Genomic DNA, 55,607 nt, shown 5'->3' with positions numbered 1-55,607 from the left:
ACCGACAAAGAGGCTGTCAAGAGCGGAAGCCAATCGACATCCGTCACGCTCGAGACCATCATCGCCATGATGGACCGCAAGGAAATTTCCCCCAAGGAAGCCAAGGAGAGGTTTGGCGTAAGCGATGTGATTGCCAACGCCTACAACAACGGCCTATTATCCAAGGACAACCTGAACAACTACATGCACGGCACCGAAGACGATGTCAAGACGATTGCCGAATCCATGGCCGACAGGACCGAGCTCAGCTACAAGACAACCTACTACTCGAGCCTCGGGCACTTCGTCAATAGCGACGAAGGCAACATCGCCTGCAACGACAACATCTTCAAGAAGGACGGCGCCAAGAACTGCCTCGGAAACGACGGGCACCTCTACCTCGCCTGGAACATGAGGTCCAAGAAAGGCCGCCTCGCCGGCACAGGAGTCTACATCGCCCGCCTCGAAATCCGCCTTATCGTGAACGGCAAGAGGATAACGAAACGCACGCAGGACTTCCTTTGGGGATTCCGTCATGGGAAGCTCTCCATCGCCGATTTCGACCTGTAATAGCGGTATTAAAAAAACAGGGCACCTTCGGGTGCCTTTTTTCGTTTGCAGTAAATTATCAGTGAGGGCAAAATCGGAACTTTTCGCCCTAGAAGCGGGAAAAACAAGTCCTAGTTGTTGTCTTCTCAATTTATTTTACAAAGTTGTAAAAAAAATTTGATAAAAATCACAATATTGAATGTATTTTGTATTAGGGTAACATCTTCAGGGAGTTGTGGATGCGGTGTAAGCATATTGTCTCCAGTTTATTTTTCGTACTCTTATGCGCCACGGTTTCGTCGATGGCCGCCGACTACTCATTTCGTATCCAAAATGGAACAACCATATATAGTGGTGAAAAACTTTATGTTTCCATCGAAAGAAGGGGGAGTTCAACAAAATGTGTTGAGCTTTCGAGCTACGGCGACGGCACATCGTTCTATACCAAGCAATCCCTAAACAATTCACAAAACCCTAAATTCACTTTTTACGCAACCCGCAACTGCAAGGGTGAAGCCTTAGCCACCATTTCGCCACTTTCCAATAGCGAAAACATAGAACAGCCGGTTCAAAACAACCTGATTATCAGTTTTTCGGATTTTGGCGTCATACAGGTCAATAGCCCGGAACCCATTACAGCACCGGGAAAGGCTCCGACAACGCAGCCAGGGAACGACACACCGACAACCCAGCCTGGAAACGACAACCCGACAACCCCCGACAGACCCACACAAGCCAAAAGAAAAACAATCCGCTTCTTTGCTCCCTGGACAAACACGTCCGCCGTCCTTTACATCGCTGGTGGCGACTCCTCCAAGATGACTACCGTCAAAAACTACTGCGGCTGGTTTGAAGCAAGAATTGTCCCGCCTAGCGGTTCCCTGCAAGTCTACTTCAAGCAGACCATCGGAAATGAATACGTAACTGACAACCATTTCTCAACAAAAATCCTCCCGATTGCCCAAAGCACCCTGCTTTCGCTTGATTCTGCTGTAGCCGAAGCCGATACGGTCTGGGTCAAGGCAGGCAAAGAGATTGGCATGCCGACAACTGTCTACACGAAATATCCAGGCATCTTGGGCGACTGCCCCACGAAAACGCTCCCAGTGATGATGTTCGACTGGCTCCACGGCACCAAGGGCGATGGTGACGGCGTCGGCAAAAACGGCGACCCGGCAAACGGCGTGAGTGCAGACTTCGGTTCTGGCGGTTGTGGCGGAAGCAACGCAAAGGACGAAAAGAACAGGGGCTACATGAGGGGCATGGTCCAGGAAACCCTGGGTGCAAACGGAGTGCCGGTCCCATCCATTAACTTCCCTGAAAACTGCAAAATTACGACCCATCTCGACAAGTGGTTCCTGCCCGAAATTATCGCCCAGAAAAACGGCAAGCAGTATTCCAACGCCACCTGCCGCTCCATCGAATTGCAGCTCCAGGATGACGGTCTCTGGCTTGGCCAAAAGGACGGCAACAGCCCTGAAGGCGGACTTTTCTTGCTGGACGACTTCCAGTACCTCGATGCCGAACAGACTGTGCTGAACCCCTACTTTGACAACATCTCCGGCCACAACAAGAGGCACAACTACGGTTTCACCATGAAAATCCAGGCGACGTTCGAATACGTCCCGGGGCAATACTTCGAGTTCCTTGGCGATGACGACGTCTGGGTGTTCATCAACAACCGCCTGGTCGTGGATATCGGCGGCCAGCATTCGCAGGTCTCGGGCGCTGTGGACTTGGATACGCTTGGGCTTACCGAAGGCTTCAACTACCCATTCCACATTTTCTACGCAGAACGCCATACTTCATCTTCAAACTTCATGATGAGAACATCCATCGACTTAAAGACCGAGGCTAGCCTGTTCTACCAGGACCTTTCGGCAAACGGAGTTCTCGACTTCCAGATTTACCAGATTATCCGCGAGCAGGCACTCTCCTGCGACTTCTCCGGCACGACCATCAAGGACACTGTTGACGCGCCCTCGAACTTCACCTTGATCGGTAGCGGCGCCTACGCAGAAGGCGTCCCGCTTGACAGCATCGGCGTCTGGTTCGGCGGCATCACCATCAAGCCGGGCTACACTGGGTTTACCATCAACACCGACTTGATAAGGACCATGCGCACGCTCCCGCCTGGAACGTACCAGCTGCGTTTCTCGTTGCAAAAAGATGAATCCCAGTACGACGAAATCACTTTTGTCATTGACCAGTACGACTCGCCCGAAATCTTCTTCGCCCGCGTAGACGCACAAAATAAGTGGTCAGTCATCCCCAAGGGCATGGACGGCGCCGTAGATGGCTCAGTCGACACGCTCGGCAAGTGGGTGAACACGCGCTACCCCGTGAATGTCACTCTCGAGGATTGGGCCACCTTTGACGACATGGTCTACATTGCAACAAACAACCCGGCAGTCATCCCCTGCGACGAAAACGGGAACGCCATTACGGCCATTACGCTCAAGAACGGCAAGGCGACATTCTACGTGAAGGCGACCACCCCGGTCATCAACTCTAAGATTGTCGTGACAAGCGCCGACGAAACACAGCAAGCGGTATGGAAAAACATTTCGTTCATGGAACCGCCTGTCCCGCAAGTCGTTTTTGCAAGTTTCTTCGACAGGGATGGTGACGGACGCGGCGACAGCGTCTTCGCCAAGCTCTCAAAGCCAATCGGCACGCTCAACCAGCTGTTTGTGCACATGGATTCCATCCAGTTGGAATTTGGCGAAGTATTCCCGACGATAGTCAACGGATTTGTAGCAAACGACTTTGACAGTTCTCTTGCAATCACCGCAGACGGCGGATTTGGAACAGTCCCCTTCACCGGCGGCGCAGAATCAGTCTATAGCGGAAAATTGACGCCGTTCTGGAAATATACGGAAGGCGGAGTCCCAACGACCATCAGCCTCACAAGCGATGTAACCGACTCGATTGGCCCCGTGATTACAGCAGCGGACATCTCTTACAGCGACGACGGTTCGACCGTGCTGCAGCTGACATTTAGTGAAGGTCTGGACTGCGAAAACGAAGCCGACGCCAACTACTTTACATATTTCTTCAAGCAGACTGAGCTCGAAAGGAACGATATCGTCCCGGATATTCTCGTCAAGCAGTCAAAATCCAAATGGAAACTCATTTTCAGAAGTTCCAGCAACGACAAGGACAATATTCCGGTCATGGGCGATTCCATCAAGCTTGTCCCGAATGTCCATACAGACTTGCTCCACAGAAGCACCGATCCGAGAAATCCGTTCGTCCGCATCTCCGGCGAGCAGAGAGTGGTTGTCACTAGCGCCCCGGTCGTGACTATCGGCGAATCCGATTCTTCAAGAGCGATTATCGCAAGCCCGACGCCAACGGTTCCGAAGCTCGTGCAGGAAGACAAACCGATGACAGCAAAGGAAGTCGCGCAGTCTTACGGTTCGCAGGGGCATTACCTTGGCGACTTGAGCATTTCAAGCCTCGTGAAAGACGAAGTCACAAACCTCCAGTCCGCAGTCAAGAATTTCAATGCCAAGAGCATTGAAAACGGCGGCCCGCATCTCGAAGAAGTTCTCATCCAGGTGCAGGCCGGAAAAATGAATATTGACCAGGCGAACAGGACTTACCATCTCGGCGATGAAATTGTAAACGCTTACAAGAGCGAAGTAATCAAAGCAAATGACGTGACCGGTATCGCGAACGGCAACGCATCCGTTATCGACAAGGTTACCAAGGAACTCGCCGCAAAGACGACGCTTGAATACCAGACCCAGTACTTCACAAGCCTTGGCATATTCGTCAACAGCAATTCCGGTTCGTTCTCCTGCACAGACAAGTTCTATAACGGAAACTGCCTCGACAGCAATAACGACGGCAAGATATTCCTCGCCTGGAACATGAAGTCTAAAAACGGAAGGCTCGTAGGCACGGGTGTCTACATTGCAAGACTTACGTACAAAATCAGAACCGGGAACAGAGTTATCGTGGACCGCACACAGGATTTCCTCTGGGGCGTGCGCCACGGCAAGACGAAGGGATTTGAAATTGACTTAAATCATTAAGTTTCCTCCTCTCTCTAAAGGCGCCTGCAATGCAGGCGTCTTTTTTTGTGCGTAATTTTGGAGATAAAAAAAATCCCGGCAGAGCCGGGACTTTTTGCGTTTAACACGCTAATGCCATTGCAAGAATCGCAGGAACAACTTATGCAAAGTTGTACAAATCCGTGATGTCTTCGTTATTCTTGTCGTACATCCAGAACTGGTTGATGTGGGCATATTCATCTTCCACGAGGGAAATCTTGATGTTATGCTTGTATTCCAGATAGTTGAACATACGGTTCAAGTCCTTGCAAAGCACATCGATAACCGGAGCGCTTACGACAAGCGTCACTTCGCGGAGGCGGCCCTTGGTGTGTGCGCGGGCAAGCCAGCGGTCAATCATGCCGAGCGTCGATTCGAGCGTTGCGATGCGGCCACTGCCGTTGCAAACCGGGCAGCATTCAGTCTTTTCGGTCATCAGGTTCACGCGGACGCGCTTACGGGTGACTTCCATGAGGCCGAACTGGCTAATCGGGGCCGGGCTAATCGGGGCCTTGTCGCGGCGAATCGCCTTGCGGAATTCCTGATAAACGGCTTCGCGGTCTTCATCGGTTTCCATGTCAATGAAGTCAATGATGATGAGGCCGCCCACATCACGGAGGCGCAGCTGCTTTGCGATTTCGTGGCAAGCATCGAGGTTTGTCTCGAGAATGATCTTGCCCTGGTCCTTGCCATGGACCTTCGGACCGGTGTTCACGTCGATAGAGACGAGAGCTTCGGTCTGTTCGATGACGAGGTTGCCACCACGCGGAAGCGGTACCTGACGCTGCAAGGAGCGAGCGTAGTCGTTTTCAATCTTGAAGTATTCGAACAAGCTTTCGCTAGAGCTCCAGAGCTTGACCTTGTCGAGCTTGTCCGGAGAGAGAACCTTCAGGTAATCGCGGAGAGCAAAGTACTCGTCGCGGTTGTCGATATACACGTAGTCCGTGTTGTCGCCGAAGTATTCGCGAACCGTCTGTTCGATGGAATCGGATTCTTCGTAAATGCAGGTCTCGGGCGGCATGGTTTCGAAGTTGTACTTCGTCTGTTCCCACTTGCTTTCGAGTTCGCGCATCTGCTTGTTGATTTCGAATTCGGATTCGTTGAGGCCGTTGGTGCGGACGATGTAGCCCACGTCGCGGCCCTTGAGACGGCGTACAACCTTCTTGAACTCGCGGCGCTTGACCGGATCGCGTTCACGCTTGGAGACGCCGACGAAATTTGTACCCGGCATGCAGACCAGGAAACGTCCAGCAAAGCTCAAGTGTGTCGTCAAACGAGCACCCTTGGTACTGATCGGTTCCTTGACCACCTGCACCATGATTTCCTGGCCTTCCTGGAGAATTTCGTCGATCGAAATTTCCTTAGAGGCATCGCCTTCGTCATCGTCGTCACCATATTCGCGGCGCAACAGTTCGTTGCGGTCCATGGCGTCTTCCTGATGCAAAAAACCAGCCTTCTCAAGACCAATGTCAATGAATGCCGCCTTGAGTGCGGGGAGCACCTTCTGAACGACACCCTTATAAATATTGCCCAGAACTCGATTAGAGGAAACACCTTCAACAACCAATTCCGCAAGTTCGCCATCTTCCATGATTGCGATGCGCTTTTCGTACGGTGTTTTGCTAATCAAGATTCCGCGCTTACACTTATTTGCCATTAAAACTCCTAAAGGGTAAAGCAAAACTTGATATATGTCCCCAAGACCAGTCCAAAAGTATGGACCGCATCCGAGCTCCCGATGTTTCTTGACGGAAAGTACCGCCCGCCTGCAAAGCAAAGCCTGGGGACCTTAAATATAGATAAGTAGGAAGTAGGAAGTAGAAAGTAGGAAGTTAAAATGTAGTGAGAAATAGGATGTTGGATGTAGGAAGTTAAAATGTAGCGAGAAATAGGATGTTGGATGTAGGAAGTTAAAATGTAGCGAGAAGTAGGAAGTAGGAAGGGGAAAGCGGGGGGAATTAGGACAACTGCGGAAGACGAGAGAGCAACGAGGTCGGTCGCATTCGCTCCCTTTGAGGGATGAGGCATGATGACAAAAGACTATTGACTAATGACTATTGACTAATTAAATTAATCTGCGATGAATCAAAAACCGTTTCCAACAGACAAAGCATCCTTAGAAAAGTACGAGAAGCGAGTTCAAAATTTCACGCTCGGGCGGCTCGAAAAAGAATGGGATGCCGTCAAAGATGACCCGACGCCGGAACGCAGAGACATCGTTGCCAAGGAACTCCGTGAATGGGAGAAAATGCGAAACGAAGCAAATCGCGACTTCACAAAGTACACACTTCTCTTTGATCTAATAATTGGCGCATGCGCAACCAAATACCTTTACTTGTTCGTAGGCATTATCAAACGAATACTTGGCGCCCCTCCGCATCCAGAAATCACATTTACGGATTACCTTCCCTATTTTCCATATTCTTGCGCCATCGTCTGCTTAACATTTTGCATTTATTCCGTTTGGAACGAAAAGAAAAAAAATTTTATTGACAAAATAAAAGAATTTGGCCATACCGTAATCACAGAAGCAATTTCCGTCTTTCTCACCGCAAATGGTCTAGTCGGACTTATTTTTGGTAGCTATTACGGATTTTTCGTAACGCCGGGACCGATTGTATCGCGCATCATTTCAGGCATCATCATCATTTTGTCCATCTTCTACTTCTACAACCATCAGGCTGACAAGTACAAAGGAATATTATTCAAGAATTCAATTCCTTTATTATTGATTTCGCTTGCCTTGGAACAAATCGGGCGACTGACAATTTTGTAAATTCATTTGCATGCAAGAAGAAAAGACTCATGCCGAAGAATCTCTGGAAGCGTTCAAGAACCGCATTTGCAAACTCTCGTACGATGAGCTTTATGATGAGCTGGACGCTGCCGAAAAAGCAGAATCCGAAGAACGCATTGCAATCGTCGAAAAACGGATTGACGAACTTGAGCCTATTGAAAAAAAGAAAAAGGAGCTCCAAGAAGAAGAGGAAAAACTCAAAAGAGCCATTGGATTGTGGCCGCTAGTCACTGTTTTTGGAGGCGCTTATGTGGCAAAACAAATTGCTTTTTTCTTGCAAAACAAGCAGTTTGGTTCATCAGAAGCTCTCAAAACAATCAGCAACCTCGAAGTCTTGCCATACGTTCCTTACGCAAGCGCAGTCGTCGGCATTATTATAGCTTACTCATGGAGCTATCTGCGCCAAAAGAAAAGAACTCTAGACTTGGGCATCACCGGATTTTGTTTATCTAAAGCATCAGCGGGCTTGTTCTTTGGGAGCTATCCTGGATTTTTCGTAACGCCGGGAGCTAATCTTTCTCGAGTTATCGCAGGTATCGTCATGACGCTTTCGCTGGTATTTATGTACAACATATTTACCGGAAAACGCACTGGGCGTTTTTTCGATAACGCATGGCCATTGCTGTTGATAACTACCGCCGTTGAACAAATCGGCTGGCTGGGGTAACAGCAAAAAATCAGCTCAAGTGCGTAGGCGGTGCGCCTGCGCTGTTGCGGATAGCGACTATTTTGTAATAAAGTAATCTTCCGGGTTGACAGGGGTACCGTTCACGCGGATTTCGTAATGCAGGCCGAGACTCGACTGGAGCCCGCTCTTGCCAATAAGCGCAATCGGATCGCCACGACGAACTTTAGCGCCTTGTTTCACAAGCGTTTCACCGAGATGCGCATAGAACGTCTTCACATGTTCCATGTGCTCAATCTTCATAGAAAGTCCAAAGCCACGATGCTTGCGGACCTCGACAACGGTACCGGCACCTGGCGCATAGACCGTATCGCCTTCGGCAGCCAAGAAGTCCACACCTCTGTGCGGGAGCTCCTGATCCGTGAACGCATCGAAAACCATTTCAAAACGGCTCTTGATATCGTGATGGTTCTTGAGCGGATGCAAAACCGGGATATGTGCAGCCAGCGCGGAATCCGCTTCAAGCTTGTTGAGTGTCTTACGGAACGTCGACCTCATTGCATGCAAATTCTTTTTCGGAGCTTCGTCGTCGGCGACGTTTTCGAGCGTAAAACCTAAACCACCCAACTTGAGTGTACTATCGCGGACAATGCGCGTCTCTTCAATCTTTAAAATCGTCGTATCGACCACCGTGCGGATTTTCTTGATTTCGTTCTTAATGACCGAATTCTGGTGATAGACATCCATCAGGTTGCCGTTCGACAAGTTCTCCACAATTTGCACCGGCGAGAACATAATAAATCCAAGAATGGCGCAGACAGTTAAAACAAAGTAAATAATTACTTTTCGTACAGAGAAAGTAACGGTTTTCCCGCGCGATTCCTTGTTAGGATAAATGTGGACCTCAAGCTTTTTCACTTGGACCTTCAGCCTTGTTCAATTTCTGTTCGAGTTCTGCAACCTGTTTCTTGATTTCGAAAATGGCACCTACCGTTTCGACAGCGGACGGGTCATCCTTGATTTCGTCCAGACGGCCTTCCTGAATCGCTTCGTAGACCTTTTGTCCGAGCAGTTGGAACTTGTTTTTGAGCTTGCACTCTACCATCGACAATTCAACACGGGAAAGCACGTTTGCCGCGCAGTCCTTAGCCGTATTTTTCAGTTTATTTAGAGTTTTTTCGTTCATAAATCCTTTCGACCTGCCTTTAAAATAGTAGATTTTTCAGCATAAAACAATGGAGAATTTTCTATGAGTCGCAGCGATCGCAGAAGAGCAAAGCAAAACGTCAAAAATTTCGTTCCAAAAAAGTCAAATGCGCTGGATAAACGAGTTATCGTGCTCCTCGCAATTATCGTCGTTGTATTTTTCGTAGGAACAATGATCATCCAGAGAGGCTAATTCATGAAGTTTACGATTCAAAAGAATGTATTGCAGGACGCTCTGCAGGCAGCGATTAGCGCCGTCCCGAACAAGTCCACCATCCAGATTCTCAACAACTTTTCGCTCCGCCTTGAAGGCAACTTCCTCGAAGTAAGTGCAACAGACCTCGACCTCGGTATCAGGGTCAAGGTGGAAGTGCAGGGCGAACGTGATGGTGCAGTCGTCATCAACGCACGTAAGCTGTTCGACCAGGTGAAGAGCCTCGTGGACCCGAGCATCACGAACATCACTTTCGACGCACAGGATTACTTGGTCAAGATCCAGTGGAGCGAACGCGGCAAGGCAAGCATCATCGGCTTTGACGCAAACGACTTCCCGCCGTTCCCGGAAATCGAAAATGGCGAAACATTGAACATCGCCGCAAGCGAACTTGCATTCCTCGCCGAAAAGACATTGTTCGCCACTTCCACCGACTCCACGCGCTTGAGCTTGAACGGCGTGTTCCTCGAAGCAAAGGACGGCAAGATTTCCATGGTCGCAACAGACGGTCACCGTTTGGGCCGCGCAGCTATTGACCAGGAAGGCGCAGAACTTTCGAACGGCGTCATCATCCCGCACAAGGCTTTGCAACACATTCTGCACATGGCAAAGGGCGACTCCACGGTTGAAGTCCGCACCTCTGCAACGCACATTCTCTTCAACACGGGTTCCATTCAAGTCATCTCGAAGCTTTACGAAGGACCGTATCCGAGCTACCGCTCTGTGATCCCGCAGCAGTTCGAACGTACCGCACAGGCCAACACCACGGAATTCCAGAACAAGATTCGCAGCGTGATTTCTATGGCCAACGCTCGCACCCGCAAGATCCGTTTGCAGTTCGACGGCAACATCCTCGAACTCAGCGCCACGGACCCGGATGTCGGCGGCGATTCTCGCGAAGCACTCGCTATCACGCACAACGGAGAAGGCAGCTTCTGCATTGGCTTCAACGGCCAGTTCCTCGCAGAAATCCTCGGCATGTGCAAGAGCGAAGAAGTCATCATGAAGATGAACAATCCGCTTGGCGCTTGCATCATTGAGCCGGTTGGCGAAAACATGAACTTCTCGTTCTTGTTGATGCCGACGCACCTGACGGACAACTAATTGTAGTTCGGACAAGTTTAAGGCTCTCGCGAGAGAGCCTTTTTTATTGAGTCATTTTAGAACTGCGCCTGGGAATGCGTGCGCTTTGGATAAAGTAATTATGTCGAGTCAAATTCGCAAGAGAGTCAATAAGAAAATCACGAAAGCCATCCACGACTTCAATTTGATTGAAGACGGAGACCGCGTACTCATCGCCACAAGCGGTGGCAAGGATTCAAGCGTGTTGTTGATGGAGCTCGCCGCGCGACTCGGCAAATTCGGGCCAAAATGCGAACTTGCCGCCATCCACATCCAAAGCGATTTTGCAGACAAGGCTCCCCGCGAATTTTTGCAACGAATGGCAGAAGAATACCCGCAAGTGCCATTCTACTTTAAGGACGTCGCCGTAGAAGCCCGCCTCAAGGAAGGCCGCAAGCTGAATTGCTATTGGTGCAGCACACAACGCCGCACAGAACTCATCAAGTTCGCAAGCGAAAACAACTTCAACAAAATTGCGCTCGGCCACCACATGGATGACATCGTCGAAACGCTACTGATGAACATGCTATACAAAGGCGAATTCAGCGGCATGCCGCCCATGGTCCCGTACGAAAAGTATCCGTGCAGCATCATCCGCCCGCTCTGCTACTGCGAAGAAAGCGAAATCATCGCCTACGCCGAAGACGCCGACATCCGCAAGTTCACCTGCACCTGCGAATTCTCGAAAGCAAGCCATCGCAAAACCATCCGCGAAGAAATCAAGAGCTTAACGAAAGGAAGTTCCACGCTCAAGGCAAACTTGTTCGAAAGCATGCGAAATATCAGGATGGATTATTTATTGTAAGCCGACGTGTCGGGATGCACGGGAAAAGTGTATGCGTCGGAAAATGCGCATGCTTCGAGGAATGCGCGCGACCTCATATAGAATATATCTGCAAATGATACTGCGCGGACTTTACCGAACACAGCGTATGGAACGAAAGTCATCTTTCAAAAACGAATTTAAACTCGCAGCATCGCTGCTGAACGACAGGAATAAATAATACGCATTCGATTCCGGATTTTCAGAATCTTCGGTCGCGCTCCAGAAATACGCGTAACCGCCAATACCATCAAACTTGCCGCCGGAAATTGTGCCGTCATCAGCTTTCGAGATCGCGCCACGATAACCCGCCGGGAGCGCGTTGAATCCGAAGTCATCAGAGCCGTTTCCTTTTTTGAACCAGCCGTCGCGAGATTTTAAAGCCGCGCCTGCGAGAGGTCGCGCATCATCCCCAGACGCCGCAGAAATGAGCTCCGCAAAGTCCGATTTCGTCGGGAGCCGCCAACCCTCCGGACAAACCGTTTTTGCCTCAGCCCAAGTATAAAGGCGCCCCAACCGTTTGCAATTTCGCAAGTCGCCATCAGGGCAAGCACTCGCCTCTGTTACATAATTCAAATTTTCCGCCATCCATGTGAGATTGCCAATTTTTACAAAGTCATAACTTTGCCCGTCACGCGAATCCGTGAAAGACTCGGAACACGCAGAGAGGATGAAAAAAAGAACAAGCGCGCCAAACCTACCGAATGCAGGCAACAAAGAAAATTGTGAACGAAAGAACCGATTATTCATATAACCAAAAATATATCTTTTATATTCCAAAATCAAGCCATCCACAATTGTTGATAAATTGTCAAGCAATTTTCTTTACTTGCAATGTTTCTTTAGCGCTGCGGTGTACGCTTCGGCATAGCGTGATTTGGTGACGCCTTTGCGCATCACGTAACCGACGGTCATCTTGTCGTGAACATCGAGGCGCTTTGCAATGATGTTCTTGCCGTTGAGTTTGTGGCTAATGACACCAGAGCAAATCGTGTAGCCGTCAAGGCCGATGAGCAAGTTGAAAAGTGTAGCGCGGTCACGGACTTTGATGTTTCGCGGACAGTCGAAATCGATGGCAGTGAGCGGTTCTTCGGCAAAGTAGAACGAGTTGAAATCGCCCTGTTCGTAAGTCAAGTACGGAAACGGTTTGAGATCCGCAAGTGTGATTTTTTCTTTTTTCGCAAGCGGATTCTTCGATGACATGAACACGTGAAGCGGTGTTGCAAAAAGCGGTTCAAACACAAGATTGTTCTTTTGAATGAGCTTGGTGATGACCTTTTCGTTTTTGTCACTGAGGTAAAGCACGCCCATTTCGCTTTTCATTTTGGCGACATCGTCAATGATTTCGTTAGTTTGCGTTTCGCGAAGCGTAAAATCGTAGCTTGGGCCACCGAACTTGCGGATAACATCAACAAACGCATTCACGGCAAAAGAATAGTGCTGGCAGCTGACGGAGAAAATCATATTGCCGCCTTTGCCGCCTTTATAGCGGTCTTCCATGAGGGTTGCTTGTTCCAAAACCTGTCTTGCGTACGAAAGGAATTCATCGCCTTCGTTTGTGATGGTCACGCCTTTGTTGGAGCGGTTGAAAATCGTCACGCCCATTTCTTCTTCAAGTTCGTGGATAGCAGCGGTAAGGCTCGGTTGCGAGATAAAGACTCGCTTGGACGCTTCGGTGATGTTTCGCGTGTCTGCAATGGCGATGGCGTATTTAAGTTGTTGTAGAGTCATTGTTAGGTCGCTTCGCTTTTAGGTTATAGGTATTAGGTTTTAGGTTTACAAGTTAATTATAAATTTTCTTTATCGCTAGTTATAAATCACCATAGGAAAAATCTATGGTGAACGCATAAAAAATAGTATTTTACCAATGATAAAAAGTGAGGTATATTTGGAGCGTTCAAAAAAAACAAAGTAAAAAGGTAGGTAAAACACTATGAGCATTAAAACATCTGTAATTGGTTTCCCGCGTATCGGTAAGAATCGTGAACTCAAGTTCGCTAGTGAAAAGTTCTTCAAGGGCGAAATCTCCGAAGCTGAACTCCAGAAGGTCGCCGCAGAAATCCGCCAGTACGGTTGGCAGAAGCAGAATGCCGCAGGTATCGACTTCATCCCGTCCAATGACTTCTCGTTTTACGACAACGTTCTTGACACCGCATTTTTGCTGAATGTCATTCCAGAACGCTACAGCAGCCTCGAATTGAGCACGCTCGAAAAGTATTTCGCTGCCGCCCACGGTTACCAGGGTGCAAAGGGCGATGTGAAGGCCCTCCCGATGAAGAAATGGTTCAATACGAACTATCATTACATTGTTCCGGAAATCGATGACGCTACCGATCTCAAGCTCGTCGGCAAGAAGCCGGTTGAAGAATTCAACGAAGCCAAATCGGCCGGAATTGAATCCGTTCCGACGCTTATCGGCGCATACACATTCCTCCGTCTTGCACGTTACAACGGCAACAAGAAGGCCAAGGACTTCGCCGCAGCAGCTGTCAACGCTTACGCAGAACTCGCCGAAAAGCTCGCCACCGCAGGCGCCAAGTGGATTTCGTTCGCAGAACCGGCTCTCGTTTTCGATGTGACTGCAGAAGAACGCGAACTCTTCAAGACGATTTACGCAGAACTCTTGAGAAAGATCGGCGAAAAGAAGAACCTCAAGATTGCATTGCAGACTTACTTCGGCGACATCCGCGATGTTTATCAGGATGTGACCGCCCTCGGCTTTGACGCTATCGGTTTGGATTTCGTTGAAGGTCTTAAGTCTCTTGAACTTTTGAAGACGGGTTTCCCAAAGAACACGCTCCTCTTAGCAGGCGTTGTAAACGGCAAGAACATCTGGCGCGCCGATTACGCACAGAAGAATGCAATTCTTGACGAAATCAAAAAGGTCGTCGCTGCAGAAAACGTTGTTGTTGGCACATCTTGCTCTCTCTTGCATGTGCCTTACACGGTTGCTGCAGAACAGAAGCTCTCGGCGGACATTCTTAAGCACTTTGCATTCGCCGAAGAAAAGCTCACAGAACTTGCAGAACTCGCTAGCGCTGACGCAGATGCACTCGCCAAGAACAAGGCTTTGTTCGCAACTGCTCGCGTGCAGGCAAATGCAAAGGTTCAGGCAGAACTCACCGCCCTCTCTGCTGCTGATTTCGAACGCAAGCCGAGCCGCCTCGAACGCCGTGAAGTGCAGAAAGCAGAATTCAAGTTGCCGGCCTTCCCGACAACGACAATCGGCTCCTTCCCGCAGACTGCCGAAGTTCGCGCCAACCGCGCCGCTTTCCGCAAGGGCGAAATTTCCAAGGAACAGTACGTTGCATTCAACCAGAAGAAGATTGCCGAATGCATCAAGTTGCAGGAAGAAATTGGCCTCGACGTGATTGTCCACGGTGAATTTGAACGTAATGACATGGTGGAATATTTCGGTTCCAAGATTGACGGCTTTGTATTCACGCAGAACGCCTGGGTGCAGAGCTACGGTACCCGTTGCGTGAAGCCGCCTGTCATTTGGGGTGACGTGAGCCGCAGCGCTCCGATTACGGTCGAATGGTCCGTTTTCGCACAGAGCTGCACCAAGAAGCCGGTAAAGGGCATGCTTACGGGTCCTGTCACGATTCTCAACTGGTCGTTCCCGCGCGAAGATGTTTCCTTGAAGACGCAGGCTCAGGAAATCGGCCTTGCCATCCGTGACGAAGTTTTGGATCTCGAAAAGAACGGCATCAGAATCATCCAGATTGATGAAGCCGCTCTCCGCGAAAAGTTGCCGCTCCGCAAGAGCGATTGGCACAAGGAATATCTCGACTGGGCCATTCCGGCATTCCGCCTAGTCCATGCCAAGGTCAAGCCCGAAACGCAGATCCACACGCACATGTGCTATAGCGAATTCAACGACATCGTCCGCGACATCGACAACATGGACGCCGACGTGATTACGTTCGAAGCCAGCCGTTCTGACCTCAAGTTGCTCGATGCCTTGAACGATGCCAAGTTCGAAACGCAGGTGGGCCCGGGTGTTTACGACATCCACTCTCCGCGCGTTCCGTCCGAACAGGAAATCGTTGACGCACTCCACAAGATCATCGCGAAAGTCCCGCAGCAAAACGTGTGGGTGAACCCGGATTGCGGCCTCAAGACTCGTGGCGAAACCGAAACGACGGCAAGCCTCAAGAACCTCGTCGCCGCCGCCAAGAAACTGCGCGAAGAAAAGTAAAAAGTTACACCTCTACTGTCGTTGCAAGGAACACCTCTCTTTACTGATAGACAGATTCTAAGTTCGCTCTAGTCTATCGCTCATCCCCGTGTGCAAAGCGCCGCGGGGATTTTTCTGTTGTCAGAAGCTACCAGCCCGCCATAAATACCGAAAATCATTTAATAAGTATAAACTATCGACATTTGTTTTCTATAGTAAAAATATATAACACCGCATAAAAAAGTAGTATATATAAAAGGGCTTGCGACCACTCCACCCCATTGCTATCTTTGTGCCGCATTTGAAAGAAGCATCAAAAAACAAATGCAAGAAATAATGGATCCTATCGCCTTCGGCTTCAGGATGACGAAAGCGAAGCGACAAGCGAAAGAGACAACAGGAGGCGTAACATGGAAAAACGCACAGGACTTTTTGCAAATGGAATTATATGGTTTGGCGTTGCCATCTCCGTTTCCGAAATTGAAGCCGGTATAGAAATTGGCGCTGCAGCTGCCAGAGATTCGCTCTGGCTCCCGCTCGTGCTCGGGCACATTTTTGGCGGCATTTTGCTCTTTTTCGTGGGCCTCATCGGTGCGCGCGTTCGCTTGAACGCCATGGAAACGACCAAATCCTCATTCGGCAAATACGGTTCCAAGTTCTTCGCCGCGCTGAACACATTCCAGTTGCTCGCCTGGGTCGCGGTCTTGAACGCTCAGGGCGCTTCGGCATTGGCTGGGCTCAACTTGCCGATTTCATTCCCCTTGACTTGCGTGATTCTCGCCGCCCTCATCGCCGCTTGGGTCTATGTGGGCATCCGCCGTTCTGCAAACGTGACGACCGTCGTGATGGCCGCTCTTACTATTTTGCTCGCCATTCTTTCTGTGAAGTTGTTCGGACTCGGCAGCAGTTCAAGCGCCGCCGCTAATGTTGCAACAACCGCCGGAAACGCCACAACAGTAGCAACGCTCGGCTTCTGGAACATTTTCGAAATTTCCATCGCTATGCCGATTTCTTGGTTGCCGGTCATTTCGGACTACACGAAGGACGCCGAAAAGCCCGTAAAGGCAACAGCAATTTCTGCCATCGCTTACACATTCGCAAGTCTCTGGATGTACATTATCGGTATTGAAATTTCGGGCATTGGCGCAAGCAATAACATCGCGCAGGCCATTCTCCTCGCAGGTCTCGGCCTCCCCGGAATCATCATCGTAGTACTCTCGACAGTAACAACAAACTTCCTTGCGGCAAACTCCGCTGGCGAATCTTCCAAGGCGATTTACAGTAAAATAAATCCAAAAATTGCAGGTGTTGTCGTGAGTTTCTTGAGCGCAGCTCTCGCCATTTCGGGAATCATGGAGCACTACATCAGCTTCCTTTACCTGATTGCTTCCGTATTCGCCCCGATGGCCGCCGTACTTCTCGTTTCATTCTACTTCTCGAAGGAACGCACCGAATCGCTCGGCGCTTGGCTCTGGAACATTTTTGCCTGGCTCGCAGGCTTTATCGCCTACCAGGTCGCAGAACATTTCGACTCCGTTTTCCTCGGCCCTGCACTCCTTGCGGTGATTGTATCAGCGGCATTTGCGTCCGTGCGCATACTGTCGGAGATTAGGGGAGATTCCCGATCATCCCCGTCAAGCGAGGACAGGCGTCGGGATTGACACATTCACTCTTAATTTTTATTTCTTAATTTTTTAAATTTTCACTCGTCATGTCTCAAAAGAAAATCGCGTTAATTAATGATGTTACAGGATTTGGTCGGTGCTCCATCGCAGTCATGGCACCGATTGTTTCCGCCATGAAAATTCAAGCGGTTACAATTCCAACCGCAGTCCTTTCGGCACACACGCAGTTCCCCGAATACTACTTCGACGACTACACGTCAAAAATGCGCGATTACATTCAAACCTACAAGGATTTGAATTTATCATTCGACGCCATCGCTTCTGGGTTCCTCGGTTCCGAAGAACAGGTCGACATCGTCATAGATTTCTTCAAGACATTCAAGAAAAATGGTTCGTTTACCTTGGTGGACCCCGTGATGGGCGACTACGGCAAGCTCTACGAGACCTACACGCCGAATTTGTGCGAAAAGATGAAAGCGCTCGTCCATTACGCCGACATCTTGACGCCGAACTTGACAGAACTTTGCACGCTGACCGACGTTGAATACCGCACCGAAGGATTTACCGACGCCGAACTTGGCGAAATGTGCCGCAAGCTCACGGAACAAGGCCCCGAACACATCGTCGTAACCGGCATTCCGTACAACAGCAAGCAAATCATGAACTACGTCTACAGCAAAGGCGAAGAACCGCGAATCGTGATGGTGGACCGCATCGGCGGCGACCGCAGCGGAACTGGAGACGTCATCAGTTCAATTATTGCGGGCATGTACATGAACGGTCACGATTTTTACGAATCGGTCAAAAAGGCCGCAGAATTTGTAACAAAGTGCATCCGCTACTGCGAAGACAATAACGTTCCCACGCATTGGGGACTGTGCTTCGAAATGTACCTTCGTGACTTGATGGAGGATTAAAATGGTTGTTTATACGGTAACAGGAAATGTTGGACAAGCAGGCTACCTCGACATCGCCAACAGCGGCGACATCACAGGCAAGAATATTTATGTGAACATGACAAACCGCTGCCCGTGCAGTTGCGTTTTTTGCTTGCGCCAAACAAAGAAAATGATGGAAGGCAATTCGCTCTGGCTCAGAGGCGGCGAACCGAGTGTCAACGGCGTCATGAGTATTTTCGACAAGTACGACCTTTCCGTCATCAACGAACTCGTCTTTTGCGGCTACGGCGAACCGCTCGAACGCCTCCACGACGTGTGCAAAGTCATCGACCAGCTGCACGGCAAATACCCGAAATTAAAAGTCCGCCTGAACACGAACGGACTTGCAAACCTGATCCACGGCAGAGACGTAACGCCCGATCTTGAAGGCCGTTTCAACACCGTTTCCATCTCGATGAACGCCCCGGACGCCGAAGAATTCCTGGAACTCACGCGCTCGAGATTCGGAATCCAGTCCTTCGATGCGCTGAAGGAATTCGCAGTGCTTGCAAAAGAGCACGTGCCAAACGTGGTGATGACCGTCGTCGAAAAAGTGATGCCCGAAGAAAAAATCGAACGCTGCCGCAAGATTTGCGAAGAGCTCGGCGTCACGCTGAGAGTAAGGCCCTTCGAAAGCTAAGGAATAAAGCTAAGAAATGCTGCCGCCGACAAAATCGGCGGCTTTTTAATCACGTCATCTCTTTCCACTTGACAAATAAACTTTTCACTTTTTGGAAATAAGCACGGGTTTTCTCGGGTTCGATAAAGAATGTCGCTACGCAAACGACAAGGAACGTATTGAACATCAGTCCAACAAAAGCACTGGCAACATAATAGCCGCCATACATATTTTCGCGCATATACCCTAGCGAGCCCCATAAAAGTTCGACAAATGCTATCACGGCATAAATTTTCAATATCAAAGAATTTCTTTTCACGATGGCGAACACGCCTAGAGCAATAGGCAATAAAGCCAACACTGCATTCACAATGGAAAATGATTCCGCACCTTTAAATAAACTCACAATAGATTGAATCATGTCATTTGCGCCATCGACCATGAAAAATGCCGTGCAAAATTGAAGCAAGCCAAATTGCGTAGCCTTTTTGGGTTCAATGAAAAATACAGCAACAACAAAAACTATCATGGGATTCACAATTCGTTCAAGCAGACTGTTAAAGAGATGACTATAGCTAACACCAAGCGGCAAGCGATTAAAGTTCATGATGTCTACTACGGTTCCACCCAAAATACAAATGGCTATCCACACAGCGTAGATTTTCAAAACCAACACATTCTGTTTAACAAGTGCGACTGTTCCTAATGCAAAAATAATCACGCACAAAAGAAGTGATGCAATAAAAAATCCTAAAGGTTCGATATCTCCCGTCATTTCTGCGTAAAACCTATTGAAAAGCAGGCTCGCAATGTTATACAGCGAGTTCATAATCATGACGGCAGCACAAACTCTAAGCAAGGCTAAATTCATAAATCATCCTTTAATTTTCTGTAAGAACGATTTCACCCATTCAGGTTTAATAAAGAATACCGCAATGGCAATCACGGTTGAAGTATGGAAAAGCGTATGGGCAACAAGCGAAACCGCAATATAAAGGTCTAATCCAGAGATGCGGATAAAATTGAATAAGTTCAACAAAATTTGAATAAATATCATAAAAGAGCCCACCATCAAGACTGGCACATTCTTTTTGACAAACGCAAATACGCCTACTGCTAAATAAACAACACCAAAGAAAGCAAGCTGAAACACGGGAAGTTGCGTAAAGATAAAATGCGACAAGCTGTTCAATCCGCTTACGGCAAAGCAGATAGCGCAAAGCCGGAGCAAGAGATCCTGTTTTTCAGAAGTCACAAAAAACGCCGCCACGGCAACGACAACATTTATGTTAAAAATCAAGCTAATGAAGCTCTGGGCAAGATTCACTTCTCGCATTTCATTTCCCAACAAACCGCTTATAGGATTCATAGCGAATGCACACAGCACAACCCAGATAAGGAACAGCACCGCCAATATTTTTAGCGCCTTCACGCTCTTTTTGACAAGCGCAAATATCCCTAGCGCAAGTAAAACGGCAAAAGCCAAGACACCGAGCAGCACAACTAAACCAACTCCCGAAGCCACCAACAGTCCGACCGTCGCAAGCAAATCTTCAAACGACGAATTCGTAAGTGCACTCCACAAAGAACTGAAAAATCCACCGTGCCCAGCCGAAATACACATATTGACGACAAAGTTCAACAGGTTCGCAATGAATACGATAACGCAAACCCTGAGTAAAGCCAGGTTTCCGTTGAATTGATTTTTTTCTCCTTCGCTCATTTGGCCCCTCTATTATTAGATTAAATATATTACCTCGTTCTAAAAATAAAAAACGGCCCGGATTTATTCCGAGTCGTCTTTAATTTCTAGTTCCTTCGACGCGACGCCTCGCGGCTTCTTGCTCAGGATGACATCGCGTAAGGAGGTGCCCTCCCCATACGCGGATCATGCTCACATAAGTGCTAAAGCACTAAGTGATCAAAGAGCTCGGTAGCGGGAATGACAATCGCGCGTTATATTAAGCGGGGCGTGCCCCGCCATTTTTTACTTCACGAAGGCAGCGTAGATGGCCTTGATAGCCTTTTCAGTATCGGCTTCGTCAACACCGGTGATGATGTTGATCTGGGAAGAACCCTGGTCGATAATGCGGACGTTCACCTTGCTTTCGGCAAGAGCCGTAAAGAGCTTCGCGGCAACACCAATCTTGTTCGTCATGCCGTGACCCACGGTAGCGATAAGAGCGATGCCCGGGAAAATCTTGATACGGTCCGGACGCATCTGCTGCGTGATGTCTTCGAGGACAACGTCCTGCACGGCGTCGAGAGCCTTGGAATCCACGACAATGCTCATGGAGTCAATTGCACTCGGGCAAAGTTCGTAGGAGAGTCCTTCGCTTTCGAGCACAGCGAGCACGCGGCGGCCAAAGCCAACTTCCTTGTTCATCATGGACTTTTCGATGTAGATCATCGAGAAGCCCTTGCGGCCTGCAACACCCGTAATCGGGAGCTTTGCGCTTTCCGGAGTCGGGCCAATGATGGTGCCTGCGTCTTCCGGGCGGTTCGTGTTGCGGATGTTGATAGGAATCTTCTTCGCGCGGCAGGGAGCGATGGATTCGTCGTGGAGCACACTTGCGCCGGAGTATGCAAGTTCGCGGATTTCGCGGTAGCTCACGTATTCGATAGGCAGCGGATTTTCAACGATGCGCGGGTCAGCCATGAGCATGCCCGAAACGTCGGTCCAGTTTTCGTACTTGGCTGCGTCAATGCCGTTCGCGAGGATGGCGCCAGTGATATCGGAACCGCCACGGCTGAAGGTCTTCACTTCGCCACGGAGGTTAGAGCCATAGAAGCCCGGCAAGACGTACAACTGATTTTCGTCGCCGAGAGCCTTTGCAATTTCTTCGTAAGTCTTCGGAGCGATGCGGTACTTGTCATCGAAAGTGATGAGCGGGTAGCTATCGACGAAGTTTGCACCGAGATACTTTGCCATAAGGCGTGCGCAGAGGAATTCGCCACGGCTCACGAGGAAGTCCGTGCTCACGGATTCCGGATGGTTCTTGAGCTTGTCTTCGAGACTGTCGAGGTCTTCGGTAAGCTTGTCTTCAAGACCGAGGTCCTTGCAGATTTCATCATAGCGCTGGCGGATGAGGTTCCACGGCGTGGAGAAATCGAGGCCCTTGGAGGCGAGATCATAGGTGCTGTAGAGGAGGTCGGTCAGTTTGGTTTCTTTCGGATTACGCTTGCCCGGAGCAGAAACGACGATGACTTTGCGGTTCTTGTCGCTTTCGACAATGGCCTTGATTTTTTTGAACTGACCTGCGTCGGCGACAGAGGAGCCACCGAACTTACATACGATTCTAGACATTTTGTTCCTTTGGGCCACCAAACCTCTCGGCTTCGAGCGCAACCACTTTCCTCGCGGTTGTCGTGCCCAAGCCTACCCATCTGGCCAGCCACTTGGTTTTGTGCAATGTTAAGCAGCGGCACTTTACCGCCGCGCGGACAAAGATAGAAAAAGTGTGCAAGGTGTCAATGGTGAACGGAAAATTGATTAATAAAAATTTACAGGACAAACGGGCGAAAAAAGCGTGTTTATATAGTAGAACCACCTCAAGTAAAACTTTGAAGGTCTATGAAAAAACACGAACAATTGATGCTTATCGCCGCCAAATCGAACATTCCCGTACTGTTGCAGGGAGAATCGGGAGTCGGCAAGGAAATCGCCGCTAGGTTTATCCATGAACACAGCCCACGAAGCGAGGGGCCATTCGTAGCACTCAACTGCGGAGCCATTGCACGTAACCTCGCCGAGAGCCTCCTAGAAGGCGCCAAAAAAGGCTCTTACACCGGAGCCGCAAGCGATCACCAAGGCATTGTGCAGGCGGCAAACGGCGGCACGCTATTCCTCGACGAAATCGGCGAAATGCCATTCGACATGCAGAGCAAGCTTTTACGCATCTTGCAGGAACATTCCGTGCTCCCGCTCGGCGCCACGCAAAACGAACCGGTCGACTTCAGGCTTATATGCGCCACAAACCGCAACTTGCAAAACGAAATCCACAGCGGGAACTTCCGCAAGGACCTGTTCTTCAGGCTGAACGCCTTCCCCATCGTGATCCCGCCGCTCCGCAACCGGGACGACTTCGCCGACATCGCCACAGCCATTTGGAACGATATCACAGCAAGGACTTTTGCCGTTCAACTCCTGCTCCGCAAATGGGAAATCAGGGCACTTTCCAGATACGACTGGCCGGGCAATATCCGCCAGCTGAAAAACGTCCTCCAGCGCTACGCACTATTAAGGCAACACGAAATATCGCTTGAAGAAATCCTCTCCGAAGAATTTTCGCACCAGACGATAAACGATATCGATGAACACTACACGTACTGCAACACACGAGCCTCGGCACCGAATTGGCAATTTATTCAAAAAGCGCTATACGAACACAATGGGAATAAAAGCAGAGCCGCCAAAGCGCTCAAAATCAGCCGCGGATGCCTGTGCTACCAAATAAAAAAGCACGAGCTCCGCGAATGGAACTCGTGCGAAAAATTGAACCGCCCGATTGAAGCTTGAGCAAGCCAAATCAGAACGGGAACGAATTAGAACTTCACGCCGACGGCGATGTAATGGTTGCCGCCTTCAAACGCCGGGCGCGGGCTATAAGCGTAGTCAAACACGATCATGCCAAACGTCACACCGAGGCCGCCACTAACTGCATCTTCGGTATCCGGGCGGATTGCATAGCCCATGCGGAACGAGAGCATATCGAAGTAGACCACTTCGCCGCCAACCAAGACCTGAGCCTTTGTATCGGCACGGCGGTACGCATCTACAGACAAATGCACCATCCAACGGTCAAGAATCGGGATGAATCCCGTCACGCCCGCCTGGAGCGCAAGCGGTGCTGCTTCTTTCTCGGATTCATACTTGCTTGCAAAACCGAGATTCGTAAAGTTTGCACCGAATGACAAATACTCATTCACGCGGAAAGAGCCACCCGCATCGACAGAGAACAAAAATCCAGTTTCGTCATCAATCGTCTGCGTGGCAAAACGTGCCGAAGCGGCCCAGTTGAAAATCTTGGAACGGCTGCCGAAACCGGCTAAAAGCGACCAAGCGTAAGAGCCGTATTCCGAAGTCTTGAGACCATTCTCGTCACGGCCTTCAATGTTATCGTAACCCAAAAAGTCAACAGCAAGCCCTAGCGTGTACTTGTCGCCAATCGGGAGACCGTAATATGCCGAAACAAAGTTATCGGCACCGCCATTGCCAAAAATCACCTGGCTAAGTCCAAATTCCGCATCGTTTGCAACGCTCATCGCAAGTGGATTGCGCGAAATTTCGGACACGCGACCGGGATCAGCAACGCCTGCACCCGAGAGTGCAGCCGCACGCGGCGAAACCTGCATCGCTAAAAACTTCATCGTCACACCGCCCGGGTCCAAATGCCAATACTCCCCTGCAAATGCGAGGGAACCAACAGTCAGTGCAAACGAAAGAAACTTTTTGAACATACGAAGTATAAGATACTAAAAAATAGAACTTAGAACTTAGACCGCTGCGCTCTTAGAACTTAGAATATTGCAATATCCCTAAGTTCTAAGCTCTGCCAACTAAGTTCTAATTTCGCCAACCTTCCATAATCTTGAGGCAGTCCGCGAGGAGTTCTGCACTGCGTTCCTTGCCTTCGGTTTCCACGTAGCAGCGGAATTCCGGAGCGTTTCCGCTCGGACGCAAGTGGATGATGTCGCCAGAATCGAATTCCATGCGGTAACCATCGACCTCATTTAAAGAAACCATCTTGCCCTGGAACGCTTTCGGCGCAGAACCGTCCTTTGCAAACTTGGAAGGCTTTGCAGCGAGAGCGCCGAACAGCTTTTCGCCGAGATTCTTTTCGCGAATTTCAGCAAGCTTCGCCTTGGACTTTTCGGTCGGGAATTCCTTGAGGCGGTCGCTCACGGTAAAGCGCTTCGGCAACTTGCGGAGCAAATCCACAACGCACATGCGTTCCTTGCGGACCATTACCATCACGGCAATCATCGGGAGGAGGGCGTCACGTGTCGGGAGGGCCTTGAGTGTGCGGCCATCGAGCGTCAAATCTGTCTCGAGCAAGAAACCGCCATTGGCTTCGTAACCTGCAACCGTGAGGCTCTTGTCGTTTGCATCGACCAGGCTTTCCATGCCTGCAATCACGTAAGGGCTACCGATACGCGTGCGGCAAATCTTTTCAAAACTGCCGGACTTTTCAAGTGAAGTGTTGCAGCTCACCGGAGTTGCAATGCGCTTGATTCCCAGAGACTGTGCGGCCAAAATGCCAAGCACGTCGCCACGGAGCCACATGCCCACGTCATCAGCCAAAAGCGGCCGGTCAGAATCGCCATCGGTACTGAACACGGCATCCACGTAATCCTTGTGCGTAAACTCACGGGCAAGCTCTTCGTCTTCTTTGCGGATAGCTTCGGTATCGACCGGCACAAACACATCGCTACGTCCAAACGGCTTGACCGTTGCACCGAGGCTTTCAAGAACCTTCACCACGATGTCGCGGCCCACAGCGGAATGCTGGTAAACGCCAATCGTGAGTCCATGCAATGCATCGCTACCGAAAAAGTCCGGGTAACGCTTGCAGTAATTTGCTTCGGCTTCCGCCTCGACCGCCGGGAGTTCCGGCGCAGCCTTCAGCATGCCCTTGTCGTCAAAAAGCGCTTCGTCGAAATCGACCGACTGCGAAACAATTCCCTGTTCGTCGGCCTTCGTGATTTCGCCATTCGGGTGGTTGAACTTGATACCGTTGCGGTCAGCCGGAATGTGGCTGCCCGTCACCATGATGGTCGGCAAATGCTTGTCAATGCCGTACATCGCAATAGCCGGGCTCGGGATGCGGCCGCAGTAAATCACCTTCCAGTTCGCATCGGCGCCAGCCTGCACGAGAGACTTCAAAATGCGTTCCGTACTCGGACGCAAGTCGCCCGCAATTGCAATCGTATGTTCGCACTTGTAAGACGCTTCGCAGTACTTGATAAAGGAACGTGCATACACATAGCACACACGGTCGGTCATAGCGCTCACGAGACCGCGAGCACCGCTCGTACCAAACGCCACCCCGGACTGTTTCATCACATCTTGCATCGCAACGGACATATTAAACCTCTGTTTAGTGATTAGTGGTTAGTGGCTAGTGGTTAGGACTGTTGATTTTAAAACGCAAAATCCTAAGGCACCGCCAAACCGCCAAATGATTTTACAAAGGACAAGATAGAAAAAGCTAGATGATGCTAAAAACTATTTGGATTCAATATGGGGGATTAAATCAACTTGCGGTCCTTGAGATCGTCCATAATCCAGCTGGGCATCCACTTTTCAAGCTTTTTATATTCAGCGTCCTTGAGTTTATTACGTTGTTCACCAGCCTTGGTTTCATTGCCAGCATCATGGTAAATGCGGATAAGGTTCAATACCGAGCACCAGTAGCGTATGGATTTTCCGGTGCGAGCGAGATAATCGGCGGCACTTTTCTCGTAGGCAACGGCGGCTTCGTCATAGCGTTTGAGTCTATAGAGCATGTCCGCCTTGATTTGGAACATAATCGGATGATTCGGGGCCTTTTTAAGCCCGAGTTCAGCAAGTTCCAACCCCTTTTGAAAATCCTTGCGATCGAAGTATATCCAAATGAGCGGTGTCAAGAACAGCGGCCAAAAACGTTTCGACTTGAGAGACGCCTCATCGAGCATTTGAAGATATATTTCGCGGTTATCCGATTTAAACGGAAGCCAAACTAAGCTGTTGTCTATAAAGTAAGCATAAACAGCATAAAATGCTTTCGCCTCCAGATCCGGGGATTCTTTAAACAACTTCGCAGCCGAACGCGTTTGCAACGCGCCCTTGATGGCATGACCAGTTTCCAGAAGGATATACCCGATTTCATAATTGCGGAGAGCGTCCCAAAGCCCTTCGGTCTTACAAGATTCCAGATTCTTGGCAGCCGCTTTTATCGAGGCTGTATCGCCTTTATCATCGTACAGGCTTACACCAATGATGCCTTGAAAAAGGCAGCCCACACCATCGTTTTCAAGGCGGAGCTTACGCGCCAAATTGAACGCTTCGACATAGTCGAGTTCCATCGTCTTTTGCGTAATCTGTTCGGCAAGTGCATTTTGCGATGGAGAAAGTGCAAAAGAAAGACCATCGGCAAAAGCTAGGCTGCACACCAAAAAACAAAATGTGATTATTCTCGACAACATTGATTCCAATTTAGAAACTTTTGATGTAGCGAACCACACACATAATTCAACTCCATTTTCTATATTCCCCGTCATGGATAGAGCACGCCGCCGTAAATTTGGACAGAACTTTTTGGATGTTGAAACCGCCACCGCTATCGCAGGCGATTTGCCCGCCGAAGCAGGCGAATTCGTCCTTGAGATTGGACCTGGTCACGGCGCACTCACGGAACACTTGCTCAATCGCGGGCTTGAACTTACCGCCGTCGAAATTGACGAGCAATGCGTCAAAGTCCTGAACGAAAAATTCAAGGGCTACAAAAATTTCAACATTGTCAACATCGACTTTCTGAAGTTTGACTTGCAGGCGTTTTTGGATGCACACGCAAAGCCGTGGGTTACCGGCAATTTGCCGTACAACGTAAGCACAGCGATTATTGCAGGGCTCATGCCGCGCTTGCATTTGACCAAGGGCTTTATGGGAATGGTACAGCTCGAAGTCGCCGAACGCATTTGCGCTGAGCCCTGTTCCAGCAATTACGGAAGCTTATCCGTACTCGTTTCCGCTTTTGCCAACACGCAGATTTTGCGCAAAATCGGACCGGAGCATTTTACGCCAAAGCCGAATGTCGATAGCGCCACGATGCTTTTGACACCGCGCGAAGACGCCCTCCAGGCGCCCGATGGATTTTTTGACTTTGTCCGCACTGCCTTCACGCAAAAGCGCAAGACGCTCGCCAATTCTTTCGGCAGAAATTACGACAAGAAGAAAATCCAAAGCACGATTGAACTTTTGGACTGGCCCACGACCATCCGTGCCGAAGAACTCAGCCCCGAACAGTTTTTGAATTTCTACAAAGCATTTAAAGACACATCAAATGAACCGCAATAGCAATAGGAACTGTGTAAGGTGATGCCCGCAAAAGGCACTGTCATCCTGGAGCCGAAGGCGATAGGAACCATAAGAGAAAATGAAAATTAAGATTCTCATAGACAACATCAGCGGTTTTGCCAGCAGCGGCTGCACTTGCGATTCTTGCACGGCCGAAACTTCACAAAAACAATTAAAGGGCGAATGGGGACTTTGCGTCTACACTGAATTCAACGGCAAGCGCATTCTGCTCGACACGGGAGCTTCAGCGCAGTTCGCCAAGAATGCTGCACTCATGGGGATTGACATTTCCAAAATCGATGCGGGTGTCTTGAGCCACGCGCACTACGATCACGCCGACGGCATGCAGGAATTCTTCGACAAGAACGACCACGCAAAATTCTACTTGCGAGATGCCGCCCGCGAAAACTGCTATCATACGCACAAATTCTTAAAGTTTTTCACGTACCAAGAATACATCGGCATCCGCAAAGGAACGCTCAAAAAGAATGCCAACCGCATCGTATTCGTCAACGGCGACTGCGAAATTTTACCAGGAGTAACGCTCGTCGGTCACAAGACGCCAAACCTCGATGAAATTGGCAAGCGCGCCCACATGAGCGTCAAGGAAAACGGCAAGTACCGCCCCGACAGTTTCAACCACGAACAAAGTCTAGTCTTCGACACACCCAAAGGTTTGTTCATCATGAACAGTTGCAGCCACGGCGGCGCCGACAACATCATCAAGGAAATCGAAGCGACTTTCCCCGGCAAGCAAATTTATGCCATCCTCGGCGGATTCCACCTTTTCCGCACATCCGACGACCGCGTGAAAGCATTCGCCGAACGCCTCCGCGATTTGAACGTTCAAAAAATCTACACAGGGCATTGCACCGGGCAACACGCCTACGAGATTTTGCACGATGTGCTCGGCGACAAAGTCGCACAAATGCACACCGGCATGGAAATTGAGGTGTAGTGTTCTATGCGGGGTCGTTTACCGGTTTGCTGTAATCGCGTTCGCCGAACAAAGCCGTGCCCACGCGAATCATCGTGGAACCTTCTTCAATCGCGACTTCCAAATCAAGCGTCATGCCCATCGAAAGCTGATCGAACTTCGCAAAAGCGCCACCTTTCGCAAGGAACTTCTGTTGCAGCCCACGCAAGAACGCAAAGCACTTGCGAGAATCTTCCGGAACACCCGTATTCTTGCCAATCGTCATGAGGCCGCGGAAACGCAAATGCGGAAAGTTTTCGCTCTTGCCGTCATCAGTGGCAGCGCCCGCTTTTGCCGCAAGATCGTTCAAGAAAGTTTCAGCCTCATGCACGTCCAAGCCGCTCTTCGTTTCTTCTTCGCCAGCGTTCACCTGGAACAAAATGTCAAGAACCTTGCCTTGGCCATTTGCAGCTGCGGCACAGACCTTCTCCAGCTTTTCCACAGCTTCGATGCTCGCGATAGAATGGATGCAGTCGGCCACAAGCGCCGCCTTCTTGAGCTTGTTACTTTGCACAGGACCAATCACATGGCAACGCACTCGTTCGCCGTTGAGAGCCGTACGCGGCTCAGAGAACTTGAGTTCCGCCTCTTGCACGCGGTTCTCGCCAAAGTCCGTTGCACCCAAAGCAATCGCATTTTCCACAGCTTCTGCCGGGTGGAACTTGCTCACCCACACAAGCTTAACCGAATCTCGGCTGCGGCCCGCAATCTTGCAAGCCTCGCCAATCCTTGCTTCGAGAGCTGCAAGGTGCTCGCGCATTTCATCAAGTGTGAATTCCATAGTTTTAGTAGACCGTTAGAAGTTGGAAGTAGACAGTGATTAGTGATTATGTTTTTCAGTTAAAAGATAATAAATCCTTTTCGGCCTAATATTAAAAAATTTATTCGCCAGTTAATATACTACTCTTCTCAAAAAGATTTTTATAAATTACAAAGTACCAGTATCAACATACTGGATTTTGCTATATCCTTTCTTATATCTTTTCCTAAATCCTTAGCTATATCGTTTGCTAGATGAATCGGCACTCCGATTCAATTTAATCAACTATATAATCTAAAGGATATGAAAATATATCTAGACAACTGCTGCTACAACCGGCCTTATGACGACCAAAGCCATTTGACCATTTCCATTGAAGCACAAGCTAAAATGCAAATACAATCTCTTGTAAAAGCACAAAAATTGCAATTGGCTTCATCATTTATTCTTGATTACGAAAATTCTTGTAATCCGTACACAGACAGAAAATCTGCTATAACAAAATTTTTGAATGATAATGTTTTCGATTATGTAGGAAGCGACAAATCAGATGTAATCGCCATAAATGCCAAGAAAATCATGGCAACAGGGGTAAAAATGAAAGACGCTTGTCACATTGCCTGTGCAGAATTAATGAATTGTGATTATCTTTTAAGTACGGACAAGCGGATGCTTAAATATAAAAGTAATTCGATAAAATTGATCAACCCCATAGAGTTCCTTAATCTAATAAGCGGAGGTGCTGAAAATGATAACTGAAATCACTCCACCAGCAACAATCGAATTGCTTTCCAGAGGAATGGAATGCCTCATCCGTGAACTCGGAGTTGTTGACACTGAGTATTTTATAGCAGCGGTCCAAAGAGAACGATTTGACTATACCAAATGGCAACGTGAACATTTCGACAAAATGGATCTGCAAACCTTTGTTGACAAGGCCTCTGCCTACGCCAAAGAAAAAGGGAAATAGCAAAAAGGCCCGCGCACATCACTGTGGCGGGCACTTTTTTTTTTCACAATCAATCACGCTTTCTTCGCGGGCTTTTTCGCAACAGGTTTCGCGGCAGTCTTGGCAACCTTCGCGTCAGCATTTTTCGTTTCGGATGGTTCGGCAGGCACACCAACCTTCGCGGTATTCCCGTCTTTCGCCTGACCCGCCTTCGGCATTTTGAACAAAATCTTCACAATTTCATCAATGTGCTTGTGCGTGAAAATCTTGAGGCCCTTCTTTGCCGGTTCCGGGAGTTCAGCCACATCCTTCTTGTTGCCTTCCGGCAAGTGGAGCGTCTTCACGCCAGCGGCAAGTGCAGCAAGCGCCTTCTCGTTCAAGCCACCAATCGGGAGGCAGGCGCCCGTAAGGCTCACTTCACCCGTAAACGCAATGTCCGGTGAAATCGGCTGCTTCGTAAACGCACTCAAGAGGCAGAGCGTAAGCGCGATTCCTGCAGAGGGGCCATCCTTCGGCACGGCACCTTCCGGCACGTGAATGTGGATGTCGGTCTTTTTCACAATCGCAGGGTCAATGCCAAAGCGTTGCAAGCGTTCACGAACAAGCGAAACGGCAATCTGTGCCGATTCCTTCATCACGTCGCCAAGCTTACCCGTCAAAATCAGCTGGCCCTTACCGCTCAAGAGCATGCATTCAATAGGCAAAATTTCGCCACCGACACTTGTCCAGGCAAGGCCTGTCACAACGCCCGGGCGGCCCGGTTCCGGCAGCTGGTTGTCCAAGAATCTCGGGGCGCCGAGGTAATCCTGAAGCACCTTCGCCGTCACTTCCGGCTTGATTTTTTTGCCCATCACAATGTCTTTTGCACGATGGCGCACCGCACTTTCAAGTACGCGTTCAAGTTCACGGACGCCCGCTTCACGTGTCCAGCCGCGCATCACAGCGTTAATCATCTCGTCGCTAAAGCTCACCTGTTCGCCAAGCTTCACGCCCGTGCGTTCACAGATGCGCGGGAGCAAATACTTGCCCGCAATCTGCAGCTTTTCATGCGGATAGTAGCCCGGCAAGCGCACCACTTCCATACGGTCACGCAGAGCTTCCGGAATTTCGCCTTCGCTATTTGCCGTCGCAATAAAGAGCACGCGGGAGAGGTCGAGACCCACTTCCATGAAGTGGTCGGTAAAGTCATGGTTCTGTTCCGGGTCCAAAACTTCAAGCATGGCACTTGCAGGGTCGCCTCTAAAGTCGCTTGCCATCTTGTCGATTTCATCGAGCAAAATCACCGGGTTCATGCACTTTGCACGGCGTAACGCATGGATAAAGCGGCCCGGCATCGCCCCAATGTAAGTGCGGCGGTGACCACGAATTTCAGCTTCGTCACGCACGCCACCAAGCGTAATGCGGACAAAATTACGCTGCATCGCGGTTGCAATCGATTCCACAAGCGTCGTCTTGCCAACACCCGGAGGACCCACAAGGCAAAGGATCGGAGCGCGGCGTTCCGTACCGGTAAGCTTCAGCACGGCCACGTATTCCATAATGCGTTCCTTGACTTTATCCAAGCCAAAGTGCTTGGAATCGAGTTCCGCCTTCACCTTCTTCATGTTCAAAACGGTATCGGTGTAAACACCATACGGGAGCGAGAGGAACCAGTCCACGTAATTGCGGCTCACCGCGTATTCCGGGGAGGTCGGCTGCATCATGCGCATGCGACCGATTTCTTCTTCGAGCTTTTCTTCAATCGCCTTGCTAAACTTCTTGGCCTTGATTTTCTTGAGCAACTGGTCCGGTTCCGAAGCACCGCCATTTTCGCCGTCCAACTCATCTTGCAACTGGCGAATCTGCTCCGAGATAAACCATTCCTTCTGCTGCTGGGCCATCTTCTGACGCACGTTCTGCTGCACGCGAATCATCACGTTCTCGTTTTCCTGAGCGACCTGCATCAGGCTAATCAGGCGGTCTGCAAGCGCATCAATCGTTTCGAGTTCCAAAAGCGCCTGCTTCTCGGAAAGCGAAATCGAGAGGAACGGGATCATCCCGTAAAACGCGTTGATGTGGCTATCCATCGTAAAGAGCGCTTCGACCATGCCATCAGCAATGTTCCTATGCATCGCATATTCGCGGAACATGTTCAGCACGTCTTCAAACTTTTCGCTCTTGTCTTCGGCCTTGATAAAATGTTCTCTCGGCGAGACCGTCACCTGCAAAAAGCCATCGCGCAAAGCAATCGAACGGAGATCTACCACGCTGTCGCCTTCCAGCACAACCTTCACGCAGCCATTCGGGAACGGCGTCACATTCGCCACGCGGGCAACCACGCCCACCGAGTAAAGGTCGAGCATCGGGTTGTCGAGCGTTTCCTGTTCCACATTCTTCTGTGCAACCAGGATAATTTCGTTGTTATGATTCTCAGCGAATTCCAGGGCACGGAGTGACATCTCGCGGCCCACCAAAATGCGTCTAGTCGTCAGCGGAAATACAACAGCATCCCTCAGAGGGAGCAACGGATACGTTTTATTAAAGTCAAAAGCCATACACTATAAAGATAGTATTTTGAAAGGTGAGGGAACAAAAAAGCAGTCACCGTTTTTCGGCAACTGCTAAAATTCGCAGTCCACAGCAACAACTAGGACTTTTTCTTGTTGTGCGTGAGGCCTTCCTTCACCATTTCGACAGTCACGGTGAACTTCTTTTCGCCAGAGCCTGGCATCTTGAACATAGCCTGCTGCAGCACGCGTTCCATCACGGAGCGGAGCCCACGTGCACCCGTCTTGCGGGTCATCGTTTCGCGGACGATTTCCTTGAGAGCATCGTCCTCGAATTCGAGCTTGATGTTGTCCATTGCAAACAAGCTCTTATACTGCTTCACGAGAGCGTTCTTTGGCTTCGTCAAGATGTTGAGGAGAGCCGTCTCGTCGAGTTCTTCGAGAGCAACAGCAATCGGCAAACGTCCGACAATTTCCGGGATGAGGCCGAACTTGATCAAGTCTTCCGGCTCGAGCTGCTTGAAGAGTTCGCTCAAGCTGTTTTCGCTTGCCGTGTGGATATCGGCACCAAAGCCCATACCACCCTGGTTCACGCGCTGGGAGATAATCTTGTCCAAGGTTTCAAAGGCGCCACCGCAAATGAACAGGATGTTTCTTGTGTTCACCTGCACAAGCGGCTGTTCCGGATGCTTACGGCCACCCTTCGGCGGGACCGATGCAACCGTACCTTCCAAGAGCTTCAAGAGGCCCTGCTGCACGCCTTCACCGCTCACGTCTCGCGTGATGGAGGGGTTAGCGGTCTTCCTTGCAATCTTATCGATTTCGTCGATAAAGATAATGCCGCGTTCAGCCTTAGCCACATCGTAATCGGCAGCCTGCAACAGGCGCACGATAATGCTATCGACGTCTTCGCCCACGTAACCAGCTTCAGTCAAGACCGTCGCATCGGCAATCGTGAACGGCACGTCCAAAAAACGGGCCATCGTCTGCGCCAAGAGCGTCTTGCCCGAACCAGTCGGACCGACCAGGAGCAAGTTCGACTTTTCGACATCGACATCGTCCTTGGACTTGTGCGTCTGCTTGTAACGCAAGCGTTTGTAATGGTTGTAAACCGCCACAGAGAGCGCCATCTTTGCACGGTCCTGTCCAATGACAAAATCGTCCAAGTGCGCCTTGATTTCGGTCGGGAGCGGGAGCGGCTTTGAAGAAATTTCCTTCGCTTCCTGTTCCTGTTTCGTACGTGCCAAGTCTTCTTCAAGAATGCGGCTGCACATGCGTATGCAATCACTGCAAATATACGCACCGGCACCGGTGATCATCTTTTCGACTTGTTCTGCCGGCTTTCCGCAAAAACTGCAGCTTACAGCCGGGTGGTTCTTGCCACTACGGTACATTAAATTCCCTCTTTACGCGGCACAAAAATTTCATCGATGACGCCAAAGGCCTTAGCTTCTTCCGGGCTCATGTAAAAGTCGCGGTCAGTCTTTTCGCGGACTTCGTCGACCGGCTTTCCGGTATGCTTAGCAACAATTTCGGTAAGGGTATCCTTAGTGCGGATAATTTCCTTGGCGGTAATCTGAATATCTGTAGATTGTCCAGTAGCGGCACCCGACGGCTGGTGCAACATGATGCGGGAATGCGGGAGCGCATAGCGCTTGCCCTTCGTACCTGCAGCAAGGAGCACGGCAGCCATCGAAGCACAACTACCAATGCAGATCGTAGCGATATTCGGGCGTACGTGCTGCATGGTATCATAAATGGCAAGCCCTGCCGACACGTAACCGCCCGGGCTGTTTATATACAGCGTGATATCCTTTTCCGGATTCTCGTATTCAAGGAAAATCAACTGGGCCATGACGTTGTTTGCCACTTCGTCGTTAATCGGCGTGCCCAAAAAGATGATACGTTCCTTGAGAAGTCTGGAATAGATATCGTAAGCGCGTTCACCGCGCCCGGTTGTTTCAATGACGGTAGGGATGATCATTTATTCCTCTTATTACTTTGTTTCTTCAGCTGCCGGGCGGATACCGACGATGAAGTCAGCAGCCATCTGGAAGCGAAGTTCGTCGCGCAGCTGGTTGATACGGCCAGACTGGCGGAAGTGGTTCTTCAGATTTTCGAATTCCACGTGATAAGCGTTAGCCATCTGCTGGAGGCGTTCGTCAACGAGAGCCTGCGTCGGCTTGATCTTTTCCTTCGTGGCGACGAATTCGAGAATGCGGTGCTTTTTAATTTCGCGGATTGCTTCACCGGAGAGTTCGTTTATCTGTTCTTCGGTCGGTTCCACAACGTCCTTTTCGCTCTGGGCATTGCGGTTGAGCGTCCACTTGATGAGGTCGTAGATACGAGCCTTCGGCACTTCGAACGGGTTAGCTTCGATGAGCTTGTCGATAGCTTCGTTGATAGCCTTGTTCTTTGCAGCGTCCTTCTTCTGGGCGGCGAGGCTTTCAGCGAGGTTGTTTCTCAAGTCAGCTTCGTCCTTGACGCCAATCTGCTTGCAGAATTCTTCGTCCAAAGTCGGCGGAACGATTTCGCGGACGTCCTTGATTTCGACGTTGAACTGAGCAGTCTTGCCGCGGTAGCGTTCGTCCTTGTGGTCATCCGGATACTTGAAGTTGATTTCCTTCTTGTCGCCGGCCTTAGAGCCCATGAGGCCTTCGTCGAATCCAGGACTTGCGGATTCACCGAGGAGAGAACGGAATTCCTTGTTTTCCGGAAGTTCCTGCTTTTCACCGTCGATAACAACTTCGATATAGTCGCCAACGACAACGTCACCCTTCTTGGCTTCACGGTCAACGTGTTCGTCCTTGCTCCACATCTGCATGAGGCGGTCGAATTCGGCCTGGACTTCTTCTTCGTGGACGGCGGTAGCCGGAACGGTGATGCCCGTGTCAGCGTAACCCTTGATATCGATTTCCGGATCAATTTCGACTTCGACCTTAAGTGTGATGTCGCTCTTTTCGTCGTCGTTGAAATCCTTCACGAGCATCTTGCCAACCGGGATGATGTTCGCCTTCTTGAGTTCTTCCTGAACGATTGCGTTCACGACTTCATCGACAGCTTCGTGACGGATGGACGGTCCGAACTGCTTCAAGATCATGGACTTCGGCACTTGACCCTGGCGGAAGCCCTTCAAGGCGACCTGCTTCTTGTACTGAGAAAGCTTCTTTTCGAACGGAACCTTGAGATCACCCTGCGGGATTGTAATTTCAAGGGTGCGCACGGTTGCGCTTGTTTCTTTGATTTCAGCGGACATATATACTCCGGTATACGGTTGTTAAAAAGGTGATAAAAAAAGAACTGCGAGGGGTGGGAGTCGAACCCACACACCGAAGTACCAGATCCTAAGTCTGGCGCGTCTGCCAATTCCGCCACTCTCGCGATTTCAAGACCAAAGATACAAAAAATTGCCTAAAAACGAATCACCTTTTTTCGATGACCCCGTAAAAACGGGACGGGTAACGCTTTGGAATCAGACCGAGCTTGTTCAGTACGCGAAACGGGAGCATCAAAAGGCCCAAAGGCCCCCTAAAACAGTCGCGCAAGAGCCTGATACCAGCCCCCGGGAACAAGTAGTCGCCCATAGCAAGGCGATACTCCACGCCGAGGGAATCAAGCATCTGCTTCATCTCGTCGTACGAAAAGTGCCACAAGTGGTCGGATACCGCAATATGCGCATACGTGAGCCCGCTTTCGAACAAAGTGTTAAAATCGTTCGTACACGGGAGCGAAAACACCACACGCTTCTTTGCCGCCCCGATAGCAGACTTCAAGAAGTCCACCGGATTTGGCACATGTTCCAAAACTTCAATCATCATGACCGTATCGGCAAGATTCTCGCCAAGCGGTTCACCCGGTTCAAGCAATTTAGTCTTGAGTCCGTTCTTTTCGGCAACTGCAAGCGACTTCTCGTTGATATCAGCAACAGTCGTGTCAAAGCCAGCCTTCTTCACCTCAAGCGAATAGGCACCTTCGCCACCACCAAGATCGAGCACAGATTCCCCGCGAACTTCGCGAAGCAAGAACTCGACCAGCGGCCTGTGGGCCTCACCCGGCTTTGCCGGCGGACCCGGAACGAAGAAAGAACTTTGACCTTGCAATTTACCCATGACTCGAAATATAGTAAACAGTTTTTAGTGATTAGTCAATAGTTCTTAGTCAGTAGTTGTTAGTCTTTAGTACTAATCGACCTACAACCAATGACTATTGACCAATAACCAATAACTAAACTCTTTTTTATCTTTACCTCCATGTTTCAAGCGTTCCGCAATATAAGAATCGGTGTTTTCATCGCATTTGTAAACCTCCTTATCCAAGGAATTTCATTTTTTGTCCAGAATTTTATTGCGCGTAACCTTGGAACCGCCTCTTACGGGCATTTCGGGCTGCTCCAGACCGACTATTCCATCTTCTGCGCCATCGCAGACTTCGGCATGACGACCCTCATCCTCGCCTTTTTCGGAAGCCGCGCCACAAAAGGGACGCTTTTCAGGAGCATCCTCCAGCTTAGGCTTTTCTCCGCCGTGGTTGCCGCACTCCTCATGGTCGCTTTCGCGTTCACGTTCCGCTTCAACCACCCCATTTTCTACGGCGAACTCATTTTCACGTTCGGGCTCATCTTCCAGCACGCATTTTTCGACTGGTACTTCATCTGCGGGAAATTCTGGAAACGCCTCTTCGTCTCGAAGCTATTGCACACGATTTCGTATTCCGCCGTCATGGGAGCAGCACTTCTCTACTTCAAGATTGAACGCATAGAGCTCATCGCCCTTGCAATGGTGCTTGCCGCCCTCCCTGCATTTTTCTATGGCGTCACGCAGGCGTTCCACGCGCACCTCCTAAAAATCACGCGCCGCACGTTCCGCTTTATCGCGCTCATGGTCAAGGCGGGCATTCCGTATGCCATCTCGAGCTTTGCCGCATTCGCCTACCTCCCCATCGGGCTTTATGTCGCCGACAAGTTCGCCAGCGCCGAATTCCTCGGCTGCTACAACTTCGGGCACAAGATTCTCGTGCTCTGCTCAGGCATCATGGTGCACTTCATCTCGTCGAACCTCATCACGCTCCACTCCACGCACGACAAGAACCTCCACCTCAAGGACATCGCGATATTCACACTGTTCATTGCGATTTGCTCATCGCCCCTGTGGCTATTCCCCACATGGATTCTCAAAATTCTCTTCTTTGCCGCCCCCTGGACCGACGCCACGTTACAGACAAGCGCTAGCATTTTACAGATACTTTCGTTCTCGCTCATTTTCCAGGCCGCACGCACCACGCTCATCTCGACACTCCTCAAGGAGCACGCTACACGCGCCTACGCCGTCATGGTAAGCATCGGCGGAGCCTCGAACGTCATCGCCTGCGGGTTTGCAGGGATTTACCTCGAAAACGCCATGATTCCGCTTTTCGCCCTCACCGGCGATTTCGTGATTACCGCAATTTTATTTGGGTATTTTGTGCAAAAACGCAGATTGAAGTTTTAGCCATTAGCTAATAGCCCAAGGCTTTTACACAACTAAGTTTACAGGCAAAGCAAGCGTCCAAACACCTAGCCAAACAGCGGCACCAGAAACTTATAAATACAGAAGCCCAAAGCAACGATAAACAATAATATCAGAAGATGTCGCCAATTGAGCAATATAGACAACAGTTCTAACAAAATATTTATCAATACATCGGTGATATAACCCATAAATTCTACGCTCTAGGTTCTGCCTGCCGCGACTTCACATTTCGCATCAGCCCCATCATTCCCCACGACTTCAGGGTCCGCTGGTAAAATTGAGCGCTTGCCGCTACTGACGGTACAGACAAAGAAGAAAAACGACATCCACACCCAGTACATACTTTGCTTGTAACCGGTCGTGAAATTCCACAGAATAATCCACATCATGAATGTCGCCGTGAGCAATAGTGTAAGCGGGCTTTTCGCCACCGCCGTCTTGTGGTAGCAATACGTAAAGAGCATGCCAAAGAAAAACGGCAAAAGGAATATCCCCGGAAGTCCAAAGTCCTTGTACGCATCCCACAGGTACGGAATCGTGTTGAGGCCCGTGTACTTCACCACACTCTCGTTATACGGCGTATCCCAGCCAAAGTTCGCCTGGAGTCCGTCTCCAATATGTAACAAGTGCGTCACGCCAAAGAACGCATCAATGCCATACGTCCAGTCGTGCTCCGGGATATCGCTATAGCGGTTGAACGCGTAATCCAGATTCCAGTAGTTGTTCGCCACGTACTTGTACGGTAGCAGCGCCACTTCCTTTGCAATCTTGCTATCGGTCACATCCGAGTTGCCGTACTGTCCCTTGAGGGCTGCGACCCCCACAAAAAAGATGACAACAAACACCGTCACCACCGCAAGCGAACGCCACGAAAAACGTCCGCGCAAGTAGTTGAACAAAATCATGAACATGCCAAGGCAAAGCATGTTGATACCGCGGCTCGGGTACGTCGCAAACGAAAGGAGAATCGTAAACAGCACCATAAAACGCGACGCGTAGCGCACCCATCGCACCGGGTTCATCGACTTGAACGACGCCACAGCAAAAAGCCCGACCACCATCGCACCCGAGGTAAAGAAGTCGGCGTACTTGAGCACATCGTTATCCTTACCCGTAAGCCATTGCGACGGATTGTCCGTCAAGAGCACAAGGTTCCCGGTCACCGAAATCACGCCGAGCACGCCCACAAAGAAATACGCAAACGCCGAGAAACTGAAAAAGAAATGGCAGACCCAGTTGTACTCGCCATGTACCGAAAGCCGATTCTGTAGCGGAAGCCCGCCTGCCGATTTCCAGGCAAAGTCCGTCACATAGCAACCGACCAAAAAGCAGAACATGCCGCCGCCCCAAACAAGCCACGTCGAATAGTTAAAGTCCGACATCATCGGCAAGAACTGCAAATACGAGACACCAAGCATCACCATCTGCACCAAGAAGTACAGAGTCGACGGGCGGAAAAAATCTTCCTTTAAAATGGAGACAAGCACCAAGGCGACGATGGCAAGCGCAAACATCACGCTTGACTCGGGATGAGCAAACAGCATCTCCATCATGCCCAGACGCTCCAAAAACTACTTATGCCAGAAGCAGACTTTCTTGACAAAGAAATCCCACTCGGAGGCCGTCTTGCCATTCGTGCGGCTTTCCGAACGCATGTACTCCACAAAGTTGCTGAGAAGCGTCGCCAAGAAGAACGAGAAGAACACAGTAAACGCAAGGATCAGACCGCGTTTCGGGGAAATCTTCTTGTCATTTTCCCAAGGCGGTTCAAGCACATGGAGGTTCGTGAGCATTTTCGCTTCTTCGAGGCGCATCTGCTCGCTCTGCTGGCGCAACACCTTGTACATCGTTTCCTGGATGCGGATTTCCGCTTCGCGCCTCATGTATTCCGCATAAAGTCCCGGAGCCTTCTGGAGCTCCATGATGCCGATATTGCGGTGCTTGCCCTTGAGCGTCCCGCCGAGAGCGGAATTCATCCCCTTCATGCGCTTTACAAGTTCCTGGTAGCGCTTGCTGTTCTCGCCGCGGTCGAGCTTCTCGAAGTTCATCTCCATGCCCACTTCTTCACGCACGGCCTGCAACTCGCTCAAGTACTTGATGGTCGCCTCGATCTGCACATTCGGTTCATACACGTTGTTCTTCACCTGGAAATCGACAAAGTCCTTGAGCAGGGAATCCAGCGCATGTTCGCAAGAATCAAGCCTTGACTGGAAATACTCCCTGGACTGGCGGGCCTGCTTCGTCTTGAACGCATTGAACGCCGAATCCGCCTTCGTGAGCATAAAATTTACGACATCGACAGCAAGCTTTGCATCCGTGTCCTTGAAATAGATGGAAAGCATGTCTTCCTTGTTCAATTCGAGGCCAAAATTCTTGCGGAACTCCTTCAGCAAGTCGGCATGGAACTTTCCCTTGAACTTGTAGTGCTTCGCGAGGTCAAACTTCGCAATCGCCTGGTCATGCAATTCCCAGGAATTGAAAATTGTCCATACGGCATTCACATCCTCGTTGTCCATGGATATCCCGAGAAGCGAACTCATGCCCGAGCCGCCCATGAGCCCGGCGAGGGCCCCTGTCATGGGTTGCGTCGACGCAGGTGGCGTCACGATCGCCGCAGCCGCATACTTCGGCTTCACAACCCACATGACCATCACAAAGGCGACAATCGTCGGGATAAGGACCATCGCCACGACAAACTTGAAATGCTTCAAGTCGTTATTCAGAATCCGCAAGCAGATTTCAACAAAACCGATAGACTCTTGCTTTTCCATAAACTACTTATTGCTGGTGTAAATGATGAAGACTGTCGAAATCACGCTCAAGAGGGACGCCAAGAACAAGGTAAAGTCCTTGAACGATTCGTAATGGCTCTTCGGGATTTCGATATAGTCGCCTGGCAAAATCGGGTCTGTCGCAACGTTAATCGTGATAGCCTTAGGCTTGTCGCCACGCCAGACCTTGACCTGTCCCCAGTTGCCTGTATTAGTGTTTATACCGCCCGAGGCGATATAGTCAAGCGCATGCCATGTCGGGTTGTAACTGTAGCGCCCGATATAGTTCAAGGCCCCTCCGATATAGACAAAGAGCTCCTTCACGAAAAACTCAATTTCCGTATTCGGTTCTACCGTCGTCGTCCTCATCTCGGCAAGCGTAATCCAGCGAGGATCCTTGCCCGGCTCTCGCACACACACCGACTTGTAGCCATAATTGTGCATGCGGTTAGCGCCAGCGAGGTCAAAATATTCCTGAAGTGTCCTATCTGCACGGTAGGCGACGCTAGTCCTAAACCCGGGGAACATCAAGGTCACGTTATCACCCATCGGGATAAACGGCACAAAGACCTTGTCGCCCTGTTCCAGCATCACGTCATTACTGAAGTCGCCATTAGTCGTCATCGCAGTATAGTTCACATGTATCGTGTCCTTGCCACGAATCACCTGCACATCTTCCGTATTCGCATTTGGGAGCGGGTTCCCGATGGAACGGATGAACAAGCTAAGCCTCGTCTGCGGATCCACGATATGCTGCCCGACAAGTCCAATAGCACCCATCGCATTTACGCGGAACTTCTTCAAAGCCGCAAGCTGAACAAAGCAGTACTCGCGCTTGTAGCGCTTTGACACCATGTCAAGAATAAGCTTCTGCGCCTCGCCAAAAGTCTTTCCGCCAACATGCACGGCACCGCATTCCTCCACGGCAATATACCCGTCCGGGTACACCTGGATAGAGAGATACTTGTCTTCAAGCATCAAGTCCAAAAAATCGCCAGGACCAAGCACGTAATTAGAATCGACCGGCATTTCGGCATACATCGGCGTAAGCGACGCAGCGCCACGCGTAGACGTTCCTTCGCCAAGGACAAAACTCTTAGACGAAGAATTGCCAAACATTGAATCCGAGGCAAAGGCACACACGCACGCCAAAATAAGATAGACAATAAAAGATCGCATATTGCTATTCTGCAGTTGGTGAAAAAGATGTCAAGTCACCAAATAATACAAAAATAAAACTGGAAAATTAGAACTGAGCCGGTGAAGTTAGAGCGTAGAAGGGTGTTTTTGTTTGGTCAGTGGTCGTTAGTCAATAGTCATTATTAGTTATAAAAATGCAAAAAAGGCGCGGCATATAAGCCGTGCCTTTTTTAAAGACCGATTTGATCTTAGTTAGCGGACTTGCCTTCGCCTTCGACCATGTCAACAGCAGCGTCAGCCTTGGCAGGTTCAGCAGCCTTCTTGGTCTTAGCAACGATTTCGTCTTCGACGAGACCGATAAGAGCCATTTCAGCAGCGTCACCGGCGCGGTTCGGACCGAGCTTCAGCACGCGAGTGTAACCGCCGTTGCGGTTTGCATAACGCGGACCGATCGTGTTGAACAAATCCTGGAGAACCTTCGGGTCCATCACGAAGCGAGCTGCTTCACGACGTGCAGAAAGGTCACCCTTCTTTGCGTAGGTAATCATGCGTTCTACACAGCTGCGCACAAGCTTAGCCTTGTGGAGAGTAGTACGCACATAGCGCTTGTTCTGATCCGTTTCCATGCCCTTCTCGAGAATAGAAGTCGTGAGGGCGCGGAGGATGGCACGCTTGTGTTGGGCGTTAACACCCAGTTTCTTGTTTTTTACACCGTGTCTCATTTTTAATCCTTCAAGTAATCATCGACGTCCATGCCAAAAGAAAGGCCCATCGACGTCAACACCTCGTTAAGTTCAACCAAGGACTTCCTACCGAAGTTCTTGTATTTGAGCATATCGTTTTCCTTGTTGCGAACAAGCTCGCCAATGGTATGGATATTTGCCATACGGAGGCAGTTGCTGGAGCGAACGGAAAGTTCCAGATCGTCCACACGCATACGGAGGAGGTTAGCGATACGCTGACGTTCTTCATCCATCTCAAGTTCTTCAGGAGATTCGAGTTCACCTTCGAAGTTGATGAAGATTTCCAAGTGATCCACAAGAAGCTTTGCAGCGTATGCAAGAGCGTCTTCCGGGTCAATGGAACCGTCTGTTGTAATTTCAAGTTCCAGACGGTTGTAGTCCGTCTTCTGACCAACGCGGGTATCGCTGATGTGCATTGCGACTTTCTGAACCGGGTTGAAGTTCGCGTCCATGGCGATAACGCCAATCGGAGCGTCCTTGTCCTTAAGTTCGTCGGCAACAACATAACCACGACCGCAGGAGATCTTCACGTCCATCGACAAAGAAGCGTTGCCGTTCAATGTCGCAATGTGAACATCCGGAGTCAGGATAGTGACATTGGGATTGTCCATAAAGTCCTTGGCCGTGACTTCGCCGTCACCGGACATGTCCAGGTGAAGGGTTTCGTCGTGATCGGACAGGAGCTTTACACGGATGCTCTTGAGGTTGAGGATAATGTCAGTGACATCTTCCTTCACACCCGGAATCGTCGAAAATTCCTTGTCAACGCCTTCGATTTTCACGGAGACAATAGCCGCACCCTGCAGAGAGGAGAGGAGAACGCGACGGAGAGCGTTACCGAGGGTGATACCCCAGCCACGTTCCAAGGCTTCTACGACAAACTTGGCGTAGCGGCCATCTTCGCCGGTTTCCACTTTCTGGAAGCTGCGCGGCATCTGAAGTGATTTCCACATCATTGGCGATACCTCTTTGGATTAAATTCTTCTCTTCTTTTTAGGACGGCAACCATTGTGCGGAATGCCCGTCACGTCTCGAATAGAGAGAACTTCGAGGCCCGCATTCTTGAGAGCGCGGACGGCAGATTCACGGCCGCCACCAGCACCCTTAACGCGAACGTCCACCTTGCGCATGCCGAGATCGAATGCCTTGTGGGCAGCGGTTTCAGCGGCGAGCTGGGCTGCAAACGGCGTGCTCTTGCGGGAGCCCTTGAAACCGGAGTTACCCGGAGAACCCCAAGCGACCACGTTGCCGCGAGCGTCGGTGATAGAAACGATTGTATTGTTGAAGGAAGCGAACACGCAGGCGATACCCTGGATGTCAATGCGCTTCTTGCCCTTCTTAACCTTGACTTCTTCAGCAGCAGCCGGAGCTTCAGCAGCGGCAGCAGCAGTTTCCTTGATTTCTTCTTCAGCCACGATGATACTCCTTACTTCTTCTTGTTAGCCACAGTCTTCTTGGGGCCCTTACGTGTGCGGGCGTTGGTGCGGGAACGCTGACCGCGGACCGGGAGGCCCTTGCGGTGGCGGATGCCGCGATAGCAGCCAATGTCCTGCAAACGCTTGATGTTCAAGGTAACTTCTGCGCGGAGCTGACCTTCCACAGAGTATTCATCTTCCAAAAGATGACGAATCTTACCTTGTTCTTCTTCAGTCAGGTCGTCACACTTCTTGTTCTTGTCAATGCCCAACTGAGCACAGACCTTGTTAGCGGTGAACAGACCGACACCATAGATTGCCGTCAGACCGTATTCAACAGTCTTGTTTTTCGGTAAATCGACACCAGCGATACGTGCCATACGATCTCCTTATCCCTGCTTCTGCTTGTGACGCGGGTTCTTAGAACAGATGATGCGCAATACACCCTTGCGACGGATGATCTTGCAGTTTTCACATCTGGGTTTAATGGAGGCTTTGATTTTCATAGGTTTGACCTTCTTTTGTAATACCTATTACTTGTAACGGTAAGTAATTCGCCCGCGATTTAAATCGTACGGGGAAATCTCGACCAACACTTTGTCGTCCGGCAAGATTCTAATGAAATGCCGGCGCATTTTTCCTGAAACATGCGCGAGGATCTCGTGACCATTTCCGAGTTGAACACGGAAGAAAGCGTTGGGCAGAGCTTCCAACACAACGCCTTCTACTTGTATACCTTCTTCTTTAGCCACTAGGATGCCATCCTGCCGCGAATGCGGCCACGTTTCAAGAAACCTTCATAATTCTTGGTATGCAACTGGGCTTCGAGCTGACGAAGAGTATCCAGAGCAACACCTACCACGATAAGTACCGAGGTACCCCCAATATAGAAACTCATATTGAGAGCGTCTTTCAAATGCAGGGGAACGACGCTGATTAAAGCGAGGTAAAGAGACCCAGGCAATGAAATTCTGGTAAGAACGTGGTCAATGTATTCTGCTGTCTGCTTACCCGGACGGACTCCCGGAATAAACCCACCACTTCTCTTGAGGTTTTCGGCAATGTCGTTCGGGTTGTACTGGATTGCCGTATAGAAGAAGGTGAAGAATATAATGAGGAGGGCATCTACTATGCTGTAGGAGATGTGTCCCGGAATAAATGCAGAAGCAAAAGCCTGCATCGCAGATACGTTCGGGAACCAAGATGCAACCATGGCCGGAATGAACATGATGCAAGATGCAAAGATCACGGGAATCACGTTAGCGGTGTTCACCTTGAAAGGCAAATAGCTAGCCTGACCACCCAAGACCTTGTTTCCGACGGTCCTGCGAGGACTTTGGAGTGGAATGCGACGGGTCGCCTGCTCAACGAAAACGATGAAGCCGACAATGACAACCACGAGCGCCAAGATGAAAAACTCGATCGCAAGCGGCTGGATGCCTTCAACAAACATTTCCCCTTCAGCCATAATGGCCCGCGGAAGGCCACCGACGATACCGGCGAAAATGATAAGAGAAATACCGTTACCCACACCGTGCGAGGTAATCTGCTCGCCAAGGTACATCAAGAAGATGGTACCTACGGTGAAGGTTAACGTAGCAAGGAGACGAAAGCCTACGTTGCCGAGACCAGACGAGAAATTGTCGGAAAGGACCGAGATTCCCGTACCGGCGGCCGTCGTCACCTTGAGGTTCGAAAGCCACATAGAAATGCCCCATCCCTGCAAGGCGGAAAGGACCACCGTGAAGTATCGGGTATACTGATTCAGCTTAGCGCGACCTTCCTGACCCTCCTTCTGGAGCATCTGGATGGCTGGAATGACCGAGCCCATCAACTGGAGGATGATGCTTGCGCTGATGTACGGCATGATACCGAGGGCAAATACAGTCGCCTTAGCGAATGCACCGCCGGTAAACGAATCGTACAGGCCAAACAGGTTATTCGAATTTTTGAAGTATTCTGCGAGAACCGCAGCATTTACTCCGGGGATGGAGATGTGAGCGCCAATACGATAAACAATCAAAAGACCAAGCGTAAAAAGAATCTTTTTACGCAGGTCTGCGATTTTGAACGCATTGACGAACGCACCGATGGCTTTCGTAACTGCTTCCATTAGATGATCTCAACTTTGCCGCCAGCAGCTTCAATGGCAGCCTTTGCCTTTTCGCTGATAGCGTTAACCTTTACGTTGATAGCCTTGTCGATAGAACCAAAAGCGAGGACCTTGACCGGCAGTTCGACGTTCTTGATGAAGCCCTGGTCGAAAAGGACCTTGGCATCGAAATCAGTAACGCTGACACCAGCGAGGCGCTTCAGGTTCACGATCTGGAATTCAACACCAGCGTGCTTGAAGCCGCGCTTCGGGATACGACGGTGAATCGGCATCTGGCCGCCTTCGAAAGCGACGCGACCGGCCTTAGCGCTCTTACGAGCACCAGCACCCTTCTGACCACGACCGGCAGTCGTGCCCCAGCCAGAGCCCGGACCACGACCAATGCGCTTGCGGCTCTTGCCCTTGGCAGCCTTGCCAGGATTGAGAGTATTGAGTTCCATCTTAGATCTCCTCGACCTTGACCATGTCCTTCACGGCATTGATCATGCCCTGGATGGACGGAGTCAGATTGTGTTCAACAGTTTGTCCGATCTTGCGGAGGCCGAGTGCAGCCACGTTAGCGCGGTGCACCGGAAGGCGACGGACGATACCCTTGATCAAAGTAATACGAACTTTCTTCATTAGGTATTACTCCTTAGGCTTCAAAACCACGCAACTTGGCGCAGTCCTGTTTGTTCTTCTGAGAAAGCAGGCCTTCCAAGCAAGCGCTGACGACAGTGCTCGGGTTAGAAGAACCGTGAATCTTCGTGAGGATGTTGCGGACACCGGCGAGTTCGAGAACTGCACGGGCAGCAGCACCGGCGATAACACCAGTACCCGGAGCAGCCGGCATGAGGAGGATGCGGGTAGAACCGCTCTTCACTTCGATGTCGTGCGGGATGGTGCCATCGAGGAGCTGAACTTCCACGATGTTTCTCTGGGCAGCTTCGGTACCCTTACGGATAGCTTCGGAAACTTCCTTAGCCTTGCCGAGACCGACACCGACCTTGCCGTTCTTGTTGCCAACGACAACGAGAGCGGAGAAGGACATGCGACGGCCGCCCTTGACGGTCTTAGCGCAACGGTTGATGTGTACAACCTTGTCTTCAAATTCAGAAACTTGAGCTTCGCGTTCCAAAGTGTACCTCACTAGAATTTGAGTCCGCCTTCACGAGCTCCCTCAGCGAGAGCCTGAACGCGACCGTGATAGATGTAACCGCCGCGGTCGAAGACCACGGATTCAATGCCCTTGGACTTGGCGAGTTCAGCAATCTGGAGACCGAGCTGCTTAGCCTGTTCGGTCTTCGTCATTTCACCAAACTTACCCTGGAATTCCTTGGAAGCTGTGGTGACCTGAGCGACAGACTTGTTGTTTTCGTCATCAAAGATCTGGGCAATCATGTGAGACAAGGAACGGCGAACAGCCAAACGAGGGCATTCTGCAGTTCCGACAACAGACTTGCGTACGCGTTCGTGGCGTGCGATTCTGGACTGGATTCTTTTTTTAGCAATTGCAGTCATAGTTTACCCTTATTTACCTGTCTTCTTACCTTGCTTGCGACGCACAATTTCGCCAGCGTACTTGATGCCCTTGCCCTTATACGGTTCAGGCTTCCTGTACTTGCGAATTTCTGCTGCAGCTTGGCCAACCTTCTGCTTGTCGATGCCGGAGATCGTGATCTTCAGCGGATCAACAGCCTTCAGTTCAACGCCTTCCGGAGCCTTGAAGATCACCGGATGAGAGAAGCCGAGAACCAAGTTGAGGTCCTTGCCCTTCTGTTCTACGCGGTAGCCAACGCCAACGATTTCGAGAGTCTTCTGGAAACCCTTGGTCACGCCTTCGACCATGTTATTGACGAGAGCGCGAGTGGTGCCGTGCATAGCGCGGGTGAACTTTTCATCATTCGGGCGGGTGAAGGAGAGCTTGTCGCCATCGAGCTTGATGGAGATGAGTTCGTGAACAGTCGTTTCGAGCTTGCCCTTCGGGCCTTCGACCTTGATGTTCTGACCGTTGACGTTAACCTTAACGCCAGCCGGGATAGTGATAATAGCTTTACCGATACGGGACATCTTTACCATACCTTTGCGATGACTTCGCCACCCACCTTGAGTTCGCGGGCTTCGTGGTCAGTCATGACACCTTTAGATGTGGAGATGATAGCATAGCCGAGGCCGTTGCGAACGCGCGGAAGCTTGGCCACGTCAACGTAGTGACGGAGACCCGGCGTAGAAACGCGCTGGAGGCCCTGGATAGCGGATTCGCCCTTCGTGTAACGGAGGAGGACCTTGAGGATGCCCTGCTTACCGTCATCAACGACGACGAACTTCTTAATGAAACCTTTTTCCTGCAACACACGTGCAATATCACGCTTAAGATTGCTGGCAGGAATGTCCACCACGGGGAGCTTTGCCGTAGAGGCATTGCGGATACGGGTGAGCATATCGGCGATAGGATCTGTCATTGCCATTTTATACTCTCCTTACCAAGACGACTTTGTGATACCGGGGATTTCGCCGGCGAGTGCCATTTCGCGGAAGCAAATACGGCAAAGGCCAAAGCGGCGCATAAAGGCGTGCGGCCTACCGCAACGCTTGCAACGGTTGTACCCACGAACGGTATACTTCGGAGTACGCTTGCATTTTTCAATCATTCTTCTGCTTGCCATGGTATTACCTTACTTCCTGAAGGGGAGTCCAAGTTCTTCGAGAAGGGCACGGCCTTCGTCGTCCGTCTTAGCGGAAGTGACGAAAGAAATGTCCATACCGAAGGTACGGGAAATCTTGTCAATGTCGATTTCAACAAAGATCGTCTGTTCCTTGATGCCGAGAGTGAAGTTACCCATGCCATCAAAGCCACGGCGTGCGAGACCACGGAAGTCGCGGACACGCGGAAGGTCGATGTTGATGAAACGATAGAGGAAGTCCCACATGTTGTCGCCATGAAGTGTGACCTTAGCACCGATGCCGATACCTTCACGGAGGTGGAAGTTAGCGACAGCCTTCTTAGCGTTAGTGACAATAGCCTTCTGACCGGTGATAGCAGTGAGAGTGTCAGCAGCTTCGTCAAGAATCTTGCGGTTCTGGGAAGCGGCGCCCACGCCCATGTTGAGCACGATCTTTTCGAGACGCGGAATCTGCATCACGTTCTTGTAGGCAAACTTTTGCTGCAAGGCCGGAACGACCTTTTCGAGATAGAATTGCTTCATCTGGTTCATTGCGTTACCTTACACAGCCTTTCCAGTCTTGACACTGGTACGAACGCCCTTCTTACCCTTTTCGCGAACGATGCGGGTACGAACGGGAGTGTTGCCTTCGAGAAGCATCACGTTGGAAATGTCGATCGGCAATTCCTTTTCAACGATGCCACCAGTCTGATTGGTCTGAGACGGCTTTTCGTGACGCTTGCAGACGTTGACGCCAGAAACGGTCACCTTGCCATCCTTGACACTGATCACGGTGCCGGTCTTGCCCTTGTTGGCACCGGAAATCACCTTGACGTTATCATTCTTCTTGATGTTAGCCATTAGAGAACCTCAGGTGCGAGGGAGATGATCTTCATGTACTTCTTGTCGCGGAGCTCACGAGCCACCGGTCCAAAAATACGGGTTCCACGCGGTTCGCCATCCTTGTTGATGAGAACCACTGCGTTGTCGGAGAAACGAATGAACGTTCCGTCCGGACGTGCGATTTCTTTAGCTGTGCGGACGACGACGGCGTCGGCCACGGAACCCTTCTTCACCTTGCTCTGGGGGATAGCGTCCTTAACGGCTACCTTGATGACATCACCGATGCTAGCATAGCGACGGTTTGTGCCACCCAAAACACGGATGCAGGCGACTTCCTTGGCACCACTGTTATCGGCCACGACGAGTCTGGTTTCTTCTTGAATCATATTCGCCTTACTCCAGGAGTTTACTTCTTCTTTTCCACAATGCGGACGAGGCGCCAGCGCTTCGTTGCAGAGAGGGGACGAGTTTCCATGATTTCGACCAAGTCGCCTTCTTGGGCTTCATTCTTTTCATCGTGAGCCTTGAGCTTGCTGGTCGTAGTCATGATCTTGTTGTACATCGGGTGACGCTTGCGGTTTTCGACCACAACCGTAATCGTCTTGTCCATCTTGTCGGAGGAGACGATACCCTGCTTGACTTTACGAAGGTTTCTTTCCATTTCCTGCTCCTGCCGGCTTATGCCTTGGCCTTTTCGCTGAGGATGGTCTTGATTCTGGCGATGTCCTTGCGGGCAGCTTGAATCACAGAGGGTTTTTCCAAATTACCGAGCTTCGCAGTCATGCGGTAATTAAACAAATCGAGATTCAACTGAGCCAGTTTTTCCTTGAGCTGGTCAACGCCCAGTTCTTTCAATTCACGTGCTTTCATTAGATCTCCGATTCTTCGATGATTTTGCACTTAAGGGGGAGCTTCTGAATTGCAACATGGAGAGCTTCCATGGCAAGTTCACGTTCAACACCACCCATTTCAAAAAGGATGCGACCCGGGAGGATTACGGCTGCCCAGAATTCGACTGCGCCCTTACCCTTACCCATACGGGCTTCTGCAGGGTGACGGGTAACCGGCTTATCGGGGAAGACGCGAATCCACACGCGACCACCACGCTTGATCTTACGAGTCATGGCGATACGAGCAGCTTCGATCTGGCGAGCGGTGAGCCAGCACTTTTCAAGAGCCTGGATACCGAATTCGCCAAAGGCGATATAGTTGCCACGAGAGGCGACGCCCTTCATGCGCCCTTTCATTTGCTTACGATGCAATGTTCTTTTCGGACTCAGCATAATTACTTCTCTCTCTTGTTGTCGTTCATGACGTCCTTACCGATCTTTTCGCCGTGCATGATCCACACCTTGATACCGATGGCACCATAAACGGTCTTAGCGATGGCAGTTGCGTAGTCGATGTCAGCACGAAGAGTGTGCAGAGGCACGCGGCCTTCGGCATACTTTTCAACGCGGGCAATTTCGGCACCACCGAGGCGGCCACCGCACTGCACCTTGATACCTTCCACACCCATGCGCATAGCGGACTGGATAGCACGCTTCATGGCACGGCGGAAAGAAATACGCTTTTCGAGCTGGCGAGCAATGTTTTCAGCCACGAGCTTTGCATCAGTTTCCGGACGCTTGATTTCGTGGACTGCAATATAGATTTCTTTACCGGTGAGGAACTGGAGTTCGCCCTTCAAACGTTCCAATTCTTCGCCCTTTTTACCGATAACGATACCCGGGCGAGCGGTATAGAGGTTAACGTTCACCTTCTTGACGGTACGTTCGATGCCGACCTTGGAGAGGGAGGCATGTTCGAAACGCTTCATCAAGTAGCGACGGAGCACGATATCTTCATAGAGAAGATCGGCAAACTTGTCTTCGGCATACCACTTGGATTCCCAACCGCGGATAACGCCAAGACGAAGACCATTAGGATGAGTTTTGTGACCCATTGTTAATTCTCCTTGTCTGCGACAACGACGGTGATGTGGGAGAGCGGCTTTTCGATACGGAAAGCACGGCCCTGGGAACGCGGGTGAATGCGCTTCATGATCGTACCACCATCAGCGGTGATGGTCTTGATCACGATTTCTTCGGCGGAAACCGGAGCGGCGGACTTCTGCTTCAAGTTAGCGACAGCGGACTTGAGAGCATTTTCAACCAGCGGAGCACCCTTGGTCTGCGTACGGAGGATGGAGAGCATCGCGAAGGCTTCGCTGACGGACTTGCCACGAACGAGGTCGACTACGCGACGGAGCTTGCGAACGCCGTAACGGACGTTTTTAACTTTAGCAACAGCTTGCATTATTTCTTGCCTCCAGCAGTTTCAGTCTTGCGGTGACCGCGGAAAGTACGGGTCATGGAGAATTCGCCGAGCTTATGGCCAACCATGTTTTCGGTGACATAAACCGGAAGGAACTGCTTGCCGTTATAGACGGAGAACGTGAGTCCGACCATATCCGGGACGATTGTGGAACGACGGGACCAGGTCTTGATAGCCTGTTTCTTGTCGGAACCGGCCATCGCCTGGGCCTTGCTGAGAACGTGGGAATCCACGAACGCACCTTTCTTAAGGGATCTAGACATGAATTAGGCCCTCTTCTGACGATGACGTACGATGAACTTATCAGTACGCTTGTTGTTACGAGTTTTTGCACCCTTAGAGTTCTTACCCCAAGGAGAGCACGGATGACGACCACCAGAGGTACGACCTTCACCACCACCAAGGGGGTGGTCGACCGGGTTCATAACGACACCACGGACGGCCGGGCGCTTGCCGAGCCAGCGAGAGCGGCCTGCAGAACCCGAGGATTCATTCATGTGATCGATATTGGAAACCTGGCCAACGGTAGCGAGGCAGTCTTCCGGGATGTAGCGGACTTCGCCACTCGGAAGCTTGACCTGGCAGAGCTTGCCGTCCTTGGCAACCAGTTCTGCACCGGCACCAGCGGAACGAGCAATCTGGGCACCCTTGCCCGGCTTCATTTCGATGTTGTGGATAATGGTGTTGAGCGGAATGTCGCGGAGAGGAATTGCGTTACCTACGCGGAATTCTGCACCTTCACCAGCGTTCAGCACATCGCCAACCTTGATTTCGGCCGGAGCGATGATGTATGCGCGCTTGCCGTTTTCGTACTTGACGAGAGCGATGCGAGCGGTACGGTTCGGATCGTATTCAATCGTTTCGACAGTGCAGGAGAGACCGGCAAACTGACGCTTGAAGTCAATGATACGATACAGTTTCTTGTGACCACCACCACGACGACGGGAGGTAATTTCACCAGCATTGTTACGGCCGGAGCTACGCTTGATACCTTCGGTAAGCGGCTTGTACGGCTTTACAGCAGAGAGTTCCTTGCGGTCACCAATCTGCTTGTAACGCAGTGTCGGGGTAATCGGGCGATAAGATTTCAGACCCATGGTTATACTCCTTCAAACTCGGCAATCTTTTGCCCGGCCTTCAATGTGATGTAGGCCTTCTTCCAGTTGGGTTTCTTGCCAGCGACCATGCGGACGCGCTTGATCTTGCCGCGGTTGATCAAAGTATTGACCTTAGCGACCTTGACTTCAAAGCGCTTTTCGATAGCGGCCTTGATGTCTTCCTTAGAAGCGTCCATGGCAACCTTGAACACGTACTTGTGCACATCGTTACGGCGATTCACCATGTTCTTCATGGTTTCTTCTGTGACGTGCGGAGCAACGAGGATTTCACGAATTTCTTTCATTAGCGGCCTCCTTCAAGTTCTGCGAGAGCAGCCTGAGAGATGACGACGTTGTTTGCACGGACGATGTCGTAAGTGTTGACATCTTCAACGCGTGCGCAACGGCACCAAGGAATGTTGTTGGAGGAAAGATAGAGGTTTTCATCTTTCTTGCTAACGATGAAGAGGACGTTGCGCTGTTCAATGCCAGACTTGGTAAGAACTGCGAGAAGATCCTTGGTCTTCGGAGCGCTGAAGCTGAGAGCTTCGAACACGGAGACCTTGCCTTCGCTAGCCTTGGAAGCAAGAGCGGAGTGGAATGCGATCTTCTTGACCTTCTTGTTCACCTTTTCGAAGTAGTCATGAGACTTCGGACCGTGAGCCTTGGCACCACGAACCCAAACTGCAGAGGTGTTCTGACCGGAACGAGCACGGCCCGTACCCTTCTGCTTCCACGGCTTCTGGCCACCGCCACTGACTTCGCCCTTAGACTTAGTCTGAGCAGTACCCTGACGGTTGTTGTTCAGGATAGCCTTGATGTGGAGGTACATGCAGACCTTGTTGACTTCCTGGTCGAAGAGAGCCGGGAGCTGGATATCATTCTTAAAATCGCCAGTAGCGGCGAAAAGCTTTGCACTAGCCATTAGTCTTTCCTCACCACGATGATGCTGTTCTTCGGGCCCGGGACAGCGCCACGGACGAAGATCAGGTTGCGGTCGCCATCAACTTTGACGACCTGGAGGTGCTTCACGGTCACTTTCTTGTTGCCGTATTGACCAGCCATACGCTTACCCGGGAAAACGCGGCCCGGATAGGAGTGAGCGGACGTACCACCCGGTTCGCGCATATTGTGCGTACCATGGGAACGAGGACCGCTATGGAAACCGTGGCGCTTGATAGTGCCAGAGAAACCATGACCCTTAGAGATGCCAGAGACGTTCACAGTCTTTGCATCAGCGAAGTCGGCAGCGCCGAATTCCTTGCCAACCGGCCAGGATTCGAGATCAGCGACATCAAATTCAGCGAGGTGTTCACGAACAGCCACGTCAGCCTTCTTGAAATGGCCGACTTCTGCCTTATTGGCACGCTGTTCCTTCTTGAGACCAAAGCCGATCTGGACAGCAGTGTAGCCGTCCTTCTCTTCTGTCTTATGGCAAACGACCACGCACGGACCGGCTTCGAGAACCGTGACAGGGACGCATTCGCCCTGTTCCGTGAACACTTGGGTCATTCCCAATTTCTTTGCGAGAATACCGTTCATTGTTATTAGACCTTAATTTCGACTTCAACGCCTGCCGGCAAGTCAAGTTTCATGAGGGAATCTACAGTTTGCGGCGTAGCATCAAGGATGTCGATAAGACGCTTGTGCGTACGGGATTCGAACTGTTCACGAGAAGTCTTGTCAATATGCGGAGAGCGGAGCACCGTATACTTCTGGATCTTCGTCGGGAGAGGGATGGGGCCTGCAATACGAGCCCCAGTGTTCTTAGCTGTATTCACGATATCTTGAGCGGAGCGGTCGATCATACGATGATCGAAGCTCTTCAAGCGAATACGGATGCGTTCACCAGCCATGATTATTCCTTACTTGATGATTTCGGTAACAGAGCCAGCACCAACAGTACGTCCACCTTCGCGGATAGCGAAGCGGAGCTGCTTTTCCATGGCGATCGGAGCGATGAGGTTCACGTGGATCGTGACGGTATCACCCGGGGTAACCATTTCGACGCCTTCCGGGAGCTGAATCGTGCCGGTAACGTCGGTGGTGCGGA

Annotated in this window: 64 protein-coding genes, 1 tRNA gene and 1 pseudogene (1 of these 66 only partly in view); 16 read left to right on the top strand and 50 right to left on the bottom strand. The window is 50.5% G+C overall.

Annotated features, from left to right (window positions below; all coding sequences use genetic code 11):
* Positions 1-549, top strand: the 3' portion of a protein-coding gene (locus B3A20_RS05410; protein WP_290762647.1) for a fibro-slime domain-containing protein. Its footprint begins 3,345 nt before the window's first position; 549 of the gene's 3,894 nt are visible here — the last part of the coding sequence; its start codon lies off the left edge, out of view; the stop codon is at positions 547-549.
* A 218-nt stretch (positions 550-767) separates the two neighbouring features.
* On the top strand, positions 768-4,571 hold the full coding sequence (locus tag B3A20_RS05405; RefSeq protein ID WP_290762645.1) for a fibro-slime domain-containing protein: 3,804 nt from the start codon (positions 768-770) through the stop codon (positions 4,569-4,571).
* Positions 4,572-4,710: 139 nt separating this feature from the next.
* Here the strand turns inward: B3A20_RS05405 and B3A20_RS05400 are convergent, their stop codons facing one another.
* The gene (locus tag B3A20_RS05400) at positions 4,711-6,246 is read right to left on the bottom strand and encodes an Rne/Rng family ribonuclease (protein ID WP_085491757.1); all 1,536 of its coding nucleotides are present in this window, start codon (positions 6,244-6,246) and stop codon (positions 4,711-4,713) included.
* Between the two features lie 423 nt (positions 6,247-6,669).
* Here B3A20_RS05400 and B3A20_RS05395 point away from each other — a divergent pair, with 423 nt between their 5' ends.
* Positions 6,670-7,365 (top strand): hypothetical protein, encoded by a 696-nt coding sequence (locus B3A20_RS05395; protein ID WP_290762642.1) that lies wholly within the window; start codon positions 6,670-6,672, stop codon positions 7,363-7,365.
* 10 nt (positions 7,366-7,375) lie between these two features.
* A complete protein-coding gene (locus tag B3A20_RS05390) occupies positions 7,376-8,053 on the top strand; it encodes a hypothetical protein (protein WP_290762640.1) in 678 nt (225 codons plus the stop codon).
* A gap of 57 nt (positions 8,054-8,110) precedes the next feature.
* Here B3A20_RS05390 and B3A20_RS05385 read toward each other — a convergent pair whose 3' ends face one another.
* A complete protein-coding gene (locus B3A20_RS05385; protein WP_290762638.1) occupies positions 8,111-8,929 on the bottom strand; it encodes a M23 family metallopeptidase in 819 nt (272 codons plus the stop codon).
* A complete protein-coding gene (locus B3A20_RS05380; RefSeq protein WP_290762636.1) occupies positions 8,916-9,197 on the bottom strand; it encodes a hypothetical protein in 282 nt (93 codons plus the stop codon). The genes B3A20_RS05385 and B3A20_RS05380 overlap by 14 nt, the downstream gene beginning before the upstream one ends.
* A 216-nt stretch (positions 9,198-9,413) precedes the next feature.
* Here B3A20_RS05380 and dnaN point away from each other — a divergent pair, with 216 nt between their 5' ends.
* Positions 9,414-10,535 (top strand): DNA polymerase III subunit beta, encoded by a 1,122-nt coding sequence (gene dnaN, locus B3A20_RS05375; protein ID WP_014546038.1) that lies wholly within the window; start codon positions 9,414-9,416, stop codon positions 10,533-10,535.
* A 100-nt stretch (positions 10,536-10,635) separates the two neighbouring features.
* A complete protein-coding gene (locus tag B3A20_RS05370; RefSeq protein ID WP_041260116.1) occupies positions 10,636-11,358 on the top strand; it encodes a tRNA 2-thiocytidine biosynthesis TtcA family protein in 723 nt (240 codons plus the stop codon).
* A 111-nt stretch (positions 11,359-11,469) separates the two neighbouring features.
* On the opposite strand, the gene B3A20_RS05365 is transcribed toward B3A20_RS05370, so the two are convergent.
* A complete protein-coding gene (locus B3A20_RS05365) occupies positions 11,470-12,126 on the bottom strand; it encodes a fibrobacter succinogenes major paralogous domain-containing protein (protein WP_290762767.1) in 657 nt (218 codons plus the stop codon).
* A gap of 75 nt (positions 12,127-12,201) precedes the next feature.
* A complete protein-coding gene (locus tag B3A20_RS05360) occupies positions 12,202-13,107 on the bottom strand; it encodes a LysR family transcriptional regulator (protein WP_290762632.1) in 906 nt (301 codons plus the stop codon).
* A 202-nt stretch (positions 13,108-13,309) separates the two neighbouring features.
* On the opposite strand from B3A20_RS05360, the gene metE reads away from it, so the two are divergent.
* The 4 genes from metE (at position 13,310) to B3A20_RS05340 (ending at position 18,759) form a co-directional block, all read left to right on the top strand.
* Positions 13,310-15,577: a 5-methyltetrahydropteroyltriglutamate--homocysteine S-methyltransferase gene (gene metE / locus B3A20_RS05355; RefSeq protein WP_290762631.1), complete on the top strand. Its 2,268-nt coding sequence runs from the start codon at positions 13,310-13,312 to the stop codon at positions 15,575-15,577.
* A gap of 389 nt (positions 15,578-15,966) precedes the next feature.
* Positions 15,967-17,217: a cytosine permease gene (locus B3A20_RS05350; RefSeq protein ID WP_290762629.1), complete on the top strand. Its 1,251-nt coding sequence runs from the start codon at positions 15,967-15,969 to the stop codon at positions 17,215-17,217.
* Between the two features lie 50 nt (positions 17,218-17,267).
* Positions 17,268-18,098, top strand: a complete 831-nt coding sequence (locus tag B3A20_RS05345) for a pyridoxamine kinase (protein ID WP_073442740.1) — start codon at positions 17,268-17,270, stop codon at positions 18,096-18,098.
* A 1-nt stretch (position 18,099) separates the two neighbouring features.
* Entirely contained in the window at positions 18,100-18,759 is a 660-nt protein-coding gene (locus B3A20_RS05340; RefSeq protein ID WP_290762625.1) for a TatD family nuclease-associated radical SAM protein, read from the top strand.
* Between the two features lie 49 nt (positions 18,760-18,808).
* Here B3A20_RS05340 and B3A20_RS05335 read toward each other — a convergent pair whose 3' ends face one another.
* The 3 genes from B3A20_RS05335 to B3A20_RS05325 form a co-directional block, all read right to left on the bottom strand.
* Complete coding sequence (locus tag B3A20_RS05335) at positions 18,809-19,609, bottom strand: hypothetical protein (protein WP_290762623.1); 801 nt, start codon at positions 19,607-19,609, stop codon at positions 18,809-18,811.
* A gap of 3 nt (positions 19,610-19,612) precedes the next feature.
* On the bottom strand, positions 19,613-20,461 hold the full coding sequence (locus tag B3A20_RS05330; protein WP_290762621.1) for a hypothetical protein: 849 nt from the start codon (positions 20,459-20,461) through the stop codon (positions 19,613-19,615).
* Positions 20,462-20,725: 264 nt separating this feature from the next.
* On the bottom strand, positions 20,726-22,045 hold the full coding sequence (locus B3A20_RS05325; protein WP_072830594.1) for an aspartate kinase: 1,320 nt from the start codon (positions 22,043-22,045) through the stop codon (positions 20,726-20,728).
* A gap of 267 nt (positions 22,046-22,312) precedes the next feature.
* Here B3A20_RS05325 and B3A20_RS05320 point away from each other — a divergent pair, with 267 nt between their 5' ends.
* Positions 22,313-23,257, top strand: a complete 945-nt coding sequence (locus B3A20_RS05320) for a sigma 54-interacting transcriptional regulator (protein ID WP_173562669.1) — start codon at positions 22,313-22,315, stop codon at positions 23,255-23,257.
* A 26-nt stretch (positions 23,258-23,283) separates the two neighbouring features.
* On the opposite strand, the gene B3A20_RS05315 is transcribed toward B3A20_RS05320, so the two are convergent.
* The 3 genes from B3A20_RS05315 to B3A20_RS05305 all read right to left on the bottom strand — a co-directional run bounded on the left by B3A20_RS05315 (position 23,284) and on the right by B3A20_RS05305 (position 26,925).
* On the bottom strand, positions 23,284-24,198 hold the full coding sequence (locus B3A20_RS05315; protein WP_290762617.1) for a PorV/PorQ family protein: 915 nt from the start codon (positions 24,196-24,198) through the stop codon (positions 23,284-23,286).
* A gap of 106 nt (positions 24,199-24,304) precedes the next feature.
* A complete protein-coding gene (locus tag B3A20_RS05310) occupies positions 24,305-25,825 on the bottom strand; it encodes a phosphomannomutase (RefSeq protein ID WP_290762616.1) in 1,521 nt (506 codons plus the stop codon).
* A 164-nt stretch (positions 25,826-25,989) separates the two neighbouring features.
* Complete coding sequence (locus tag B3A20_RS05305; protein WP_290762614.1) at positions 25,990-26,925, bottom strand: tetratricopeptide repeat protein; 936 nt, start codon at positions 26,923-26,925, stop codon at positions 25,990-25,992.
* Positions 26,926-26,998: 73 nt separating this feature from the next.
* Here B3A20_RS05305 and rsmA point away from each other — a divergent pair, with 73 nt between their 5' ends.
* Positions 26,999-27,796: a 16S rRNA (adenine(1518)-N(6)/adenine(1519)-N(6))-dimethyltransferase RsmA gene (rsmA, locus tag B3A20_RS05300; protein WP_290762612.1), complete on the top strand. Its 798-nt coding sequence runs from the start codon at positions 26,999-27,001 to the stop codon at positions 27,794-27,796.
* Between the two features lie 79 nt (positions 27,797-27,875).
* Positions 27,876-28,754 (top strand): MBL fold metallo-hydrolase, encoded by an 879-nt coding sequence (locus B3A20_RS05295; RefSeq protein WP_290762610.1) that lies wholly within the window; start codon positions 27,876-27,878, stop codon positions 28,752-28,754.
* A 4-nt stretch (positions 28,755-28,758) separates the two neighbouring features.
* Here the strand turns inward: B3A20_RS05295 and B3A20_RS05290 are convergent, their stop codons facing one another.
* The gene (locus tag B3A20_RS05290) at positions 28,759-29,553 is read right to left on the bottom strand and encodes a YggS family pyridoxal phosphate-dependent enzyme (RefSeq protein ID WP_290762608.1); all 795 of its coding nucleotides are present in this window, start codon (positions 29,551-29,553) and stop codon (positions 28,759-28,761) included.
* A 282-nt stretch (positions 29,554-29,835) separates the two neighbouring features.
* On the opposite strand from B3A20_RS05290, the gene B3A20_RS05285 reads away from it, so the two are divergent.
* Together B3A20_RS05285 and B3A20_RS05280 are read left to right on the top strand one after the other, a co-directional pair.
* Positions 29,836-30,291, top strand: coding sequence for a type II toxin-antitoxin system VapC family toxin (locus B3A20_RS05285; protein WP_085491807.1), 456 nt, complete (start codon positions 29,836-29,838; stop codon positions 30,289-30,291).
* Positions 30,281-30,502 (top strand): hypothetical protein, encoded by a 222-nt coding sequence (locus tag B3A20_RS05280; RefSeq protein WP_073442676.1) that lies wholly within the window; start codon positions 30,281-30,283, stop codon positions 30,500-30,502. The genes B3A20_RS05285 and B3A20_RS05280 overlap by 11 nt, the downstream gene beginning before the upstream one ends.
* 53 nt (positions 30,503-30,555) lie before the next feature.
* Here B3A20_RS05280 and lon read toward each other — a convergent pair whose 3' ends face one another.
* The 6 genes from lon to B3A20_RS05250 all read right to left on the bottom strand — a co-directional run bounded on the left by lon (position 30,556) and on the right by B3A20_RS05250 (position 37,076).
* A complete protein-coding gene (gene lon, locus B3A20_RS05275; protein ID WP_290762605.1) occupies positions 30,556-33,015 on the bottom strand; it encodes an endopeptidase La in 2,460 nt (819 codons plus the stop codon).
* A 92-nt stretch (positions 33,016-33,107) separates the two neighbouring features.
* Positions 33,108-34,361: an ATP-dependent Clp protease ATP-binding subunit ClpX gene (gene clpX / locus B3A20_RS05270; protein ID WP_014546087.1), complete on the bottom strand. Its 1,254-nt coding sequence runs from the start codon at positions 34,359-34,361 to the stop codon at positions 33,108-33,110.
* Positions 34,361-34,951 carry an ATP-dependent Clp protease proteolytic subunit gene (locus B3A20_RS05265; protein WP_014546088.1) on the bottom strand — a complete coding sequence of 197 codons (591 nt, stop codon included), beginning with the start codon at positions 34,949-34,951 and terminating at the stop codon, positions 34,361-34,363. The genes clpX and B3A20_RS05265 overlap by 1 nt, the downstream gene beginning before the upstream one ends.
* Before the next feature lie 12 nt (positions 34,952-34,963).
* Positions 34,964-36,223, bottom strand: a complete 1,260-nt coding sequence (tig, locus tag B3A20_RS05260; protein ID WP_290762601.1) for a trigger factor — start codon at positions 36,221-36,223, stop codon at positions 34,964-34,966.
* Positions 36,224-36,268: 45 nt separating this feature from the next.
* Positions 36,269-36,348: transfer RNA gene (locus B3A20_RS05255), tRNA-Leu, on the bottom strand.
* A gap of 41 nt (positions 36,349-36,389) precedes the next feature.
* Positions 36,390-37,076 carry a class I SAM-dependent methyltransferase gene (locus B3A20_RS05250; RefSeq protein WP_290762599.1) on the bottom strand — a complete coding sequence of 229 codons (687 nt, stop codon included), beginning with the start codon at positions 37,074-37,076 and terminating at the stop codon, positions 36,390-36,392.
* A gap of 141 nt (positions 37,077-37,217) precedes the next feature.
* Here B3A20_RS05250 and B3A20_RS05245 point away from each other — a divergent pair, with 141 nt between their 5' ends.
* The gene (locus B3A20_RS05245; protein WP_290762597.1) at positions 37,218-38,453 is read left to right on the top strand and encodes an oligosaccharide flippase family protein; all 1,236 of its coding nucleotides are present in this window, start codon (positions 37,218-37,220) and stop codon (positions 38,451-38,453) included.
* A 221-nt stretch (positions 38,454-38,674) separates the two neighbouring features.
* On the opposite strand, the gene B3A20_RS05240 is transcribed toward B3A20_RS05245, so the two are convergent.
* From B3A20_RS05240 to tuf, 32 genes and pseudogenes are all read right to left on the bottom strand, one after another.
* Positions 38,675-40,027, bottom strand: coding sequence for an O-antigen polymerase (locus tag B3A20_RS05240; protein ID WP_290762595.1), 1,353 nt, complete (start codon positions 40,025-40,027; stop codon positions 38,675-38,677).
* 18 nt (positions 40,028-40,045) lie between these two features.
* Positions 40,046-41,245, bottom strand: a complete 1,200-nt coding sequence (locus B3A20_RS05235) for a GumC family protein (protein ID WP_290762593.1) — start codon at positions 41,243-41,245, stop codon at positions 40,046-40,048.
* A 3-nt stretch (positions 41,246-41,248) separates the two neighbouring features.
* Complete coding sequence (locus B3A20_RS05230) at positions 41,249-42,424, bottom strand: polysaccharide biosynthesis/export family protein (RefSeq protein ID WP_290762591.1); 1,176 nt, start codon at positions 42,422-42,424, stop codon at positions 41,249-41,251.
* A 209-nt stretch (positions 42,425-42,633) separates the two neighbouring features.
* Entirely contained in the window at positions 42,634-43,107 is a 474-nt protein-coding gene (rplQ, locus tag B3A20_RS05225) for a 50S ribosomal protein L17 (RefSeq protein ID WP_290762589.1), read from the bottom strand.
* A gap of 2 nt (positions 43,108-43,109) precedes the next feature.
* Positions 43,110-44,084 (bottom strand): DNA-directed RNA polymerase subunit alpha, encoded by a 975-nt coding sequence (locus tag B3A20_RS05220; protein WP_290762587.1) that lies wholly within the window; start codon positions 44,082-44,084, stop codon positions 43,110-43,112.
* A gap of 18 nt (positions 44,085-44,102) precedes the next feature.
* Positions 44,103-44,528 carry a 30S ribosomal protein S11 gene (gene rpsK, locus B3A20_RS05215; protein ID WP_072830693.1) on the bottom strand — a complete coding sequence of 142 codons (426 nt, stop codon included), beginning with the start codon at positions 44,526-44,528 and terminating at the stop codon, positions 44,103-44,105.
* A 26-nt stretch (positions 44,529-44,554) separates the two neighbouring features.
* Complete coding sequence (gene rpsM, locus B3A20_RS05210) at positions 44,555-44,923, bottom strand: 30S ribosomal protein S13 (protein WP_014546096.1); 369 nt, start codon at positions 44,921-44,923, stop codon at positions 44,555-44,557.
* Positions 44,924-44,932: 9 nt separating this feature from the next.
* On the bottom strand, positions 44,933-45,049 hold the full coding sequence (gene rpmJ, locus B3A20_RS05205; protein WP_014546097.1) for a 50S ribosomal protein L36: 117 nt from the start codon (positions 45,047-45,049) through the stop codon (positions 44,933-44,935).
* Between the two features lie 27 nt (positions 45,050-45,076).
* Positions 45,077-45,295 (bottom strand): translation initiation factor IF-1, encoded by a 219-nt coding sequence (gene infA, locus B3A20_RS05200; RefSeq protein ID WP_014546098.1) that lies wholly within the window; start codon positions 45,293-45,295, stop codon positions 45,077-45,079.
* Entirely contained in the window at positions 45,295-46,656 is a 1,362-nt protein-coding gene (secY, locus tag B3A20_RS05195) for a preprotein translocase subunit SecY (protein ID WP_290762584.1), read from the bottom strand. Before secY ends, infA begins: the two co-directional genes overlap by 1 nt.
* The gene (rplO, locus tag B3A20_RS05190) at positions 46,656-47,096 is read right to left on the bottom strand and encodes a 50S ribosomal protein L15 (RefSeq protein ID WP_073442655.1); all 441 of its coding nucleotides are present in this window, start codon (positions 47,094-47,096) and stop codon (positions 46,656-46,658) included. Before rplO ends, secY begins: the two co-directional genes overlap by 1 nt.
* 1 nt (position 47,097) lies before the next feature.
* On the bottom strand, positions 47,098-47,277 hold the full coding sequence (rpmD, locus tag B3A20_RS05185; protein WP_014546101.1) for a 50S ribosomal protein L30: 180 nt from the start codon (positions 47,275-47,277) through the stop codon (positions 47,098-47,100).
* 13 nt (positions 47,278-47,290) lie between these two features.
* Entirely contained in the window at positions 47,291-47,773 is a 483-nt protein-coding gene (gene rpsE / locus B3A20_RS05180; protein WP_015732010.1) for a 30S ribosomal protein S5, read from the bottom strand.
* Positions 47,774-47,784: 11 nt separating this feature from the next.
* Entirely contained in the window at positions 47,785-48,156 is a 372-nt protein-coding gene (gene rplR / locus B3A20_RS05175; RefSeq protein WP_014546103.1) for a 50S ribosomal protein L18, read from the bottom strand.
* 9 nt (positions 48,157-48,165) lie between these two features.
* The gene (gene rplF, locus B3A20_RS05170) at positions 48,166-48,705 is read right to left on the bottom strand and encodes a 50S ribosomal protein L6 (protein WP_073442845.1); all 540 of its coding nucleotides are present in this window, start codon (positions 48,703-48,705) and stop codon (positions 48,166-48,168) included.
* A gap of 2 nt (positions 48,706-48,707) precedes the next feature.
* Entirely contained in the window at positions 48,708-49,103 is a 396-nt protein-coding gene (gene rpsH / locus B3A20_RS05165; RefSeq protein ID WP_290762580.1) for a 30S ribosomal protein S8, read from the bottom strand.
* A 12-nt stretch (positions 49,104-49,115) separates the two neighbouring features.
* A complete protein-coding gene (locus tag B3A20_RS05160; RefSeq protein WP_014546106.1) occupies positions 49,116-49,301 on the bottom strand; it encodes a type Z 30S ribosomal protein S14 in 186 nt (61 codons plus the stop codon).
* A 9-nt stretch (positions 49,302-49,310) separates the two neighbouring features.
* Positions 49,311-49,850 (bottom strand): 50S ribosomal protein L5, encoded by a 540-nt coding sequence (gene rplE / locus B3A20_RS05155; RefSeq protein WP_014546107.1) that lies wholly within the window; start codon positions 49,848-49,850, stop codon positions 49,311-49,313.
* 9 nt (positions 49,851-49,859) lie between these two features.
* On the bottom strand, positions 49,860-50,159 hold the full coding sequence (gene rplX / locus B3A20_RS05150) for a 50S ribosomal protein L24 (protein WP_073442651.1): 300 nt from the start codon (positions 50,157-50,159) through the stop codon (positions 49,860-49,862).
* The gene (gene rplN, locus B3A20_RS05145) at positions 50,159-50,527 is read right to left on the bottom strand and encodes a 50S ribosomal protein L14 (protein ID WP_015732011.1); all 369 of its coding nucleotides are present in this window, start codon (positions 50,525-50,527) and stop codon (positions 50,159-50,161) included. The genes rplX and rplN overlap by 1 nt, the downstream gene beginning before the upstream one ends.
* A 20-nt stretch (positions 50,528-50,547) precedes the next feature.
* Positions 50,548-50,802 (bottom strand): 30S ribosomal protein S17, encoded by a 255-nt coding sequence (gene rpsQ, locus B3A20_RS05140; protein WP_088630015.1) that lies wholly within the window; start codon positions 50,800-50,802, stop codon positions 50,548-50,550.
* A gap of 17 nt (positions 50,803-50,819) precedes the next feature.
* Positions 50,820-51,011 carry a 50S ribosomal protein L29 gene (gene rpmC, locus B3A20_RS05135; protein WP_014546109.1) on the bottom strand — a complete coding sequence of 64 codons (192 nt, stop codon included), beginning with the start codon at positions 51,009-51,011 and terminating at the stop codon, positions 50,820-50,822.
* Positions 51,011-51,424 carry a 50S ribosomal protein L16 gene (gene rplP, locus B3A20_RS05130; protein ID WP_290762574.1) on the bottom strand — a complete coding sequence of 138 codons (414 nt, stop codon included), beginning with the start codon at positions 51,422-51,424 and terminating at the stop codon, positions 51,011-51,013. The genes rpmC and rplP overlap by 1 nt, the downstream gene beginning before the upstream one ends.
* Positions 51,425-51,426: 2 nt before the next feature.
* Positions 51,427-52,086 (bottom strand): 30S ribosomal protein S3, encoded by a 660-nt coding sequence (rpsC, locus tag B3A20_RS05125; RefSeq protein WP_014546111.1) that lies wholly within the window; start codon positions 52,084-52,086, stop codon positions 51,427-51,429.
* A 2-nt stretch (positions 52,087-52,088) separates the two neighbouring features.
* Positions 52,089-52,439, bottom strand: coding sequence for a 50S ribosomal protein L22 (rplV, locus tag B3A20_RS05120; RefSeq protein WP_014546112.1), 351 nt, complete (start codon positions 52,437-52,439; stop codon positions 52,089-52,091).
* Positions 52,439-52,720 carry a 30S ribosomal protein S19 gene (gene rpsS, locus B3A20_RS05115; RefSeq protein WP_014546113.1) on the bottom strand — a complete coding sequence of 94 codons (282 nt, stop codon included), beginning with the start codon at positions 52,718-52,720 and terminating at the stop codon, positions 52,439-52,441. The genes rplV and rpsS overlap by 1 nt, the downstream gene beginning before the upstream one ends.
* Before the next feature lie 3 nt (positions 52,721-52,723).
* Entirely contained in the window at positions 52,724-53,554 is an 831-nt protein-coding gene (gene rplB / locus B3A20_RS05110) for a 50S ribosomal protein L2 (RefSeq protein WP_014546114.1), read from the bottom strand.
* A 2-nt stretch (positions 53,555-53,556) separates the two neighbouring features.
* A complete protein-coding gene (gene rplW / locus B3A20_RS05105) occupies positions 53,557-53,859 on the bottom strand; it encodes a 50S ribosomal protein L23 (RefSeq protein ID WP_290762571.1) in 303 nt (100 codons plus the stop codon).
* On the bottom strand, positions 53,859-54,479 hold the full coding sequence (rplD, locus tag B3A20_RS05100; protein WP_290762570.1) for a 50S ribosomal protein L4: 621 nt from the start codon (positions 54,477-54,479) through the stop codon (positions 53,859-53,861). Before rplD ends, rplW begins: the two co-directional genes overlap by 1 nt.
* Positions 54,479-55,096 carry a 50S ribosomal protein L3 gene (gene rplC, locus B3A20_RS05095; protein WP_014546116.1) on the bottom strand — a complete coding sequence of 206 codons (618 nt, stop codon included), beginning with the start codon at positions 55,094-55,096 and terminating at the stop codon, positions 54,479-54,481. The genes rplD and rplC overlap by 1 nt, the downstream gene beginning before the upstream one ends.
* Positions 55,097-55,101: 5 nt before the next feature.
* A complete protein-coding gene (rpsJ, locus tag B3A20_RS05090; protein WP_014546117.1) occupies positions 55,102-55,410 on the bottom strand; it encodes a 30S ribosomal protein S10 in 309 nt (102 codons plus the stop codon).
* A gap of 9 nt (positions 55,411-55,419) precedes the next feature.
* Positions 55,420-55,607 (bottom strand): annotated as a pseudogene (tuf, locus tag B3A20_RS05085) (elongation factor Tu); the annotation flags it as partial.

Origin of the sequence: Fibrobacter sp. UBA4297 (genome assembly GCF_002394865.1) — a bacterium.
Taxonomy (GTDB): Bacteria; Fibrobacterota; Fibrobacteria; order Fibrobacterales; family Fibrobacteraceae; genus Fibrobacter.
The sequence above is the reverse complement of the archived record's forward strand: the minus strand, read 5'-3'. Positions and strand labels throughout refer to the sequence as shown.

Bases quoted from the DNA above. Each gene is read 5' to 3' on its own strand.
- B3A20_RS05405 (WP_290762645.1), top strand. From the start codon at position 768: ATGCGGTGTAAGCATATTGTCTCCAGTTTATTTTTCGTACTCTTATGC.
- B3A20_RS05400 (WP_085491757.1), bottom strand. From the start codon at position 6,246: ATGGCAAATAAGTGTAAGCGCGGAATCTTGATTAGCAAAACACCGTAC.
- B3A20_RS05395 (WP_290762642.1), top strand. From the start codon at position 6,670: ATGAATCAAAAACCGTTTCCAACAGACAAAGCATCCTTAGAAAAGTAC.
- B3A20_RS05390 (WP_290762640.1), top strand. From the start codon at position 7,376: ATGCAAGAAGAAAAGACTCATGCCGAAGAATCTCTGGAAGCGTTCAAG.
- B3A20_RS05380 (WP_290762636.1), bottom strand. From the start codon at position 9,197: ATGAACGAAAAAACTCTAAATAAACTGAAAAATACGGCTAAGGACTGC.
- dnaN (WP_014546038.1), top strand. From the start codon at position 9,414: ATGAAGTTTACGATTCAAAAGAATGTATTGCAGGACGCTCTGCAGGCA.
- B3A20_RS05370 (WP_041260116.1), top strand. From the start codon at position 10,636: ATGTCGAGTCAAATTCGCAAGAGAGTCAATAAGAAAATCACGAAAGCC.
- B3A20_RS05365 (WP_290762767.1), bottom strand. From the start codon at position 12,126: ATGAATAATCGGTTCTTTCGTTCACAATTTTCTTTGTTGCCTGCATTC.
- B3A20_RS05360 (WP_290762632.1), bottom strand. From the start codon at position 13,107: ATGACTCTACAACAACTTAAATACGCCATCGCCATTGCAGACACGCGA.
- metE (WP_290762631.1), top strand. From the start codon at position 13,310: ATGAGCATTAAAACATCTGTAATTGGTTTCCCGCGTATCGGTAAGAAT.
- B3A20_RS05350 (WP_290762629.1), top strand. From the start codon at position 15,967: ATGGAAAAACGCACAGGACTTTTTGCAAATGGAATTATATGGTTTGGC.
- B3A20_RS05345 (WP_073442740.1), top strand. From the start codon at position 17,268: ATGTCTCAAAAGAAAATCGCGTTAATTAATGATGTTACAGGATTTGGT.
- B3A20_RS05340 (WP_290762625.1), top strand. From the start codon at position 18,100: ATGGTTGTTTATACGGTAACAGGAAATGTTGGACAAGCAGGCTACCTC.
- B3A20_RS05335 (WP_290762623.1), bottom strand. From the start codon at position 19,609: ATGAATTTAGCCTTGCTTAGAGTTTGTGCTGCCGTCATGATTATGAAC.
- B3A20_RS05330 (WP_290762621.1), bottom strand. From the start codon at position 20,461: ATGAGCGAAGGAGAAAAAAATCAATTCAACGGAAACCTGGCTTTACTC.
- B3A20_RS05325 (WP_072830594.1), bottom strand. From the start codon at position 22,045: ATGTCTAGAATCGTATGTAAGTTCGGTGGCTCCTCTGTCGCCGACGCA.
- B3A20_RS05320 (WP_173562669.1), top strand. From the start codon at position 22,313: ATGAAAAAACACGAACAATTGATGCTTATCGCCGCCAAATCGAACATT.
- B3A20_RS05315 (WP_290762617.1), bottom strand. From the start codon at position 24,198: ATGTTCAAAAAGTTTCTTTCGTTTGCACTGACTGTTGGTTCCCTCGCA.
- B3A20_RS05310 (WP_290762616.1), bottom strand. From the start codon at position 25,825: ATGTCCGTTGCGATGCAAGATGTGATGAAACAGTCCGGGGTGGCGTTT.
- B3A20_RS05305 (WP_290762614.1), bottom strand. From the start codon at position 26,925: ATGTTGTCGAGAATAATCACATTTTGTTTTTTGGTGTGCAGCCTAGCT.
- rsmA (WP_290762612.1), top strand. From the start codon at position 26,999: ATGGATAGAGCACGCCGCCGTAAATTTGGACAGAACTTTTTGGATGTT.
- B3A20_RS05295 (WP_290762610.1), top strand. From the start codon at position 27,876: ATGAAAATTAAGATTCTCATAGACAACATCAGCGGTTTTGCCAGCAGC.
- B3A20_RS05290 (WP_290762608.1), bottom strand. From the start codon at position 29,553: ATGGAATTCACACTTGATGAAATGCGCGAGCACCTTGCAGCTCTCGAA.
- B3A20_RS05285 (WP_085491807.1), top strand. From the start codon at position 29,836: ATGAAAATATATCTAGACAACTGCTGCTACAACCGGCCTTATGACGAC.
- B3A20_RS05280 (WP_073442676.1), top strand. From the start codon at position 30,281: ATGATAACTGAAATCACTCCACCAGCAACAATCGAATTGCTTTCCAGA.
- lon (WP_290762605.1), bottom strand. From the start codon at position 33,015: ATGGCTTTTGACTTTAATAAAACGTATCCGTTGCTCCCTCTGAGGGAT.
- clpX (WP_014546087.1), bottom strand. From the start codon at position 34,361: ATGTACCGTAGTGGCAAGAACCACCCGGCTGTAAGCTGCAGTTTTTGC.
- B3A20_RS05265 (WP_014546088.1), bottom strand. From the start codon at position 34,951: ATGATCATCCCTACCGTCATTGAAACAACCGGGCGCGGTGAACGCGCT.
- tig (WP_290762601.1), bottom strand. From the start codon at position 36,223: ATGTCCGCTGAAATCAAAGAAACAAGCGCAACCGTGCGCACCCTTGAA.
- B3A20_RS05250 (WP_290762599.1), bottom strand. From the start codon at position 37,076: ATGGGTAAATTGCAAGGTCAAAGTTCTTTCTTCGTTCCGGGTCCGCCG.
- B3A20_RS05245 (WP_290762597.1), top strand. From the start codon at position 37,218: ATGTTTCAAGCGTTCCGCAATATAAGAATCGGTGTTTTCATCGCATTT.
- B3A20_RS05240 (WP_290762595.1), bottom strand. From the start codon at position 40,027: ATGATGGAGATGCTGTTTGCTCATCCCGAGTCAAGCGTGATGTTTGCG.
- B3A20_RS05235 (WP_290762593.1), bottom strand. From the start codon at position 41,245: ATGGAAAAGCAAGAGTCTATCGGTTTTGTTGAAATCTGCTTGCGGATT.
- B3A20_RS05230 (WP_290762591.1), bottom strand. From the start codon at position 42,424: ATGCGATCTTTTATTGTCTATCTTATTTTGGCGTGCGTGTGTGCCTTT.
- rplQ (WP_290762589.1), bottom strand. From the start codon at position 43,107: ATGAGACACGGTGTAAAAAACAAGAAACTGGGTGTTAACGCCCAACAC.
- B3A20_RS05220 (WP_290762587.1), bottom strand. From the start codon at position 44,084: ATGATGTGGAAATCACTTCAGATGCCGCGCAGCTTCCAGAAAGTGGAA.
- rpsM (WP_014546096.1), bottom strand. From the start codon at position 44,923: ATGGCACGTATCGCTGGTGTCGATTTACCGAAAAACAAGACTGTTGAA.
- rpmJ (WP_014546097.1), bottom strand. From the start codon at position 45,049: ATGAAAATCAAAGCCTCCATTAAACCCAGATGTGAAAACTGCAAGATC.
- secY (WP_290762584.1), bottom strand. From the start codon at position 46,656: ATGGAAGCAGTTACGAAAGCCATCGGTGCGTTCGTCAATGCGTTCAAA.
- rplO (WP_073442655.1), bottom strand. From the start codon at position 47,096: ATGGAACTCAATACTCTCAATCCTGGCAAGGCTGCCAAGGGCAAGAGC.
- rpmD (WP_014546101.1), bottom strand. From the start codon at position 47,277: ATGAAGAAAGTTCGTATTACTTTGATCAAGGGTATCGTCCGTCGCCTT.
- rplR (WP_014546103.1), bottom strand. From the start codon at position 48,156: ATGACTGCAATTGCTAAAAAAAGAATCCAGTCCAGAATCGCACGCCAC.
- rplF (WP_073442845.1), bottom strand. From the start codon at position 48,705: ATGTCCCGTATCGGTAAAGCTATTATCACTATCCCGGCTGGCGTTAAG.
- rpsH (WP_290762580.1), bottom strand. From the start codon at position 49,103: ATGGCAATGACAGATCCTATCGCCGATATGCTCACCCGTATCCGCAAT.
- B3A20_RS05160 (WP_014546106.1), bottom strand. From the start codon at position 49,301: ATGGCAAGCAGAAGAATGATTGAAAAATGCAAGCGTACTCCGAAGTAT.
- rplE (WP_014546107.1), bottom strand. From the start codon at position 49,850: ATGAACCAGATGAAGCAATTCTATCTCGAAAAGGTCGTTCCGGCCTTG.
- rplX (WP_073442651.1), bottom strand. From the start codon at position 50,159: ATGGCTAACATCAAGAAGAATGATAACGTCAAGGTGATTTCCGGTGCC.
- rplN (WP_015732011.1), bottom strand. From the start codon at position 50,527: ATGATTCAAGAAGAAACCAGACTCGTCGTGGCCGATAACAGTGGTGCC.
- rpsQ (WP_088630015.1), bottom strand. From the start codon at position 50,802: ATGGAAAGAAACCTTCGTAAAGTCAAGCAGGGTATCGTCTCCTCCGAC.
- rpmC (WP_014546109.1), bottom strand. From the start codon at position 51,011: ATGAAAGCACGTGAATTGAAAGAACTGGGCGTTGACCAGCTCAAGGAA.
- rplP (WP_290762574.1), bottom strand. From the start codon at position 51,424: ATGCTGAGTCCGAAAAGAACATTGCATCGTAAGCAAATGAAAGGGCGC.
- rpsC (WP_014546111.1), bottom strand. From the start codon at position 52,086: ATGGGTCACAAAACTCATCCTAATGGTCTTCGTCTTGGCGTTATCCGC.
- rplV (WP_014546112.1), bottom strand. From the start codon at position 52,439: ATGCAAGCTGTTGCTAAAGTTAAAAACGTCCGTTACGGCGTTCGCAAG.
- rpsS (WP_014546113.1), bottom strand. From the start codon at position 52,720: ATGTCTAGATCCCTTAAGAAAGGTGCGTTCGTGGATTCCCACGTTCTC.
- rplB (WP_014546114.1), bottom strand. From the start codon at position 53,554: ATGGGTCTGAAATCTTATCGCCCGATTACCCCGACACTGCGTTACAAG.
- rplW (WP_290762571.1), bottom strand. From the start codon at position 53,859: ATGAAAGAAATTCGTGAAATCCTCGTTGCTCCGCACGTCACAGAAGAA.
- rplD (WP_290762570.1), bottom strand. From the start codon at position 54,479: ATGGCTAGTGCAAAGCTTTTCGCCGCTACTGGCGATTTTAAGAATGAT.
- rplC (WP_014546116.1), bottom strand. From the start codon at position 55,096: ATGAACGGTATTCTCGCAAAGAAATTGGGAATGACCCAAGTGTTCACG.
- rpsJ (WP_014546117.1), bottom strand. From the start codon at position 55,410: ATGGCTGGTGAACGCATCCGTATTCGCTTGAAGAGCTTCGATCATCGT.